Here is a 57,671-nt window from a genome sequence, read left to right on the forward strand (position 1 = left end):
GTTTTTGAGGTCACTTTCGTGATTTCGCCAATTTGCTCTCCCAGGTATTTGGGCGAATCTATGGCTAATATATCGGGGTGTCTGCCATGAATGAAATAATCTGTGCTTCCTCTATGAAAAGTTCGATTAGGATCGGGTGTAAAAAAGTGTTCAACCCGACCACTTGAAGCTGGAAGCAATTCTGATGATTGAGCTAGAATTTGATCTAATTTTTGCCGATAAAATGCGGTTATATTTTTAACATAACTCACGTCTTTATATCTACCTTCAATTTTAAATGATCTTACTCCAGCTTGAATTAGCTCAATTAGATTTTCGGATTGATTATTGTCTTTCATAGATAATAAATGTTTTTGATAGGCAACTATTCGACCTTTATCATCTTTTAAGGTATAAGGTAATCTACAAGATTGTGAACAATCACCTCGATTTGCACTTCGTCCAGTTTGAGCATGAGAAATATAACATTGACCAGAAAAAGCAACACATAATGCACCATGAATGAAAAACTCAATATTTGCATCAGTATGCTGATTAATATTAGCAATTTCAGTTAAATTAAGTTCTCGAGCCAATACAATTTGAGAGAAACCAACATCAGAAAGGAATTTTGCTTTTTCAGGGGTACGAATATCCATTTGCGTACTCGCGTGTAAATCAATAGGCGGAATATCCATATTTAATATGCCCATATCTTGGACAATTAAAGCATCAATACCAGCATCATACAATTGCCAAATTAGGTTCCTTGCTAATTCCAATTCGTTATCATGCAGTATAGTATTTAATGTAACAAAAATTTTGACATAATATTGATGAGCAAATTCAACTAATTTTGCAAGATCACTAACGGAATTACCTGCATTATGTCTAGCCCCAAAATTTGGTCCACCTATATAGACGGCATCTGCACCATGTAAGATGGCCTGTTTTGCAATTTCGATATTTTTGGCTGGACTGAGAAGTTCTAATTTATTGTTGATACTTTTGGGATTTAGCATTAATGACTCTTTTTAAAAATACAACTTAAGATGACTGGCTAACTGGTAATATTCAAACGTTATAATTAATTTAATAATCCTTGTCAAGAAGTTTCAGAAACCTATACGTTTGAGTAAAATCATTCCTATAATATTTGCTTATATACGTTTAATTTGCAAAGCACTTTTATAATAATTCACCTCCATATTTTAGAATTAAATATAATTTTATTTTGTTCACCTACTCTGCCTAGTATAACTAATGATTCACCTATTATTCTTTAATAATGAAAATATTTTATAAAATAAAATTTATACTATATTATATAAAGTTCTAATTTTAGCCTTTTCCTGGTTAAAGGATTTTTAGATAATTATTTAGGGAAAAAAATGAAAAAACAGGCAATATTTATAGCGGGCGATGAGAATATTTATTTTCCCGCTCTAGTAGCTTTAGAAAGTATTAAAGAATACAACAATGATATTTTCGATATGTTCATGTGTTTTGATGGAAGTAAATTGACACCTTACATGCAGCAAACATTAAGTAAGCATTCTATAAATTTTATTGATACTAAAGAGTTAAGAAAATTTGGTATTGAAGAAAAATTTTCGATGATGATTGAAAATCATTGGCCTATCGATATTTTTTATAATTATGCATTACCTATTTATCTTGGTGAATTAGGTTATACTTACTCCTATAAAGTTGATTATGATATTCTTTGTGTAGGTAAATATATATTAGATGAAATAGAACCTCGTGATGTGTTTTTTTCTGGTTGGACGAATAAAGTAAATTTAGAAAAAGAGAATATTGAAAAAGAAACCATTAAGAAATTAATAGACGATAATATAATTTCAGGGCAAACTATCGACTACATGAATGTAGGTTTTCTTGGTTTTAATAATAAAAATTATACTGAACAAAAAATATTTGAAAAACTATCTGATGCTTACTTACTACTCAAAAGAGAATCACCTAATGCAAAATTATTAGAACAAATTGCATTCGCATTAGTCATTGAAAGTACAAAAGGAAAATTCAAGAAAATCCCTGAGACATATAATCATCGAGTACTATCCACACGAGAAAGTAATGATAACTTTGAGTTTGATACTAAAAATATCCATTTTATTACAAAATTTAAACCTTGGAGAAAACTTGAAAAAAATATAATCAAATGGTTTATTTTTAATAATGGAAGTCATATGTATTTGTATCGAAATTTATGGCTTGATTACGCATCAAAAATAGATGGGTTTGAGATTTTTTGTATGGAAAAACCGCTAACAACTAAACAATTAGTTGGAATGGAAATGCATATTGTTCGATGCTTTAATGAAAAGCTTAACTCATTAAAACCTCAAGTTAAAGGATAAATTATTTAGTTCTTAATTGACAACCTTGATATCCTTAATAAGGTTGTCAACTTAATAACTTTTATTTTTTCTTAGAAAATTTAACAATTTTATCTAGATTTGCCATTTCATTACTTACAAACATTGTTAAGCCTTGAATGTAATCAGCCAAAACAGATGGTGGCATTAATTGATAATTGTTACCAAATATCTCATTCAATAAATTAACCACTTTTTTGTAATTTTTCTGAGCAAGAGCAACTTTAACCATTTGTATATGGCATTGTGTATTATTAGGTGTATGTTTTTCAAAATCGTCTAATAATTTATTCGATTTTTCATATTGCCCTATATTACGAAAAATATCAGCTAAAATCAGTTGTAATATATATTTCTTCAAAAAATATTTATTTGTATTAGAATTTATTAAGGGATTAAGCTGCATAATAGCCCCACCCCAATTTTGTTGTGTCATTTTCACGAGCACATTTAATATATCTAATTCATTTTGCTCAAATAAGCCTTTTTCTAAAAAGGCAGATTTAATTTTCATTGCATATGTCGAACTGTGGAGATAATAGCAACAAGTTAATTGATAAAAGAGATCTATTGCTTTTTTATTAGTAATTTTTTCCCAACATTGAAAAGCTCCTTCCCATTTTTCTTGAGTCATCAAAATAAACGCTTTAGTTTTATTATCTTTAATATCTTCAAATCTTACTTTAACATTATTAAAAAATAGAGAAATTTGATATTTTCGATAACCTGCTTCTGCTAACATTTGTTGTGCAATAATTTTCCAATTTCCCTCTTTTTTTAATAATACCTGAGAAAAGGCTATTATTTCTTCCCAATTTGCAGACATTTGCAATGCTTCAATGTAAATATTTAAGGCTGAAACAGGAATAATCATATAATTATTATTAAATGTTTTCTTTAAATGAGAAGATATACCAGAATAATCTTTCTTAATAATGTATAATTTAATTTTTTGCAATTCGAATTCAAAATTATACGTTTTGTGTTTTTCAAAATTAACTAATTGCGTTTGACATTTTTCAGGCTCATTATTTTTTCTATATACATCTGCCAGTATTAATTCAGGAAAGAATTTTTTCAGAAAATATTCATTTACATTACTTTTCAGTAAAATATTTAATTGGTCTATCGCCGTATTCCAATCTTTATTATATGCTGATATTAAAGAATTAATTAATAGTGACATTTCTTTATCATAATCAGAATGTAGCAAAAACTCATTTTGAACCTTAACAATATGATCTTTATTGGGTAAGTGCTGACAACAAATTAACTGATAAAAAAGCTTAACACTTGAGTTTTCATTCACTTTATTCCAACTATCATAAGCTTGATACCATTGTTCTCGTCCCATAAAAAGAAATGCCAACACTTTGTGATTTTTGATATTGCTGATATTAACTGGGAATAATGAAGGGTTTCTCAGATAGTAAGTTGCTTCTGCTAAAATAAGATAAGCTAGCTCTTCTTGTGTTTTATCAATGGATAATAATTGTATTGCACGTTGTATAGCTATTGGCCAGTTTTGTTCTTGGTATGCTCTTAGTAGAAAATCAGTTAATATTGAAACATTTACTTCTTCTGGCATATCATAAGGTTTATCCAAATCTTCAATTGCTTCAAAAGTCCTTTCACAACATTTTCCATCTCTGTATGGATAAACTGTTTTAATTCTTGAAAAATAGGGTTCTTTGATCGCAAAATCATTCTTAACAATATCATTTAAAGCGCGATTCAAATCTTCTTCCTTCGTAACAACAGGACCAAAACCGTGCTGTCTATAATCAAAATAACCTTTCGAAAAAGTATGTTTTCCTGAAAAAAACTCATTTTCATCAAATTGATAGTATATAATTTGTTTTTCTAAATATGCCATTTCAAAGGCTATAGATGAATAGTCAGTTATAAGAAGTGTTGATTTCAAAAATAATTCTTGAATGCTACAGTTTTCAGAACGCCATTGCTCTATATATGAAGGTATATTAAATTCATCCAAATACGGTTCTATGTTTTTATGAAGGGCAAAAATAACTTTTACTCCATCATTTGTTATTCTTTTTAACTCTTCACTATGTATGAAACTTTTCCAATGTATAGCATAGTCAGTTAACATAAAATTAGGATTTTTATCGCGTTCTGAACGATCTGTTTTTGCTTTAGGTAAAATAGAATCGCGCCAAGTAGGCATTATTAAGATTATTTTTTGCTCTGATGCAAATTTATCTTTTTGAAAAAATAATGCATCATGTCTTGGTAATCCTGTTAATTTTACTTCTTTATTTGTTAAAAAATATTTATCGTCAAATGCAATTGAATTAAATTCAGGCTCCGTACTAGTAAGCATCAAACTAACATTTTTCTTGGTATTAATCCAATTTGATAAATCGTCTTTAATGACACCATGTTGTAAGAACACAAATTGTTGATTTAACATTGACCCATCAGAGAAATAATCATTAACATATTTATCAATATGGCTACTGACTACTTTTGATGCCGTTTTTAATAATTTTTTATGTTCAAATGAGCCAAAGTTTAACAAATTAAAATTATCTTTTTTCAAACGATCCCAATCATGAGATTTGTTTGATAATACATAGTAAATGTCTCGATTTGGATGTTCAGATCGAATATATCGATACAAATGCTCTGCATTATCGTCAGCCGCAGAGTCTCTGTCCATTAAAATCCAATGTTCTCGCTTATTAGTTTGAGCAAATTTAGCTAAATGTTCCATCATTTTTTCATGAGAAACACCAGTATAAAAAAAAGTTCCTTTGATGAAAATTTTTGAATGAACACCATTAAATTTAATTTCAAACTTATTAAAGTTTTCAGGTAAAGGGACCCATAGTTTATATGTTGTTACAAAATATTTATCACCAAATGTGTGTTTTTTCTTTTTCTGATATTTAGGTATTGTATCATTATTATCAAATAATATAGCAATATCACTATCATTATAACTATGATATGAAATAAGTATCTCTTTTTTTGCTGGATCATATCTTTCGATATAGGCAATCTGATTTATCTCAGTTATCCCTTTGAAAGTTCCCAATATCCCTACTTTAAACAAAAACCAAATACCCGCTAAATCAAAACCCAATATGACTTCTTTATCTATATAAGATAAAACCGTTTCAGCATTTTCATAGAACTTAATTTTTTCATCCTCACTAAGGATATTTAATGGATTGGGATTATTAATTAAACGTTTACAAATCCAAGCAAAATCATATAAAGCTTGTCGTTGAATGAATTCTGGAATTTGTTCTAATCTTTCTTTATAAAACTCCAAAACAAATATTGGACCGCGCTCGATAGCATCTAAAAATTTACGTTTATCATTCCAAGAGGTATCTAAAGTTGAGGAATTGTCTTCTCTTTTCCTATAATAATATTTTGCAGATGGCAAAAAAGCTACTTTTAATGATTTAATATAGTATATGTATTCGGAAGCAAAACGCGCATCTTCAAATGAAGGTTTTAGTCTTGTATCAAAAAATAAATCGTTTTCAAGAATGACTTGTGTAAGAAATATTCCTGAATTAACAGCCATTACAATGTTTTTACCGAAATCAAAATTGGAGTTATATTTAATTCCATTTGCAAAACGATATTTTAGTGGATGGGTATCACTGTATTGATCTACATTTTCATTATAAAATATGAAGTTACAACAAACCATGCCCGTATCTTCCGGATTTTTATCCATTACTTTTGCAATTTCTTCATAATAATCTAAACTTACAAAATCATCAGGATCCATGAAACTAACCCATTTGGTTTTTACATAATCCATACCGAAATTACGTGCTGATGCTTGTCCTCCATTTTCTTTATGAATATAAGTAATATTATTTGGATATTTTTTTTGCCATTTTTTGATGATTTGTGCAGAATTATCTTTAGAGTCATCATCGACTAAAATTAGATGAATATGATCTTCAAATCCAATAGTTTGATTAACTAAACTTTCAAAATAGTCATTCAAATATCTCTCAACACCATAAACTGCCGATACTACAGTAAATTTTTGTTCCGTTTTGTATTTTATTGATGGGGAATGCTTTAAAATATAATTCTGTCTTTTTTCATACATATCTGTAAAAAAAAGCTTAGGATTCTTTCTCAATTTATTCCATTTTTTTATTATTGACATAATCTTTTAAGACCTTATAAATCATGAATTTAGTAGATTAAAGTGAACAATTTTAATCTGTTGTTATTGAATTAAATATAAAATCTACTCAAAAACTTTATCAAATTATCTTTGTAGTCTTTTTCATTAATATTTTTAGCTGAAAAATCATTTGCACAAAATGAGTGAGGTAATGACTTAAATTTATTACTAAGAAAAGTATAATTAGTTTTTGCTGTTGTTGAACGAACATTAAAATAGTAACAAATATCACGTGACAATTTAGATTTACCCTCAAAATACATTATCCAAGGAACTAGAAATGTTGCTAAATTCAGATCATTTTCATTCCTAAATTGATTAGGAAGAAATCCATTAATTTCATTTCTAAACAATGACCAAGCTAATTCAAAGTATGATTTTTTTAAAGGGACATAAGTATGAGCTAACGGATTGTTTATTTTCTTGTTATATTTCTTTAATAGCAAATTACGAGAGTTCAAACTAGCAGATAAAGTTGGAGTATTAACACCTTTTTTGATCATCTGATCCAAATTTTTTCTATTTAAAAACAACGATGATAAATTATTACCACTAAGAAAATGTGTTTTAGGTAGTTTTCTGGCAATAAAAACATCATCATTAAAGTAAATAAAATTTTCTGATAAATCAGGGATATTATGTAAGTGAGCTTCAATAACATGAGAGTTAAATGTAGGAAGATATCTATGATTTATTATTTGCTTATGGTCAATTATTTTAACTTTATCAGATAAAGGAAATTCTGGAATTTGATTATCTGTCACTAAAAATATTGAATTTACCCAAGGTATATAAGATTCAATGCTTTTTATTACATAATATAACTCCCCATGATTTTCAAACCTTGAACTATCAATGGAAAACTGATTAAGGTGATTTTTATTAAGATCTTTATGAAAATTTAGTTTTTTAATCCAACTTGGGTCATTATTATTAACCCATGTAATAACCACATCAATAATTTCTGAACTTTGATTTTCAAGAATATTATACAACCTGAAATCATCTGTAATTAAGATATTTTCATTGATAACGTTATGACCTTGTTCATCAAATGATAAAGGATATTTATTTAAAAAATAGTCTCTAAAAAATATACCTGGATGTTTTACAAATTTATTGATTTTACTCATAACAAATAACTTATTTTAACTTTATACTTACTTTCTCAAAATAAACATAATTTTGAATACGATATAACTTCAAGAGAGTTTTTGAATCTTCATAAACAGACTCTTTCATATTTTCAATTTTGAGATCACTGTAATATTCTACTTCGTTATAAGTTGACTTCACTCCGAGTTTATAGACACCATCAGGAATATCATCAATCAATAAACCTTCATTTTTGAATGTAAACATTCCAGCCTTATCATAGCTGATATAATCTCCATTAAATAGTTTCCGACTAATATTTGGATCCGAATATTTTGCTAACTGTTTTTGATAAGATGAATTCTCTGTACTGAATAATAAAAAATTTTTTATAGAAGGCATATAATCAGGACAAGGCACTCCAATAATTGCAGCGATACCAATTAAATAGATTCTATTATTTTTTAGAAAAATGTTATATAACTCAACATAATGTTGACATTTTGTTTCATCAATCGAATCTTTCACCGGTGAGTGTCTATAGATATTGTGGAATACTCCTTGACCGACATATATCGGTTTATTTTTAATAGTTTTATTCCAATAATTTTTTTGTGCTTTTATTTGATTTGCATGTGTCCTAATCCAAGGTTCGGTCAACATTATATTTTGTCTTTCCCAAGCAATGTCTTTTTTTGTTGTTTTGGCCGGAGTACCAACAATTACACAATTGTTTGGGTATTTTCCTTTTACAACACTTGCAAAACCAATAACGGAACCTTCACCAATTTGACTTCCAGATAAAACTACAGAATTAAAAGCGAACCATACGTGTTCACCTATAATAATATCTTTTGATGGATTTATTCGGTCACCCGTATTAACATCATAAATTGCATGAGCATCATCCGAACGAATTTGATTACCGGTAGCAAACATGCAGTCATCCCCTACTACAATTTTCGTTTTTTCTGCTGATGTTATATATATTTTATTCGTCGAAGTTACATTATCGCCAATGTTAATATGACAAGAATAACCAGCTCTTATTTGTCCTGATAAATTTCCATTTTCGCCAATCATAACAACCGCATTATGTGATGGAAAATCAAAATTAATATTACGAATTTTACTTGACTCTGCGATGATTAATTTATTATTTCCGCCAACAAAATTCACTGTAACATTATTTAAATTTTTAGGCGCAAAAACCAGATTCCCATTATGATCTGAATAATTACCATTTATATTTATATTTTCCATTTCTGCTTTCTCGTTAGTATTTTTGAAATAATTAATGAATGTTTAATTCAAAATCAGTATAATAAACTGATCCCTTTATTTGAGATTTACTGCATAAATAAGTTTCATAGCGTTCAAACAATTCAGTATCAGGTTTCTGTCCTTCTTTCCAGAAATGATGTAGTCCTTTTTGAAAAGTTAATCCTTTTATATCATAATGAGCATCACCTAATACTATAACTGGTAATCCATGGATAAGTGCAGAAAGCCCACAAGTACTGTTTACAGTAACTAGCCCTTTTGCTTTCCTGAGTAAAACTGGCATCGGTACGCCATGTATATATATTACTCTTTTACTAACACCATATCGTTTAGCCAATTTTTTAATCAAATGTTTATAGTTGTTAAAACCTTCATCCATTGGATGATGCTTAATTAATAGATAACTTTCATCATCCGCGAACAGGGAAAATGATCGAATAACTCTAAAAATATAGGATCTCATTGAATGGTAGTAGCTATGAACCTGTATTTGAAAATCTTGATCACATTGCAATGGAAAAATATAAAATGGCTTATATTCATCATTATTTATCTTTTTTATCAATCCTGGTTGGATTAATCTTGCCTTAAATTTTCGTATTGATGCTAATCCCCAATGAAAAACGTAAAAAGTTAATGAAGTTTTTCTGTGATGTACATAATTTGAATACTTTCGTCTTTTTAAAAACATCAAAATATAATAGATACTGGCATAATAAATCATTAAATAAAAATGAGATTCATCTTTATTTGTATGAAAATAGGTATTGTGAATATTTTCATAAAAATCATAATTTTTAGGTGTAAGAGAAAAGCCATTCACCCCATTTTTTTCAAATGTTATATAGTGTGGTCTTAAATAACCCTCTTCAAAAACCCAAAATGATAAACTTGAGTTGGACTTAACTATTGACTTAGCTATTTTGTGGTAAGCACGACAATCACCAAAAACAACAATCGCATCAATATTATATTTTTCAATATAATCTATTAAAAATTGACGAAATTTGCCAATCGGTTCATAAAAAGACATACTATTTTGCGGAAAGAAAAACTCATCGCCTCCATTTAAATTGATCTTATAAACTTTACATTTTTGATTTTGTAACCATTTTGCAACATTTTTAAAAAACGGCCCAACTGGTCCCTGTAACAAAAGAATATTTTCTTTCGTTTGCACTAACTCGTCTAAATAATGACCCATTCCATAAAACACATAATAAATTATTTCTAATAAAAAGGTTTATTATTTTCAAAAAATATTAATATAAACAGATAGTTCATTATCATATTTAATTTATCAATAATTTTTGTTATAAATCCATTTTATGAACCAAAAAGTTTTCATTTAGTTAATCAAGCTTATCATTACATTATTGATATGACTTTATCCAAAGGTTTAGGATCATAGATAATTGACACTGAAAAATACAATGAAACGCAATAATCTTTATTAATAATTTTCTATTATGATAAGGCAATATTAAGAATTTGTAAAATACATTAAAGATAAATTTTATTTAAATATTTTATATCTATAAATCAATACTTTAAAAAATACAAAATTGATTAAATATGTAAGCAAAAAGATAGTTAAGTAAATTTTTCGTAATCTCATTAATTAAAAACTTACGATATCTTAGATATAGTGTAAAAAATTACTTTTTATGAGACTTTATATTAATAAAAAGAGTTATAATTTGCTTGATTTTATATAATTGTTTTTTTAACCAACATTGGTTGATAGATGGTGAGTTTTTCGTTCTCTCATTATTGAAGTAATTAATTAATGTTTCAGGATCTGTAAAATGCAGAGTTTTAGGATGAATGTATATCGAATATTCATACATAACAATATAAATTAATTCATCTAAAGATAAAATTCGATGCCTAAAAGGACTCGGATATAAGTCTGTAGTCAATCCCCAACCAGAATAAAAGGGTTGTCCATAGCAAACAACTTTTTTATGACGTATTAATGCTTCAAAACCAGCTAATGATGTGATTGTATGAATTTCGTCAACCTGTTCAATACAATCAATAATATTAACAAATTCAATAATATCATTGACATATTTTATCAATTCCGACTTATCTATCTTCCCTATTCTGTTACCACTTAACACATCAGGATGAGGTTTATAAATAATATAAGCGTCAGGATTTTTTTTTCTGACAACTTGAACGAGTTCTAAATTGGTTTTGATGATAGGCGAGCCGTATAATATTGACGCATCATCTTCAACTTGACCGGGTATCAATATAATTTTTCTCATTTCATCAACAGGTCTGATATTTTTTTCACTACCAATATTATATTTGCTTAGTTTTGTTACATTCAGTAATTGTCGCAATGAATTAGCTTTTTCTTGCTCTTTTTGGGTCACTACTCTAGTGGCTAAAAGTGACTCCAATTCGCTAATTGTTTGCGAGTTAAAATAAATACCTAACTCATCTATTACTAGCGAATATGGCATTACCAAATTAGACCCTAATCCTATTGATCGAATAAAACCATCTTCAATACGCAGAATACGTAATTTTGCTTTCTGAATCGTGGGGATAATATTTTCTTTACCTTGCCCCCAGATTAATATTTTTTGGGATTTCACTTTATGCATTAATTTGTTGTCATTTACAATTTTTCTAAACTTATTTATAGAACAAAAATGACTTTTAATAGAAGGAAGATTCAGATATGGCTGTAATGCGTGTTTCTTCCAGAATGAAAAACCAACGAGTTTAACTGTACCACGAAGTTTATTATTTAATTTTTTTATTTTGACCAAATAATCAATAACGTCGAAAATGGTTCCTTTTTTACCTGTATTAGGATTTATATATTGGCAATATAAAATGTAACTTGCTGCAAACAATTCGATGATAGTCGCCTCGGTTCTTCTATCATTATTTTTTAAACTTTTTATATTTTTATGACGATCATCTGTTAATCCCCATCCAGCATACCATGGTAATCCAAACGTAATAACTTCTTTACCTAATAAAAGAGCTTCAAAACCCATGTGAGAGGTAACTACATAAACTTTATCAATCTGCTTCAGTAATGAAATAGGATTAATATCATCAGTAAGCAGAATTACTGTGTCTTTAATAAAATTACTTGTTAAAAAACCTTTTTTATAACCATTAATTACATCTGTATGTGCTTTAACATATACAGTTGCCGTTGGATTTTCCTTTAATGCCTCATCTAACATTTCACGAAAAGTTTGCGGATCTGCACCGCCGTAATTAACAGACATATCTCCAACTGTTTGATCAATCACCAATACCTTTTTATTTTCAACATGAAGTTCATTATCATTAAAACCAATAAAATCTGGCGCATGATTATATTTTGTTATTTCGTTGTCAATGATTAATTTTATCGCTTGCGTTGCATCATTCAAATGTAAAACTAAACGGCTTTTATCTTTTATCAAACTCTCTAATTCTGATGGAGAACGAGCATCATAATAAATGCCTATATTATCTGCTATGAGTGAAAGTGGAAAATAACCATCTAATCCCAAGCCAACAGATCGTAAAAATCCATCTTCAAGTGAAATAAATGGCAGTTTATTTTCTGTAGCATATTTTCGTGCTTTCTTTGTGGTAGTACGAAATCCCCATCCAGCAATTGCATTAGCTTCTTTTTTTCTATTTTTATAGATAAATAATAAATCAGGGAAAAAATGATGAATGTGTTTAATTCTGAAAATTTTTTTTGAAAAAATAGCAACTTTTTGCATAAAAGATTAAATGACTTTTATGTTAAACGTTGTTGCTTAGTGTGATATTGATGAGCTTGATCGATAGTGTCAAATTGATGTAAATGCCCTTCCTCTAAAACCATTGCTTTATCACAGTAACTTTTGATAGCGTTCATATTATGTGACACCAAAATTAAAGAACGATCTTTCTTATTTTCAAATAATTCTTTTTTACATTTTTGTGTAAATCTAGAATCCCCTACAACTATGACTTCATCGATAAGGTAACAATCAAACTCTATTGATAATGATAAAGCAAAAGCTAAACGCGCTTTCATGCCTGATGAGTATTTTTTAATAGGTTCATATAAATAATCACCTAGTTCGGCAAAATCTTCAACATATTCTTTAGTCTTTTTTATATCAGTCTGATAAATCCTACATATAAACCGTAGATTATCCATACCTGTCAAACTACCCTGAAAAGCCCCTGTAAAAGCCAAAGGCCATGAAATAGTCATACTTCGTTTAATGGTTCCTGAGGTTGGTTTTTCAATTTGACTTATAAGTCTTATTAATGTTGATTTACCTGCCCCATTACGACCTAATATTCCAAGTTTTTCTCCTCGATGTAGAGTAAAACTAATATTATCTAGAACGGTTTTATAACCTTTTCTTGTAGTGTATTTTTTACAAACATTGTCTACTATGATCATGACCCTTCCTCAAGTATATGGTTTTCATTAATTTTAACCATAGCCAATCCAATAAATAATAGAACTATATTGCTCAAAATTAAATAACTTATACTTTCATGAGTGGTGACAGATGATCCAAAATATCCAAAACGGAACATTTCAGTTCCATGAACAGGAGGCAAAAAAAGTAACAAACTTTGAATTTCATTAGGAAAAGTATCAACCCAAAAAAAAGCCCCCGAAAAAGGAATTAAAATAAAACTTAATGTTCCCCATATTTTATCAAAAGATTCAAATCGAGCAGATAAAACAAAAATTACTAATCCAAGTCCTAGAGAAAACCAACACATTAGTCCCCACGCACATAGCATATAAAATGGATCATTCGGTATAGATATTAGCCCCAAAAAAATAAATATTATCATCACAAAAATTTGAGCTGCGCTTGCACCTATCATTTCCAGAAAAATACGCGCATATACAACGTCCAAAATACGTATATTATGATGATAGAGTAATGCTTGATTAGCTTTAACTGCACCCTTAGCCCGAGATGAGCTATTACGCCACATCATAACTATTGGATAACCTGTCAATACAAATGCAATGATATTAAGATTAGAAACGGCGTCTACTTTGAAAAAGTACCATATCAAGCTTATCAATAAAGTCAATGACATGGGTTCAACGAATAACCATAAAAAACCAATATTATTACGACCATATCGTGTAATAATTTCTCTTAATATTAAAGCTTTTATTACATTAACTTGTATTATTAATGAGCGTAAAAAATGAGTTTTAGAAATTAATTCACTCATCAATCTTTATGCTCCCTTATCCCTGCTAACATTAAATTAAATATACCGTATATAATCAGGCATATAATAAAAGTTGTGATGATATTATAGATTCGTGAAGGTTTAAATGAGACATCTGAAACACTAGGTTGCTCTATACGTTCTAAATAAAGCTGTTTCTTCGTTATCTCCACTTGAGCATTACGCAAAGATAATGTAGCAGCTTCAAATTGCTGTTTTGCAACAGTGTTATTTATAAGAATTTGTTGATATTCAGCCAGATTAGCATCTTTATTTTTATTTTTTTGAAACTCAGTAAGTGCTTGAGCTTCTTTTTTCATTTGTAATTCGGCATTTTTTAGCTCGGCTAAAGATGCTGTAATAAGATCTTGTTTGGCCCGCAAATTTATCTGATTAACAAATCCTTCCGCTTGTTTTAATAAATTTTCATTTATATCAAAAGCATCTTGCATATCGAATGCATTAACACTAATTGTAGCAATACCTGTAGAAATATCAAAATTGACATTTATCATATCACTCATATAACGATAAAAGTATTCTTTTTTATCCATAAAATCAAGGTTGAATCCATTAAAACGAGCAATGATATCCCCTTTTTGGGTATACCATTGTTTAACGGGTAACAATTGTTCAATAGAAGACAATGCATCTCTAGACTTTATATATGAAAGAACAACATAGGAATCATCATTTGAACGGGAAAGACCAACTTTTGAAAAAAAACTTCCTAATCCTCCTAATGAGGATTGAGTATTTGATGATCGTATAATATAGGTTGCTTCTGATGTATATATATTTTCTGCTATCAATCCAAAATATATCATTGACATTAAAGTCGGTAATGTAACAAGTAAATGCAGCAACCATCTTTTTTTTAACTTTATTAATAAAAACATAGTAGTATCAAGCCTATCAATTAATAGTTTATTCTGTAACTTGGCTAACTTGATTAATCATCCCTACACCAGGTGAAAATACAGCATATAAGAATTTTTGTAGTTCAATAATAGGTGCAGATGCAACGTAAACAATATCATTATTTTGAATTTGAAAATTTTTCATTATGAAAAATGAATTAGGATTAGTTAAGTCTATTTGAAAAACGGTTGGAATCGTTTCTTTCTTATCATTGACTAATAAGTTATCTTGATATCTAAATACAAACACACCCTTTGCATTTGCCTTATTGTCATTTAAACCACCAATGCGACCGAGTGCTTGAGATAAATTAATTCCTACAGCTTCAAAAGCTACTTCTTTAGTTGCTCCTGTGGCACCCATTGAAATAAAAGAGCTTGGCTTATTAACTAATGTAATTACATCATTCTGTTGAAGTTGAATATTAAATTGAGGATTGGATAAAATTAAACTTAAGGGGATTTGGCTATTTTTTTTATTTCTAGTAACTTGTATTAATGTATCTTTAATATCGTACATATTGTTACCTAACATGGCAACAGCATCTAGTAATTGCTCTCCCTTAGCTGTAAGGGTCATTTTTCCACTAAACTTGTCCCCAATAACAGTAACTGTTGACGATCTTTTTTCTAACACAGTAATAATGATTTGGGGTCTATTAGCAATACCTGATAGTTTTTCGACTATCTCATTTTGTACTTGCGAAGGATTTTTATCATCAACTTTTAGAACTCCTACAAATGGTAATGAAATAAGTCCCTTTGAATCAACAGTTACTATTGGCAAATCCGTCAAACCAGTTCTTGGTGCACCTGTATCACTTGAACCTGTAAATAATATTGCCGGTGGAGTTTCAATAATTGAGATTTTTAGACTATCCCCTTTTCCGATTCGATCAACTTGTTGAACTTGATTTGTTGTTTCATTGATAAATTTTATAGGGATTTTGGATGAGTTAATATCTTTAGTAAAATTGATTGAATCATTTAGATCGACTAAGTTAACTTTACTATAAATGTCATCTCTTTTGGAATCCTGCTTATTTATATTTTTTATTGAAGAAAAGCTGGGTCCAGAATGCGGTAAAACTGAACAACCACTCAAAAATATGGCTAGTGCTATTGGAAGAAGAGACGGTAATTTCAAAATAAATTTCCTTATGCATCATTTCTTATATTTCTTATTTTTTATTATAAAACAGATAATTTTAGTATAAAAGTATTTTGTGGTGGAGACCCTATCAGCCACATCTCACACACATATTTTTTACTTTGGCTGCTTCCTTCCGGACCTGACCTGATGAGCAAAAAAATGTTGCAAGAGGACCCATAGAGCCTCCATAGGAAAGATTATATTATGCTTTAATTATGAAATTATTTCAATTATTATTTTGTTATACCATATCCAACCGACCTTTCCTTAATCTAAATTTTAAAGAAAGGCGATTGTAATAAGAGTATAGAATTTAATCCTACATAATAAACTATAGTGCTAAATTCTTTTCTACTCGCTCTCTAAATTTAATACCTGGTCTAAATGTAACAACTCGACGAGCTGAAATATCCACACTTTCACCAGTTTTAGGATTACGACCAGGGCGTGAATTTTTATCACGTATAGCAAAATTACCAAATCCAGATAATTTCACTGGTTCCCCTTTTTCTAAAGCCACTCGAATCTCTTCAAAAAAAAGTTCAACAAGGACTTTAGCTTCTTGACGATCAATATTAAATTTTTCGGTAAGACGATCTGCAATATCAGCTTTAGTTAATGTCATAGTTATTATTCTCTTAATAGGGCTTTAAAACGATTTTGTAAGGCAGTAACACACTTGCTTACAATGTTTGTTATATCTTCTTCTTCAAGTGTACGTGATTTGTCTTGTAAAATCAAACTGATAGCGAGACTTTTTTGATCTACATCGATGTTATCACCTTGATAGACATCAAATAGATTAACTTTCACAAGTTGCTCCCCTCCAGCTTGTTTACACACTGAAATAATTTCTGCTGCTGGAATTGTATTTGAAACAATAATCGCTATATCTCGTTTGTTTGACGGATATTTTGAAAGGTCTTTGGCAACAGGCACCTTTTTAAAGTTAATTTTAGCTAAATTTATTTCAAAAACAAGCGTTTTACTATTTAAAGATAATTTTTTTTCGATTTCTGGATGCAACACACCCAAATAACCAATAACCTCTTCATTTAGATTGATTGCTGCACTTTGTCCTGGATGTAAAGCTGGTAATTCTGCTCTGTTAAATTGGACTTGTTCATCACAACCTAAGAGTGAGAAAATTGCTTCAAGGTCCCCTTTTAGATCATAATAATCAACGCTCTTTTTAGGTAATTGCCAATGGTCTTCATATAAATTACCAGTAATAATCCCAGAAAGCATCAATTCTTGACGTACACCGAACTCACATTTTTCATCTGGTATAAAACGTAAGCCTGTTTCAAATAGTCGTATGCGAGATTGTTGTCGATTTTGATTATAGAGTACTGCATTTAATAATCCTGACCACAGTGATAAACGCATCGCAGACATTTCACTGGAAATTGGATTTGGTAGAGTAATTGCCGTTTCATTCGGATGAAGAATGTGCTGAATTTTAGGATCAACAAAACTATAGGTTACAGCCTCTTGATAACCACGATCAACCAATAACTCTTTTATCCGGCGTAATGATATATTACTTTCAGGTTTTGGTTGCATCACAGATTCAATTTTCATATTTGCATTCGGAATGTTGTTATATCCATAAACGCGAGCAACTTCTTCAACTAAATCTTCTTCAATTTGTAAATCAAAACGCCAGCTAGGTGATTTAACGATCCAAATATCGTCTTGATAGTCTACTTCACAACCAAGTCGAACTAAAATATCCGTTATTTTTTGTGTTTCAATTGTATAACCTATGATTCGATCAATTCTGTTACGGCGTAACTTTATGGTAGCTTGTGAAGGTAATCCACTTTGATTTGTAACTTCAATAACTGGTCCAACCTCCCCTTTACAAATATCAACTAATAATTGCGTCGCTCTTTCCATTGCTACAAATTGTAATTCTGGATCCACACCTCGTTCATAGCGGTGAGAAGCCTCGGTATGTAGACCATATTCTCGAGCTTTACCGGCAATTGCTAATGGTGCAAAATAAGCGGACTCAAGAAAAATATTTTTTGTGGATTGTATTACACTTGATTTCTCACCGCCCATAATTCCTGCAATTGCTAATACTTTATTATGATCAGCAATAACTAAAGTTTTATCATTCAATTTAACTTCATTGCCATTAAGTAATGTGATTTCTTCGTCTTGATGAGCATAACGAACAATAATGCCTTTTTCAATTTGGTCTAAATCAAACGCATGCATTGGGTGACCAAGTTCTAGTAATACATAATTAGTAATATCGACAACGGCATCAACTGAACGGATTCCACCACGACGCAACTTTTCTTTCATCCATAATGGCGTAGTGGCATGGATATTGATGTTTTTGATCACTCTTCCTAAGTAGCGAGGGGCTGCTTTTGGAACATCTATTTGAATTGAGACGGTATCAGAAATTGACGCAGGTACCTTTTCTACTTTAAGCTCCTTCATTGGTATATTGTTTACAGCTGAGATATCTCTAGCAACACCAACAATACCAAAACAATCGGCACGATTTGGTGTAACACTTATATCAATCATCACATCGTTAAGATTTAAATACTCTCGAATATCTTCTCCTAACGGTGCATTATTAGGTAATTCAATAATACCATTATGATCATCAGCAATACCTAATTCAGAATAAGAGCACAACATTCCTTCTGAAGGTTCACCACGGAGTTTTGCAGATTTGATTCTGAAATCTCCTGGTAAAACAGCCCCAACAGTTGCGCAAGCAACCATTAAACCTTGACGGCAATTTGGTGCACCACAAACAATATCAAGTAATTCATCTTTACCAATGTCCACTTTAGTTACACGAAGTTTATCTGCATTAGGATGTTGTTTACATTCAACAACTTTTCCTATTACAACGCCAATAAAATCCCCTGCAACCTTTTCCATGTCATCAACTTCTAAACCAGCCATCGTTAATTGGTCGGCTAGCATTTTGCTACTAATTTCTGGATTGATCCATTCACGTAGCCAACTTTCACTAAATTTCATGTTTTGATCTCCAGAATTAATTAAATTGCTTTAAAAAACGTAAATCGTTTTCAAAGAAAGAACGCAAATCAGTGACACCGTAACGTAACATTGTTAATCTTTCAATTCCCATGCCAAAGGCAAAACCACTATAAACTTCAGGATCAATACCAACATTACGCAATACATTTGGATGAACCATTCCACATCCAAGTACTTCCAACCATTTACCATTTTTAGCTTTAATATCAACTTCTGCAGAAGGTTCAGTAAATGGGAAATAGGCTGGTCTAAATCTTATTTCCATATTATCTTCAAAAAAGCAATGAAGAAAATCATGTAACAAACCTTTTAAATGGGTAAAACTAATTTCTTTATCAACTAATAATCCTTCCATTTGATGGAACATTGGAGTATGAGTCTGATCATAATCATTACGGTAGGTTCTACCTGGAGCAATGATTCGTATTGGCGGTTTTTGATTTTCCATAGTTCGAATTTGAACAGTTGAAGTTTGAGTACGTAATAAACGTTTTGCATCAAACCAGAATGTATCATGATCAGCACGAGCAGGATGGTGAGCAGGAATATTTAATGCATCAAAGTTATGATAATCATCTTCTATTTCTGGTCCAGTTTCAACAGCAAAGCCTAGTTCTCCAAAAAAATCAACTAACCGATTGATTGTTTTTGTCACTGGATGTAATCCACCCAACTCAAGTGATTTACCTGGTAAGGTAATATCAATTGTCTCATTTGCAAGTTTTGCGTCTAAGATTTGACGCTCTAAAAGATTGCGTTTTTGATTTAATATTTCGACAACTTCTTGTTTTGCATCATTTATTTTTTGACCTACTGCTGGGCGTTCTTCGGCAGGAACATCACGTAAAGAAGCCATCTGCAATGTAAAATAGCCTTTTTTACCAAAATATTCCACTCTGATCTGTTCGATCGTATTAATGTCGTTAGCATTTTCAATAGCGGATTTGGCATTGCTTACCAGTTCAACTAATTGAGACATACAGTTCTCCTGCTTATTGTTCATTACATAAAAAAAGCCTCTCCTGAGGCTTTTATAATTATTTTTCGTTTTTCCTTTGCCTCACGAAAGAATATTTTTAATGACGCTAAAAAAGAAACGAAAAACAACTAATTTCATAATTACTTAACTCTTAAATCATATTGTCGATAAAATGATAAAAGCCGAGATAACTCGGCTCTTATAAAGCTATTTTAATGCAGCTTTTGCTTTTTCAACCAATGCAGCAAATGCATTTTTGTCAAATACAGCAATATCAGCAAGGATTTTACGATCAATTTCAATTGAAGCTTTCTTTAATCCATTGATAAAACGGCTATAAGAAAGACCACATTGACGAGCAGCAGCATTAATACGAACAATCCATAATTGACGGAATTGACGTTTACGCTGACGACGGTCACGGTAAGCATATTGTCCAGCTTTAATTACTGCTTGGAAAGCTACACGATAAACACGTGAACGAGCTCCATAATAACCTTTTGCTTGTTTTAAAATTTTCTTGTGACGTGCACGAGCAATAACACCACGTTTAACACGAGCCATAAACTATATCCTCTAATTAATTAACCAATAAATTAAGCGTATGGAACACACGCAGTAACTAAACCTAAATCGCCTTTTGACACGGTAGTCAAACCGCGTAAATGACGTTTACGCTTAGTTGATTTTTTGGTTAGGATATGGCTTTTGTTCGCTTGCTTATGCTTAAAGCCACCAGAAGCTGTTTTTTTAAAGCGCTTTGCTGCGCCTTTTACAGTTTTAATTTTAGGCATTTTATTAATTTCCACTTCGCATTGTTAATAAAAATAAAATAATGGTGTAATTTTTAGAAAACTAAAAAATAACTTGCAAAACCATTACTTCTTCTTCGGCGCTAACACCATTACCATTTGACGACCTTCAATCTTAGTTGGATAAGATTCAATAATTGCCAAATCAGCTAAGTCTTCCTTAATACGATCAAGCATCTCAGTACCTAACTGTTGGTGAGCCATTTCACGTCCACGAAAACGGAGCGTGACTTTAGCTTTATCGCCATCTTCAAGAAAGCGAATCAGGCTGCGGAGTTTTACCTGATAGTCGCCTTCATCTGTACCAGGTCGGAACTTAATTTCCTTAACCTGAACAACCTTTTGCTTTTTCTTCTGTTCTTTTGTTGCTTTACTCTTTTCATAGAGGAACTTGCCATAATCCATAATTCGACAAACAGGTGGCTCTGCATTAGGGCTTATTTCGACTAAATCTAAAGTTGCTTCTTCCGCTTGTTTTAAAGCTTCTTCTAAGCTTACTATACCGAGCTGCTCACCATCGACGCCGGTTAACCTCACCTCACGAGCAGTAATTTCATCATTGATCTTATGTGCGCGTGTTGACTGAATACGTTTACTGACTTTAATATCTCATTCCTCCAAATTAATTTATCGTTAATCCATCTGTTCCAATGAACGACTATGAATTTCATTAAGCAACAATTCTATAACATGTTTCACTTCAAAGCTACCAAGATCTTTACCTTGACGAGTTCGAACTGAAATTGTTCCTGATTGCATTTCTTTGTCTCCACAAACAAACATATACGGAACACGTTTTAGAGTATGCTCCCGAATTTTAAACCCAATTTTCTCATTTCTCAAGTCCGCTTTTGCTCTAATTCCAACTTTTTGCAATTGCTCGGTTAATTGTTTAGCATATTCAGCTTGATTATCCGTAATATTTATTACTGCAACTTGCAAAGGAGCAAGCCATGTTGGGAAAAAACCTGCACAATTTTCGGTCAATATTCCCATGAAACGCTCCATGGAACCTAAAATTGCTCTATGGATCATTACTGGTGTATGACGTTCGTTATCTTCACCAACGTAGGTCGCATCTAGACGCTCAGGTAGCATAAAATCAAGTTGAACTGTACCACATTGCCACGCTCGCCCTAAACAATCATGTAAAGTAAATTCAATCTTTGGTCCATAAAATGCACCTTCGCCAGGTAAATATTCAAATTCAATACCATTTTCAGTTAAACATTCCGCTAAATCTTTTTCAGCTAAATCCCATGTTTCATCTTTACCAATACGTTTTTCTGGGCGAGTTGATAATTTCACAGTAATATCTATAAAACCAAAGGTACGGTAAGTATCATAAACCATTTTAATACAACTATTTACCTCACCTCGAATTTGCTCTTCCGTGCAGAATATGTGCGCATCATCTTGGGTAAAGCCACGAACTCGCATTAGACCATGTAGTGAACCAGAAGGTTCATTACGATGGCAACTACCAAACTCAGCCATACGTAAAGGCAAATCACGATAAGATTTTAGTCCTTGATTAAAAATTTGCACATGACCTGGGCAGTTCATTGGTTTAATACAATATTCACGATTTTCAGATGAAGTAACAAACATTAATTCTTTATAGTTGCCCCAATGACCTGTTTTTTCCCATAATACGCGATCCATCATAAATGGACCTTTTACTTCTTGATAATTATATTCTTTTAGTTTGGTACGAACAAAAACTTCTAGTTCACGAAATATAATCCAACCATCATTATGCCAAAATACCATACCTGGTGCTTCTTCTTGCATATGATAAAGATCTAGTTGTTTACCAATTTTACGGTGATCCCGTTTTGCTGCTTCTTCTAAAAATTGTAAATAACTATCTAGTTGTTTTTTATCCGCCCAAGCTGTGCCATAAATGCGCTGTAACATTTTATTATCACTATTACCACGCCAATAAGCACCAGCGATTTTTTGCAGTTTAAAATGATGACAAAAACGCATATTCGGAACATGCGGTCCTCGGCACATATCAATATATTCTTCATGATGATAAAGAGCTGGTGTTGAATCCTTAGAAATATTTTCGTCTAAAATGGCAATTTTATATGGTTCACGACGTTCCCAAAATACTTCTCTAGCGCGTTCCCAGCTTACAACTTCCTTTTTTACTTCATAATCTTTTTTTGCTAATTCGTGCATACGTTTTTCTAAAGCATCAAGATCTTCCTGAGTTAAAGAATGGTCTAAATCGATATCGTAATAGAAACCATTGTCAATAGTGGGACCAATCGCCATTTGCGTGTTAGGCCATAATTGTTTAATAGCATGACCTAATAAATGGGCACAAGAGTGACGAATAATCTCTAAACCGTCTTCATCTTTGGCTGTAATAATCGCCAATGTTGCATCCTCATCAATTACATCACAGGCATCTTTACGTTGACCATTTACACGCCCAGCAATACACGCCTTAGCAAGCCCTGCTCCAATACTTTGTGCAACTTCTAGAACAGTCACTGGTTTATCAAATTGACGTTGACTTCCGTCAGGAAGAGTAATAATTGGCATAATAAATCCTTATAACAGTGGTGCGCCACACGAAAGCGCACATGTGTAAATATTGCATATAAAATAATAGATCGCGTATACTACCATTTATCATAAGGATTTCAAATAAAAATAGTAACCTTATTAATATTAATAATGAATCTCTTTCAGTATACTGAAAGAGATAGTTAAAATAAAACTTTTGGACAAAATTTGAATACTAAAACGTTTTAAATGCTTTATGATTCATTACTGTTTAAGTTAAATTATTTATTGATACTATTATGAACATTTGGATCGATGCTGATGCATGCCCTAACCCAATTAAAGAAATTTTATTTCGAAACGCGATTCGTAAATCAATCAATACGAAGTTAATTGCTAATCAATGGTTAAATATTCCCTCTTCACCTTTTATTACTAGATTACTAGTGGAAAATGGCTTTGATAAAGCGGATAACAAAATTGTCGAACTTGTTGAACTCAATGATTTAGTTATTACATCAGATATACCATTAGCATCCGATGTATTAAAGAAAGGTGCTTTTGTTCTTACGCCTAGAGGTGAAATTTATACTTTAGATTCAATTAAAGAGCGACTAGTGATGAGAGATTTTATGGAAACACTGCGAGCAAGTGGAATCCAAACTAAAGGACCTGCTCCATTTTCATATAAGGATCGCGAAAAATTTGCTAATCAACTTAATTTTTTAATTAATAAATTAACTAGATAAAATTATATCAATAATTTAAAAAATTTATCGTTAATCATTTTATAAAGTTATATTTTTAGAAATAATTCTCTACTCTTAAAGGGCTTTGAACCTACGTAAGGTTTTAAAGCCATTCGAGTAAAACGTTTAGCGGCTTTTAATGTATCAGGACTATTAAAAACACGGTTTCCTAAAGCCAATACCTGTTCACCAGTGAAACTGGTACTATTTCTTAATAAACTACTGATAAATCCATTTTCGGATTGATATTGATAATACATTGATTCAACAATATCATCACCTGTTACGCTACAATGAAAAAAATCTACGTGATAACCTAAATTTTCTAATAATGAAAGTTCAAAAATACGCAGTACATTCTCAGCAGGAATTTGTTGTGCCAGTTGTTGCAAACTTTTTAAATAATCGTCAAAAAGTGTTGGCATATCAGTATCTGCAATTAATACGCGGTGTAATAATTCATTTAAATAAAAAGCGCTATATAATGAAACCGAAACTAGTGGTAAAGTGAGTGACATCGCTTCTACCTGACGCAATATTTTTATATTACCCTTGCCAGAACATTGTACAATTAAAGGGGTAAACGGCTGTAAAAGGCCTTTTAAAGTAGAATTCTTTCGTCGAGCTCCTTTAGCTAAAACGGTTATTTTGCCTCCACTTTCAACAAAAAGATCAACGAATAAACTGCTTTCAGTTTGAGTACGAGTATGCAAAACAAATGCTCTTTGCCAATTTTCCATGCAGAACCTTTATTTAGATTGTTGTTTTTTTGATTAATAATTTTATCTGAACAAAAAAAAAGTAATTTTATGAAATTTAACCTGAAATTATGATAAAAATCCGATATAATCAAATGATAACAATAGGATTATAGGATAAATAAAAGACAAGCTATGGAACTTTTTTCAATAATTTTACTTCTCGTATTAATTGTATCACTTTCTGGTGTCGTTGTTAAAATGTTACCAATTCAAATACCTTTACCGCTAATGCAAATATTATTAGGTTGCATTCTTGCCGCTTTTGGTGTTTACGTAAAATTCGATCCAGAACTCTTTCTTGTTTTATTTATACCTCCCTTACTGTTTGCTGATGGTCGAAAAACATCAGTAAAAGACTTTGTATATAATTTCAGAGAAATTGTTGGATTAGCACTTGTATTGGTGGTTATCTCAATTATCGCTTTAGGTTACATTCTTCATTGGATGTTACCAAATGTCCAATTAGCAGCAGCCTTAGCCCTCGCAGCTGTCTTATCACCTACCGATGCTGTTGCCTTGAGTGGTATTGTTGGTAAAGGTCGTATAGACAAAGAAAAAATGGAAATTATTGAAGGTGAAGCATTAATGAATGACGCTTCTGGTCTAGTTTCTTTGAAGTTTGCGATTGCAATTGCAACAGGACTGCTTGAATTTAATTTATGGCAAATTAGTTTATCTTTTTTTGTCGTTGCTATCGGCGGTTTAGCGGTTGGTGTTTTATTTACTTGGTTATATGCAAGGATTTTACGTAAAATAAATAAGCTTACTAATAATGACCCAGCAATCCAAATCGTATTATTATTCTTACTACCATTTGCGGCTTATATTATTGCTGAAGAATGTCATTGTTCCGGCATTTTAGCAGCTGTAAGTGCCGGTATGACCGTTAATCATTCTGGTATGATGCGTAATGCACCTTTGACAACACGTTTACAATCAGATAGTGCATGGTCAATGTTAACTTTTGTATTTAACGGATTTGTTTTTGTTCTGTTAGGTATTCAACTGCCTAGTATTTTAAATAACACTTTTGCTGAAAATCAAACAGATGCGTCAATTGAGTTATGGCAATTATGCTTTATTGTTTTATTTGTTTTTATCGTGTTAATGGGAACAAGATTTGCTTGGCTTTGGGCGATGAAACAGATGCCAACTATGCCATTTGGGACAAAACGACCTTTAGCATTTAGGTCATATACAAACCGCGATCTATTAATTTCAACTTTCGCTGGTGTTCGTGGAGCAATTACTTTAGCTGGTGTATTATCCATTCCAATGACTATTGCTGGACGATATCAATTGGTCTTTATTGCTACAGGAATTATCTTAATTTCATTGATTGTCGCGGTCGTGATATTACCTATTTTATTACGAGGAAGTGTAATTTTAGATAATTCTAAACAAGACAATGAAATTTTAACTGTGAAAGGACAAATGGCAGAAGAAGCTATTGTTAGTCTTGAAAAAATGCAAAACAATTTACTGCAAGAAACATCTGAAGCGGGTTTAGATCAAGAGATAATCCACGAAGTTGGCTCACGTGTTATTGGTTCATTAAGACGTAGAACAGGTCTTAAAGATTTAGAACAAAAAGCACTAGAAGCTGAGAACCTTGAAAGACGTATGCGCTTGGTTGCAATTGGTGCAGAACGTACAGCATTATTACAAATGAAAATTCGTAATGAAGTAAGTGAAGAAACTTTCGAACATCTAAACACTGATTTAGATATTTATGAGAAAATGATCTCTGGAGATGTGTAAATGATAGAAAGCCAGCATAATTTATTAGGAAAAATACATACAACATTTGTGGATAAAGCACCTCAAGTGTTAGGAATTACCTTACGCTGTATTCCTTTTAATTTAAAAAAACAAGTTATTGAACAATTGTTACAAATACAGTTTAAACATTCACTTGAGGATGGTGATCTTGATTTTTTAGAAAATCGCTGGCTTAAAATTCAAGTTACGGATCTACAATTAGTATGGTTTGTTAGTCTAATCGAGAATAAATTAGTTGTCAGTCGAGAGGAAATTGCTGATGTAAGCTTTATTGGCAATGCGAATGATCTAATAATGATTGCTACTAGACGTCAAGACCCTGATACTCTCTTTTTTCAACGTCGATTAATTGTTGAAGGTGATACTGAGCTTGGTCTCTACGTTAAAAACTTAATGGATTCAATTGAATTAGAATCTATGCCTAAACCGCTCAGAATAACTCTTGAAAAGTTAGCAAACGTAATTGAGAGTGCACCAAAAGAATAAAAATTATCGATTATTCATAATAAAAAAAGGAATGTTATCAATTCATTCCTTTTTTATTTTTCAACCAAATTGATATTCAATTTTAACTAAATTAAATTAAAGCTCTTCATTGTTTTCTATATCCTAATAATAATCTTTCAATTTTAATCTATTTGCATTTTTTATGTGATCTTTCGTATAACACAAAATTTTTTAAATAATAAAATGATCAATTCTAAATGTTGATTCTAACTAAATATTGAGAGATTAATCACAATTAACAAAATATTCATTTCCTATTTAAATCCAGTAGAGCTAAATTGTGAAAATAAATAGCAATTACACAAAATAAATTATGGTCAATTTTAAGAAAAAACTATTCGTTTTACTTATAATTCCTTCTTTAGGGTTCTGTCTTGATTTTAATAATAAAAATGAATCGAATTACATTATTAATCATTTCAAATTTAATGATGGCAATACAATGCCAAAATTATCAATACATTATATAACTCTTGGAAATCCAGAAAATAAGCCAGTTTTAATATTACATGGAACTACTGGTAATGGAGAATCAATGTTAAATGATAGTTTTGGCCATGCTTTATTTGATAAAGGAATGCCATTAGATGCAGAAAAGTACTTTATTATTCTTCCTGATGCTATAGGTACAGGACAATCATCAAAACCTTCGGATGGTATGAAAGGTGATTTTCCACATTATGATTATGCGGATATGGTTAATGCACAATACCAATTAATAAAAAATGGATTAAAAATAGATCATTTATACCTTATTATAGGTAATTCGATGGGAGGAATGAATACTTGGAAATGGGTTACAATGTATCCTGATTTTATGACTGCTGCAGTACCAATGGCAGCAACCCCTGCCCCTATGTCTAGTCGAAATTGGATTATGAGAAAAATGGTTATTAATGCTATTAAAAGCGATCCAAATTGGAAAAATGGATTTTATGATAAGCAGCCTGAAAATTTTCAAACAGTATATAATTACTACAATATAGCAACCAACGGAGGTGATATTGCTTGGCAAAATAAGGCATATAGTACCGCAAAAGCAGAAGAACTATTAGCCAGTAGATTAAAAGAACGCATTACAATGGATACTAATGATTTTTTATTTCAATTTGATGCAGCAAGAAACTATGATCCAACTAAAGATTTAATTAAAATTAAAGCACATGTATTAGCAATAAACTCAGAAGATGATGAAAGAAACCCACCGACTGTTGGTCTGATGGAAAAAGCCCTAAAAAAAATTCCTCATGCTCATTATGTATTAATACCTGCAAGTAACGAAACCAGTGGGCATAGTACCACCTTGTCGGCTAATTTGTGGAAAGATCATTTAACTCAATTTTTAAAAGAATTAGAAGAGAATAAATAGATCAAATTTTAAATGAAATGGATGATAAACAATTAATACTTTTAGAGATAATACTTTTATAGTGATGTTGTACTTTTAATTTAAAGTTACAACGTCACAAATATTTTATTGGTTTATACAAAATTTTTAATTTAAGTAAATGATCTATCACCAAATACCCATAAATAATAAAAAATCTTTATCCACCATAATTCTTATTTGCATAAATGGCCCCTACCATAGCGAAGCTCATTTATTAAATAGAACTTTTTTCTTACATTGGAATTAACTAATATTTCATGAGATTACTAGATTCACAAATTTTCTATAATTTCATCACATTTATATAAATACTTAGTCAGATTAATTCAGATTAATAATGTGATGCCGAGCGTGATAAATCACGCTCAAATTAAGTGATAATTAACTATTTTGTATTTTTCATCATATGAAAACAAATTACAAATATTAAGCTTTAATTTGTAAAATGTATTTTTGTAAACTTTCTAACTCGGATTTTGTGTCGTATGTGTAAATCCGAATTTCATCAAAACGTTCAGTGTCATTAATTTCCAATTCGTGAGAATTTTCATTTGTTACTACTGTTTTCTTTAGTTCACCAGCTAAATAATATTCAATATGATATTCAACAGTTTCTGGTTTATCAATATTGCCCTCATTATATGCAATGAGATTATCTTGTTGTATTTCTTTGTTTCTATGTAACCATGTTAATACTATTGTTTCTTGTTCTTTTAGTGTTATTGTCTCTGTAATAACACCATTAACCTGTAAATTAGCTGGAGGGTATGGTCGTGCGGCTCTTGCGTTAAATTTTAGTGCTCGAATAGGAGCTTTATTTGCACTGAGTGTTCCAGTATTAGTTTGTGTTAACTGTTGAACATAAGCAACTTCACCTTTTAAATATTCAATGCCGTCCGTTTCAAATAGGCTATCAAAAAACCAGATAAACGAATCTTTACTATGTGTTTGTGGTAATGTGTCTGCACATCCCCTTGCTATTGTTACGGTGCCATTTAACTCATCAAATGCATCAATTCGAATGATTTCATTACCAATAATAGCTGCGCTGCCAATTGAAACATCTGTCATATTTTTGTTAAAAATCACGCTTAATTGTGTATCTACTTTACTTAACTGACGTTTACTTATTAATACCGCACTTGGTGTAAAGTCACATGTTCCTTTTATTGTAAAATCAGCCCCTTCAGTTGCCGTTTGTAATAAATAGTTAATTGACTGTGAATTTGGCTGAGCAGAAACTAGGAGCATATAGCCTGACTCGTTATTAACATCATGATTTGATAACTGGCTCATTGCAAAATAGGGAGATTCGAATAACATATAATTTTCAACTGGCCTTGGTGTTGTATCTTGAACTAGCCCTGTTCCAGATTGATTACCACTGTTATAAACTGTATCTGCCAATCCAAAAACATCCTGAATTGCGGTGATTTCAATCATTCCATCTTCGTGCTCGTTAATAGAGCCAACCCGCATGACCATATCTTTGATATCCCTGTCTGGCAGTGATACCCGAAAACAATCAGCAGGAGTTAATATTTCACCGCGGCGATCAAACTGAATTGTTAAACGCCTTAAACCCGCAATTCCAGATTCCAGTTCTCGCTGTGCAACACGTGCAGCCAGCTCAAATGTGGGTAGTGCTTTATATTCAATAGAGCTACTGATTAAACCAACAGCTTGAATTGCACCTAAATTTTGTGCCCGAACTTCACTATCCTCGTTCGTTACTGGATTATGCCATTTTACGGCAATTTCATTTGGTACATTATCGGAAGCGCTACTATCGTCGTCCTGTACCACTAAAATACCATTATCATAATTAAACAATGGTAAATCTTCTTTTTTGTAATTATCACGAATCAGTTTTAGTTTAATTTTTCCTGTTGTTAAATCGGCATATTGTACTGCGCCTATATGATCTAACACCTGCTGTATAAATGTATCTAATCCATCTTGTCGATTGTAACGAAAGCATAAACCGAATTTTTCACTATATAGAATATCAGCAGCAGTTTTAAATGAATCTAAATCAAAATCCTCATATAGTTGCAATCCTCGTCCCCAATCATTGTTAGTTCCGCACTCTATCAAAATATGCGCAGGATTCATTGCATGAATAGTTCTTAAATTGCTATTTATTCCATTATCTTTTTCATGAATTGTTGATGTATCATCATATAACATGATGATACATTTCTCTGGGTACCATACTTCGTTATTTGACCAACCTTGTGTTGTACGTCTGACTCTATATTTCCACGGTTTTGGACTTGCTGAATAAGCACTAATTAAACCGTCAAAGAACGTCGTAACCATGCCCCGAAAACCAGGCACAACGCCGCCCAGTAAATTTTTTACACGACTAGTTGGCTCCTGATCTGCATTACCCATTGCAATTTCAAATATGCCTTTAATTCCACCTTCACCACCAACATTAGTACCACCAAACAAATTCGGCTTATCAATATAAATTGATTTGCTAACAGTGACTTCATTTGCTTTACCTGCAAAAACTGTTTTATCATCAGCAGTAATGGCAACTAACTCATTAATCGGTCCACGCCCAAGGCCTGACTGAATACTGAAGTAGTATTTATAGCCAATAGTTGTTTTCTTTTTTTTACTGCCCATACTTACCTCTTCTGTACTCTTTGTTTTGCCAGTTCAACAATACGAATAGCTAACGCATCACCTGTACTTAAAATTGTTTCGCTATCAATCCCACCATTTTGAACAAAATCATTAAAACTCAGTTTATAGTGTTTAAACCAAGCTTTTAGACCCCACGCACAACCACCTCCTCGGCGAATATCGGCCATAGTTATCCATATACTATTTTCTAATTGCTTCATAACGATAATTTCCATAAGCCAGCACAAACCAATCCGCAGTCCAACAGTCACCAAAAAACACACACTGTGGTGTTCCTTCTGTTGGCTGAGGATAATCAAAGTCATCAAACGTTGCTGCATTAACCTTATTATTATGTTTTTTGGCTAATGCTTGATTTAGAAAATAGGATGCAACCAGTACAACAACAAAACGCGCAATCGCCCACCACATAATGAACCTCCTAGAATAATTTAGTAATGCTATACGGTGATTTGCCGGGCATATGTGGACAACCACCATAATTCAAATGGTTATTAAATTTATTTTCACAGGTATTAATTGTATTATCACAACCAGGGTATACATTAATTATCAAACCAACACTTAAGCCGTAAGTTCCACCATATAGGCTTAAATTATTGTTGTTATGCATGCGAATACCTCGCCTTTCTGTTAGACCTTCAAACTCATATTCAATATAGCCACCACTAAAGTAACCATTATTAATATCTTGTGGTACATTAAATGTAATTGATTTACCATCTAATGCGGTGATCTCTAATCCTGAAATGACATAATGACGGGCTTTAACCTTACATCTACTATCATAAAGTGCATGAGGGCACTTTCTGCCCCAGGTCAACCTTAATCCCTGACGACCAAATGTATTAACAATATTAGTGGTGATAATTTTGGCTTCACCAATTTTTTCACGTTTGACTTCAGTGATATTACCTACCCATACCACCCGTAACTCTTGTTGATTATCATGATAATGCATGCGATAAATTCTAATTTTTACCGATGTACTCGGTGGCACACCTCGGTAAAAAGAAACCACTTTATTCGTAACCGGTAAGATAATTTCGACATTATTATTACTGCTTGCTGATAATCCATTATCACTAATTGCAATCGCTTCCCATAGCGCATTATTAACCATTATTGAGCGATCGGCATTTGTATAGTGGTAATACAAATTCTGCCTTTTAAACTCATACAGTGTTAATGGTTGACCATTTGCAACAGAATACTCAAACTCATTCCAACTCATACCGTACCTCCCTAAATGTAACGTTTATTTTTGCCGTGCCGTCAGCATCAGTTAAATGCTCCCATACAACTTTGTCATCATTTAAACGGCATAGACGCATTATGGATATTTTGATTACTTCTTGGCACATAAATGCAACTTTTTTATTGAGCAACAACCGAAGTCCACCTTTGTTATTGCTTTTTACGTTGACAATTTCACGATATAAAATGCGGTTACCTCTCAGTAAAATTCTTAAGAACTGTCTACCGAGATAAGTTTCAGTCATGTTATTTTGTTCAATATCTAAAATTTCACTGGTTGCATCATCAACTAGTTTGCAATCATTGCTAAACGAGGGTACAAAAATTGGTTTTTGGCGACCACGGAGGGCATAAAACAAGGCACGCAGTTCAAGTTGTTTATTACGACCATTAATTAAAAATTCATGGGATTGAGTAATAAAAACACGATTTGCGCTATCTGAGTAGTACACGATACCAGTTTGATTGTCGATTTCACGTCGCATTGATTCATATGAAACATGTACATCATCTGACCAATCTGGTTCTTGCTCCAGTACATAAAAATTATTGTACATAGGTAGTTCAACATTAACGTTAATGTCATTTTTTTCAACAATTAAAAATCGTAACTCTGCGGTTGCTAATTCATCTGTTCGCCTGATAATTTTAGGTGGTTCAGTCAATTTTGCCGATTTAATAGGAAATACTTTGGCACCTTTTAAAACAGCTGTATATATTGGTTCGGATAGAGTAATACTTGAATTTGTAATTGACTCAATATTGGACACAATCGTATTACTATCATTCATAACTGTTAGATTACCGCCAACACGATAGTCTCGCCCGATAGTTGATAAATAGATTGTCTTATCACCTGGTTTGATTTCTTTATCCAGTAATGCACTATCACTATAAATCGGCAATGAAAATGAGCTTAAATAGTTATGAAATAGTATATTTTCAATTTGTCGACGTTCATGTTGATGGATAAGTATTTGAAATTCAAATGTGCGACGTGGTGTTAATCGCATTGCTACTCGCTGTTCTGCCCCTGTTTGTGATTGATGTATATTGGTTTTCCATTCTAATGTTTCAGTAATACCTTGCGACCAATTCGGTGAGAGGGAAAGCGGTAGCGAACGATTACCGCTAACAACTAATGTAACGGTTTCAGCGTTTAAAAAATGAAACGAAATTGTGCAGTCAATGCTATCCGTGCCATGACTATCAATATCAATCGATAACACTTTTAAGCTTAATCGACTAAATAAAAGTGGTAACGCCACATTACTGACAGTGACCCCTTGTTTGTCACTATAGGTAATATCAGTCAAAATTTTACTGCTGAAATAACCGTTGAAAATTGATACTTCTATAGTGCGTTGATTACTAACATAACCAACATCAATAGTGGATGGATTAATATAGAGCTTGTTATAAATAATATTTAAAAATGATTGTGTAATGTAACCTTTTCGCACATTGAATAACTGCAACGGTATTCCGCGTGTAACTGGCCCTGTTTTGTCTTCAACGACAAAGGAGAGACGAGCCATACCTTGGTATTGTTGCAAATCAAAGCTGCGCTGACCACGTAGCTTTTTCAAACCATTAATAACGTATCCTGTATGTTTGGTACTCATCACTCAATTACTCTATAAAAGTAGCCAAGGTCATAACTGTTATCTTCATCTTGAACTTTATCTGTGACAGTTTGAAACATTGTTGCCGCACAGCAATAATATTTTTCACCATTAATTTCACGAATAGTACCAGGAACAACACCATCAATTCTGGCAACATAAAAATCAGGAACTACACCGATGCGTTGATATTGTTTGCTAGCCAAATGCAGATAAATGGATTGTGGCACCAACGTTATCAAATTATTAAATTGAGATAAACTTGCCTCAACAAGCAACATATCAGGGTGGGGTTTATAGTCACGCCGAATTGTTGCATCACCAATACCCATTGCGCCTATTCCTTCATAACCTGACTCATTTGCGCCAAAAAAATAATCTTTGTCCTCAACTCTAATAACGTTAGCGAATGTACGCCAAGGGAGCGATCCGATATACAAGTACATATCACTGGTGAAGGGATATGATGCGTAACTTGTATCATTAGTGTTTGTTGAATGTGTTCCGTACGCATAATGACCACCATTGTAAATTCCATCTTTTTTTATTGTTCCAATACCAAAATGACGAAAACGACGAGAATCGACACGTACAACAACATGAATATATTGTGCTGTTGCTAAAAATGTATATGATGCAAATGGTTCATTATGAAAATTAGTACCAGCACCCCAATAATAACGATAGAAATTTGCTTTACCGTTAAACGAGCTTGAGCCTGTTTGATTGTCCCAGGGTAAATTTGCTTTAAACTGATTATTGATGGCAATGTACAACGTGGGGAGTGAATTTGATGTGCCAACTTTTAGGCTCCAAAAACATTTTTCATTATGTAAATAGAGTTCTTTTTCTTTAGTATTAATTTTATCAACAACCCACCCATTAACTGATTGTGCAAATGTCGCCAATTTTGATAATAAATCCATAACCGACGAGGCGTTACCCGTTTGATATGCCATGTTTAGCTCCTATCCTATATTTTTTCAATTGCAAAAAAATCAATATTTGTTACACGAAAACCGTTTTGAAAAATAATAAATTCGCGACCATCATCGGTTTTAATCGTATCTTCTGCCGCTCGACTTAATCCTGGTACCCAGTAAACACCATCTAACGCTCCCCAAAATTGAGTTGCACCTTTTGTCACGTCAACAATGGAAACAGGATAAAGTGGTGAGTAGCTATCAGGTGATGCAGTTAATGCATTGATTTTTTTATTGCCATAATAATAAAATTGTTCAATACCTCTTGGATAAACTAACATTGTTTGGCTACCTTTTGAACCATAAAACTGTTGCCATGATTGCGCTGGGGTAAATACATAAAAATGATTGTTACGCGGGTCGATAATTGAGGAAAAATAATCTGTTGTGATTGAATATCGCAGTAATTCATTATTACAACTACCTGCAATGACAAGTGGATAAGGGTACTCATTTGGCAATGCGTTTGGTAGCATAAATCCGCAATAACAACTTGAATAAACAGTTGTCATTTTTGTTACCACAACAAAACGACGATTATTAGCAAAAAACCAGTAATGTAGTGGATTATTATCAGCAAATAGTCCAACTTGTGTGCAATTTAACATACCGCTAAATATGTCATTGGGTTGATTGATTAATTCAACATTAAAGTAGGTTCCACCGCAGAAATAAAGATTATAAGTATCATTTAAAATGCTATTATCTGTTTTACACGCAACATAAATATTATTGCCAACAGTCGCTCCCGGCGCACTCCATGCATATGATTTTCGTTTTGCTATAGTTGCTGTAGCTGCAGTTTCGCCGCTGTAAATTTCTGTCCAGTTATCACCTGTTTTAACTAATTCACTATCAGTTGTTAAAAATAGATTTAATTTATCCAGTAAATCGATTTCGTTATCTGCAATTCCACTTTGATACGCCATAGATTAAATCTCCAAATCTTGTTTAATTGTTTGTCTATTTGCTCGAATAAATGTTTTAAATGCTCTACCACCCGTCACACTATTAATGCCACGACTGACCATATCACCCGCATCAATGAATAGTTCTTGCTGAATAACGGGACTTAATACAGTTGGTGAGCTTTTGCGTTGTTGGTTATCATCAAGTAATGGCGCTTTTGGAATATTGACATTGCTAACAGGTCCACCTGTTGCATAATAATGTAATCGTCCCGTATTGATAGCGTGAAGATAGTCGAGACCGTATTTTTTCACAGATTCAGCTTTCACAACAAATTCACCGTTTGATAAGCGAGCAGGGATTGAATCTGATGTGCTTGTACCGGGTCCACTGATATAACCACCAGTCGCTGCCACAACAGATGCTGCACCGGCTAACCCAGACATAGCAGAACTACCCGCACTAGCCGATGTAATTGCTGTGTATAAGGTCGCTGCACCACTTGAAAATGCGCCTGCCATTGCACCTGTTAATCCTGCGGTGCCCGTTGTCATTGCGGTAGTTAATGAAGTGCCCAGTTCAACCGAACCAACACTTGTCGCAGAGGTTATTGCTGTGCTCATCAATTCTGCTGAAGCGATAGCACTGGCATTTTCTGCTGTATCGGTTATTGAGCTAAAAAGTGATTTACCCAAATTACTGAGTTGATTCATGGCAATATCAGCAAGACCTTTACTTGCTACCTGAGCCATTGCTGATACGATACTTTGTGCAAGGTTTAATAATGCGTCTTTTAATTCAAACGTACCTTTTGCTAAAGAATCAAGACTACCTTGGATACCGCTTTGCAACCCGTTTTTAAATGCATTGGTTAATGCATCGGTAGTTTTATTTAGTTCTGCAATTTGCAGCTGAAGTGTAGCAAGTGCTTTTTGTGCATTTTCCCCAACTTGACCCGGAAGCGTTGTCATAGCTTGCAAAGTAGGTAAATATTTGGCAAGTTCTTGCGCTGTTTGCTTGTGCAAATCAACTAATTGGCTTTGTCCTTCAATTTGTGTAATTAAACCAGCAGTTACTTGTGCTTGTATACTTTGTTCTTTTATTGACTGTTGTGATTGTGCTTGCTGAACTTTTGCTAAAATTTCGGCAAGATTTGCTTCAGCTTTTTTTAGTGGCAATAACTGGTCAATTAAATCAATACCTTCAATATTTTTATTGGCTTTAAGTTGCGCTATAACGGCTTGATACCATCTATCAATTTCTGCTGTTTTAATTCTGGTTGGGTCAAACAATAACGAATTGAGTTGATTTTGTAATTCGTCATTAAGTTTTTTATTTTCGTGTGCTGTAATTGCATTATTTGCCGCATTAGCTCGATTACGTTGCTCTAATGTTAATTTTTGAGAATCAATCAACGTTTGCCGAGTTGCATATGTTTTTTGTGTCTGCTTATCAGCTTGTGATTCCAGCGATTTTATAAATTGCTCTGTTTCACGTGCTGCAGATTTTGCCGCTCGGGCTGATTCTTGTATTGCTTTTTTCTTTGCTTCTTGCTCATCTATCAATTGAGCATTAGCGATAATCTCTTTTTTGAGCTCTGGGCTAGCGTTTTTATACTGACCTTTTTCAATTTCGTAAAGTGCTTTAGCAACTGCTGTGCTTTTTTCTTGTAACGCAACTTTATTTTTTAATTGTTCGTTATATTGTCTTAGCTGTTTATCCGTGATTTCTTTTACATCTTTATCATATTGACCGCCTGAAAATGATTTACCGTCTTTTGATTTAACTCCTTGTGCTTGTAAATCTTTACGACCCTTTTCATCAGCCCACAGTACTTCATATTTTTTACGTAATTCATCAACCGCTTTGGCTTGTTTTTCAGCATCACTGGCATTTTGTTTATGTAGCTCATTAAGCTCCTTTTGGGCATTGATTGCTTTTTCATTAATTACATCTGTGTCATGCTTTTCTTGTGCTTCTTTTTGAAGTTTATCTCGTTGAGTCTGTTTTTCTTGTAATGCTTTATCATCATTTTTAGTATATGGAATAGATACTGACCCAGGAACAATAAAAAAACCTCTTTTTTTAGCTTTCTCCATTCTTTCAATATCTTCTTCTAAGCTTGATAATCCTAAATCAAACTTAAGCTCTTTCTTTAACTCATTACCTAGAACACTAACCCCATTTTTGAAGCGTCGCCACGCATTTTCTAACCAATTTAGCTGTTCTTTCATCTTATTAGCGCTGACTTCCATCTCTGAAGCATATTTATCTGTAGCGATTGCAATAGCCTCTTCGGTTCTACCTTGTTCTTCTAATGCGCTTATACGCTGATAAGTAGCCAGATCTAAAAAGTGATATTGTTTATTACTTTCAACAGCCCAGCTAGTGACCGAATTTTCAATACCTTTAAATGATTGAACGGCGTCTTGGGCACTTTTTTCTGTCACAGTTGCCATATAGGCTGATGCAGTAGCAATATTTTCAATCGTTTTTGCTGATAATCGCCCCGCTGATGTCAGTTCTGCAATAACACCACGTGTTTCACTGTAGTTATGATTAATTTTACCGATACGCTGAGACATAGCCTCAAGCCCGCCTGCGGTAGCACCGGCATAATTACCCGTTGAAATTAAGGCACGATTAAACCGGTCTTGGTCTGAAATTATCGTACTTATCACTTGGGACATTTTGTAAAAAGTCGCGATGAAAACACCCACCGATAATGTGGCAGCGCTAAATAATGGCGGTAATCGCCCAGTCATATTACCAATTGTTAGCAATGAGTTTCCCGCTGATGCAAAATTACCGTTCGCTAATTGTTTAAACATACTGGCGATACTACGACGGGCGCCTTTGGTATTTAAATCTAATTTTTTAGTACTTTCATTTAGCGTTTCAACCGTTGATAATGCAGCACGTTGGTTATTGATTTTTCCAAGATAATCATCAAACGTATCACTATCAATCACGCCCGCTTTTTTTGATTTTCTTAATTTGCTTTCTAATGCATCTAATCGGCTTAAACCTTTAGTTGCTGGATCAATACTTGCTAATAATTGATCCAACCCAGATTTTAATTTCTCAACCTCTTTTTGATGAGCTTTAGTAACTTTTGTCGCTGCCTCTTGTGCCTTAGCAAGTTTTTCTTGCTCTTTGATGTAATCATCCCACAAAGATTCAATATGAACTCTTTTCCATGATTCAGATTGTTGATTAAATAATTTTTGAAAACTTTCAGCGTTTTTGCGGTTTGCTTCTTGAATGGTTTTTGCTGAATCTTTAACTTCATCACTCACTTCATGAATATTTTTTTTAGCACGATTCACGTCAGCAGTGAACTTCATTGCAATATTCATATCGTTATTAGCCATTATTATTGCTCTCCGCGTAACTGTTTTACAAACTTTGTAACTTGTTTACCACCATTAAAGCCAACACAAATATCTTCAACTCTATTGGCTCGTTCTCGATTTTGTAACTTAATTGATTCATCGTAATACAGCAGTAATTGGCGTTGCGTGTAATGCGGTAACTGCTGCGCATCATGTCCATTTTTAATTAATAATGTAAAAACTTCACTCCAGCTTACTGATTTGCCTGTTTTGCAGCGTTTTGCCGAATGATTTTGCGGGTTACCGCGTTCATAAAAAAACGAGAATTAACAACCCACCACCAATCTAATAGTTGCAAACCATCTTCATATGACAACGCTTCAATAAATGAAATCGGTTTTTGAATAGAGGTACTGATTAATGAATAAACCAACTCTAAATTACCCATAATAATTGTGTCGGCTTGCTCAATAGTGATTTTGTTTGTACCGTTCATTTCTGTAACAATTAATGTCACGAACTGGTCAATTTCGTTACCAATAGTTAGTGCATCTTTAAATGAATATTCACGTACTGTAATTGTTTCACCAGCTAGCACGATCTCACGATTCGGCATTAATGTTGCTAAATCATTTGATTCTTCTTTTGTTGCTGTCACTTTTTCTGCCATGTTATTTACCTACTAATAAAATTAGAGAGTTGAATAATTAGCGGTGACACATCACCGCATAATAAAATAAATTTATTTCGCCTTTTGAACGTATGAGCCAAAATAACCAAGTGAACTATCCTTGTTTTGACTCATATCAGCCAAGACCGTGGCAGTAAGTGGTAATTCACCGTATCCCTCATTGTGTAGTAACGAGAAGTTAGAAATTGGATTGAATTTAACGCGGAATAGCTCCACAATTACATGTTCATTTTCACGGTCAGTATTGATACCATCGAGCATAAACCAACGCTCAGGCGGTTGACGGGTAAAAATGCCCAAGCTTTCAGTCTTAGCGTATGAATAATCTATCGTTGCGGTTAATGCCGTTGTAGTTAATAATTTGATTAATCCTGCATGGGCTGATTCGATTTCATAATCTGTGCCTAATACTAATGTAGTTCCATCAGCAATTTTTAACTCAACATCAGCAACAAAAGGGTTAGCTAACTTTATGCGGTCACCAATGACTAAGTCGGTTGGTAATTTTTCATCAGTAACAATACCCGCATCAACAGTAATTTTTTCACCGTAAAGCGCCAACGCAATGTTTTCGATTGATCAATCTTTTAACGTAAGATTTAACGTACCACTTTTACCCAGTGTTAATTCACCAACTTGTAGACGTTGCCCTGTATATGATTCATTTTGTGTTACCGTTTCAACACTTAACTCCATCTCGCAAGAGTCAGCGGTACCCACATGCCGAAATGCACCAGGGCGGGCTGGTGAACTGGCGGTATTACGGGTGGCAAGGTTTATGGTACCTTGCAAACTCATTAATAAATCTGACATATATTTCTCCTAAACTTTTATCGGCTACCAATGAAGTGTTGGGTTTGAAATGAATCAATCCACACTAGTACGCCGTTTTGAAAACCTAACGTTTGCCCACCAACCCATGAGACTGGACGAACTCCATCAATAAATTGAACTGTTTTACCAATCAACAAATCACGCACTGCACCAATCACTGGATTTGCTAGTTGTTTAACATTTTGAATATTGGTTGCTTGACTTGAAATATCACGTGCAACAACCACAACACCAAAATTAACACTTACTGACTGCCGTGTTCCTGTTTGCTTATCATTCGGCGTTTCCTTACCAAGCAAAACGTAAGCAGCAGGGGTAGGCACTGAAGTTAAATCAGTCAGCTTGCTGTATTCAGCACTGGTACCAACAAAAACTAAGGTTTTATCAGATATTAAACCTTTTAGTTTTTCTGCAATAACTGATACATCAAATGGTGCGCTACTCATCGTCCAAAATCCCGTAATGTGTTCATATCAAATACTCTTACCGGTCCAGTCTGTTTTGGTACACCACCTGCGACAGGCAAAGCGTCATCAATACCAAGCGAATATTTCCCTTCAGCGACCATTTTTAGAAAGCCCAGAACTTGTTTGTAATCACGCACGATAGGATCGCTTTTTTCATCAGAAACACGATTGCGATGTAATTTGTAACGAACAATAATGCGTGCCCAATCTGTCAATAATCGAGGCACAACAGTTAATGGCAGCTTATGCCCACGCTGACGCAAAAAACCATTGATTTCAGCTTCCGAATCGTTGATTGACTCAGTAATGCGCGAAATCGTTGCATGAGCCGCAGCCACATCATCCGTCGACCAGGAAGACGTATCTTGTTTATGAATAATTGCACTAAGTAAATCACTCGAAACAGGGATCTCACCATCTTGAGCAACTGTTTGCGACAGTTCAATAAGACCCGGGCGCTCAGCGAGGTTAAGCAATGTAATATATGGAACATTCATCTTATCTCCCTCAAACCAACAATAATTTATTGTTGGTTTTAGTTCACATTATTAGCCATTTGCAGGAATAACATTTTCAAACAAATAGCCCGCATCTTTAGCCACAACTAGCTCTTTGACCGATTCACCGACTCGAACACGTTGACCACCACGTAAACCGATATCAGGATCAACAATCGAACCCGAAACACGATCTTTAAATTGAGCTGTATAACCGAACGTCACACCACCTTTAGTATTTGCTAATTTATTGCGTACCGTGAATGATGCTTTATTGCCCCAAGCACGAAGTAATGCTGGCGATTTACCTGGTTTTGCACTATTTAAAAATGCATCACCGACATAAATAGCTTCTAACTCTAATAAGTCAGCTAAAAATCCGAGAGGAACTAAACCACTTTCACCGGCATTTCCATGATATGCTGAAACAATCTTTGGATGACGACGTAATATTGTGGCAACTCGACGTCCTAGTGTGCCGATATTTGGACGCTGAACCATTGCATCGAATGCATCCGTTATTAATGCTACTGGGTCACTATCAGGATTATTCCATTGCTGTGCAGAAGTTAATGTTTGTTTATTGCTGTAATTTGCACCATTAAATAGCAAATTTGCAGCTCGAACCTCACGATCTAACAAAATTAAATCAGTCGTGGCCTCAACGGCATGACCAAGTGGGTTATAGCCTGTAATGGCTGTATCAATATCATCTTGAGGGACAGGGCTATCGAGTCCCCAATCTTCAACTGAGCTTTCTTTTTCTTTGGCACTAAACTCAACTTGATTCGGTTGTGACGTCCTACCAACTTTGGTATTAGGCAAAGTAAATCGCTCTGAAAAATCAAATTCAAGCCATTTAAATGATGTGCTAGAAACAGGCACACGGGGCAAAACCTCATCGGCAATTAACTTATTATTACGGTACGCGATAGCAATTGCAGTCAACTGCGGTTCAACGGGAAAAGGACGTTGCATATAAAACTCCTATTTATAAAATTGTTTATCAAAGGCCATGGACAATTAGTTAAATAAAAATTAAGCTTGCTTACTTGGTGCAATCCAAATTGAGCCTAACTCACCTTCATTACCATTTTCTTCAGCAAAACCAACAATAAAATCACCACTGTTTGCTTTTTTCGCTCGACCATCGGCATTTGCTGTGATTGGATCACCAATCGCAATTGTTTCGCTATAAAAAACTTGTGCCAACCCACTGCGCACAACATCAAAAACCTCACCGTCACCGCCACCAACAATTGTTGATACACCGATTAATAATGAGTTACCGTCAATCGCTGTTTTTGCTAGCCCATCTTCACTACCATGACAGACAATCACGCGTGGTTTGACTTCGCCTTCAGCGGTTTTTGCTACTGTTAATCCTGGAATATTCATATAAAAAACCTTTTGGTTAAAATTAAAATGATGCTGATATTAATAATCATCCTGTAATTAATGCTCTTACTTTTTAGCTTTGGTTACATGCGTAACTGCTTGGCTAATTGAAATTGTATTGCCTTTGTCTGCCTGTTCTTTTTGATAGGCTTTGGCCGCATCAGCAATAACTTTTGGATCTTGTTTATCAACGTTATCTTCACTATCACTAGCAGCCGATTTTTCAGCAAAGTTCATAAAAGCAGGACGCTCTGAAAGTATTTTTTTGATTAAATCAACTTGGAAACTGTTAACAGTTGCATCACCTTCAGCAAATGAAATCGGTTCATTGCCTAGTGACATAAATACTTCTACGACTGTAGTTTTATGAGCAGGTAATAATTTCCCATCTTTAACTAATTCATCAGCAAAGGCAGTAAATTCCGCACGCTTGTTAGTTTGTTCTTTTTCTAGCAATGCTTGTTCACGTTTGGCTAGTTCAGCATTCTTAGCATCAATTGCTGCTTGTTGTTCGGCAAAGCTAGCGTCTAAAGGTTGTGGCATTTTTTCTTTCTCCTTTTGTTTTCTGTCGGATATTGCACGCAATGATTCAAGGCGCCATTGCGGTAAAAATAAGTCAGCACTGGCAATGTCAGCTTTTTCAATCAGCAGGTCACGCAAATTAGTTAAAATTGAAATCAAATTCTCATCAAATTCTTCATCAGCCATCGAGAACTCGGCAGCACCTTGCTTGCCGTCAGATTCGGCAAAACTGGCGTCAGGCAAGCCTTTAATGGCCGGCGCTGCAGCACCTAAAAAGCCGATATGCCGAGCATAGTAATGACCGGGTTTAGGATTGCCTGGAGAATCTGGTAAATAAATTGAAAGTGAACGTTTTTTATAACTTCCCGCATTATAGGCTTCAGCAAATTCTGGATTAATCTGATCTAACTTGGCATAAACCAAACCATCTTTTACTTCAAATGATTTTGCCCACGCATACGCAGGAGCAGTTAATTTGGGGTGACCAATTACAGCAGGTGCTTCAGATAGCGTTGGATCATAGCTTTCAGCTAAATCAATACAGTTTTCTAAAGTAAAAGTGATTTTTCGACCATCTACCGCAGTATGCGTACCAGGTTTAAAAACGGGGATAAGTGCCATAAAAAATGCTCCAACAAATTGATATAGAGCATCATGACTTATTTTGAGAAAAGGGTAATCTGAACGCGGGCAGATAATTTTTTAATGATTTGGAAAGGGGAACGGCAAAATAATAGAAGAAATATACACTAAAAACTTATTATAAAGCATTTACAACACGATTAAAGTGATTCGTAAACAAACTAATTAGCCTTTTTTAGTAAAGTGGCTTAAAACGCGTTATATTGCGTTTTAAGCAAAACCCAAGTGCTCACGCACAACATCGACCAATAGCAATTTATCTTGGGCACTAATACCTAGCCATGGTCTTGCTGGAATTACCAATTGTTTTACTGGACGACCACCAACATTTAATGCATTAGCGCTGACGGGTTTAATAATTCCGCCAAATTGATGGATAGCACCGTACACTAGATTGGTACCAAACAATAATGTATTACCTTCAATCTGCCAATGCAACGTACTTCTTAGATTACCATCTAGCGTTAAAATTTTATCTTTTTGTTTGGGTTTAGATTGTTGATACCACGGTGATAATGCTTGCCATGGTATACCGTCTGGAGATTCTTGTGCATTAAAGCGTGCTTCATGAATATCAAGTAATACTTCGCCCATATGACTAAATAAACGTTGAGTATCATCTATGGCTGCTTCAATATAAAGCATAGCATCAAGTGCATCTTGTATATTAAACTCAATATTTACGCCAGTCATTTTTTCACCTATACTAGTTTGTATGTACGGGCAGCTTCCGCCAAAGCCTCGAATCCCACGTACAGCGACCCAATCGTGGCGGTGATTGGGTTTTATTTTATGTTCGTTTAAACACTCGAACACCAACCCTCAGTTGCTCTAGATAGTCGGGGTTATCAGGCGCAAATGTCGTCACACCGAGCCAACCATCATCACCCACTTCAAATACCGCAAGCATTGGCTTAACTTCACCATCAATCATAAAACGCGAGATATAACGCCGACGAACTACCGATTTTTGTAGATGATCAAAGTATTCCATTCTTGTCCAAATTTCATCGGGCAGTTTTAACGAATCCGCAAGTAACAATAAAAATTGCTCACGACCACGTTTTGTAACTTTCAATTCACCAGTTTTGCTAACAGTGAAAAGCTGTTTACCGATTACTAATGCATCACCGGCTACATCTTTAAAAATAGCTGGTTTAGTTAACGTTGCGCCAAATTTATTTAAGAAAATATTGGCATAATCTGCTTCAGTTAGGCCTTTTTCTAACAGTCTATTTTTACTTACTTCACGGATAGCTGGCCATTCATCAGTTGCTTTGCTTGATGGTAAACCTCGTTTTAAAGTTGGATCTGTATCTAATGGATTTGGTACAAAATTATCAAGTCTTGATTGTCCGGGGATATGTTCAAAACTTGGGTCAATCCCTTCTGGCACTCTTACAATACGCGGATTACCACTATTTTCACCAATCACTCTATCAACCCAATTTATTGTTGGTGCTTTGTCAGGTTGGTGTTTTCCCATTCTTTTTAAATCACCTTTAGTTCGCCCACGAACACGACATTGACAACCATAGCCATTGGGTGGAAAGTGAGTATTCCACCAAGGATCATTAAAATCTAATACCAGATGATCCCAACTTTGATGAAGTTCACGAGGGTGTTCAACATAATCACTATGCAAATATTCCATATATGGAAATTTAGCATCACGTAATTGTTGATAACGTCCAGCTTGATAAGATGAATTTAAATTCGTTTCATAGATGATACGAGTACGCCAGTTAAAACTGCCGTTATAACTCCAACCATAACGTTCTACTATCTCAGCAAAGTCTTTACGGAACTCATCCAGTGTAGTACCTTGGCTAATTGCTTTATCAATAGCTGCACGAAAATCATTTAGTAATGCATTACGATTAGCACCCGCCACAACAAAGGCATAATCATGCTCATTATTGTAGATATCTACATAGCTGTTTGTGGGCACATTTGCTTTACGTCTGAAGAATTCAATTTGCTCTTTAAATGGCAACGAGCCATATGCGACATTAACCATTTTTGCTATCCTCAAGTAGTTCTGTGCGACCTGCTAAATTAGCTGCTGTTAATGCTTCAGCCATGACCTTTGCATATTCATCTAATTGCATATCGGGAATTAGCTTAAATAACTTATCACGTAATTCTTCTAATGATTGTACGCTATCAACCAGTTCTTTAATTTGATTAATCCATTGGTCGGTAATAGGTTGCATCTCGGTATTTAAACGATTTGATTGCAACACAGGTGCAAAGTTATTCGGTTGCTGTTCGGCAAAATCAACGTTTTTTAAAGATTGCACATCAATCGGTTCTGCTGGTGCTGGTTGCGGTTTTTCTTCCCATTCCCCGCCGTACGTATCTTGCACATGAGCTAACGTTGGGCGGTAGCCAGTGGATTCAATAATATTTTTATCACGTTCTGACATTGATTTTAAATCTTCTGGTTCATCAAAAATACGTGAAACCTGAGGAACAGCAGCACCGGGAAAATTCATCTGTGTAAACCATGTACCAGGTCCACGATTCCAGCTTTCACACATTACATCAGAATCTGATTTAGCAATTGATGTTAGTACCGCAGCTTGTAATGACTCATCACCACCGATTGAACTAGATGCACCACCTGAAGAAGTGATTTGCCCAACGGTCACGCGCCTGATTGCTTCATTCATTGAGTCGTAAAAAGCTTTGTAATCGCCAGCTCCAGACCGGGCGATTTGCAATAATTCCAGCGTCATACCTTCCGGCATAATAATTCCGCTATCAGTTTGAATAGCACGAGTTAGAGACAACAGATCACGTTTTTGTTCGGTTGTTGCGCCTGTTCCATATTTACCTACCGCAGTTGGCATACCAAACTTTTCAAGAAATATAAGCCAGAACTTAATATCATTGCGTTTAAAAAAGCTTGGCCAGTAAAGCCAGTGAGCAAGTCCAAGTCCATACGGTTCATCATCATGATCGGCACCAGTTGCATAATGCCAAAAATACGGTGCTTCGCATGCTATCCCCTCATGCATATTATTTTGTGTCAGTAAACGCAGTTCACCGGTTGGAGTAAAGCGAAAACGACGGCGATCACGAACTTTGATATCGTCAATCCAATATAGATTATCTTTGATGCCATAAATTAACTCCGCCACAGCATAACCATAAAAAACACCGTAGTGCATTAACTTAGTCACTCGGTCAAATCCAATCGATTTTAGTAACTCACTCATCGCGTCGGCAGCTTCGGTATCAATTGGTTTATCACCTCCTGAGTCAACTTTCCATTCGCGTGAAATCACCGCATCTTGACGCTGGGTGAAGGCTGATTTAACTTCATCGTCGTTTAAAACTTCTTTATAAATATCTAAACGGCCACCACCCCGATTATGAAGCACACTATCATCGGGTAGCGCTAGTGCACCCACATAGGGACGAGTAATATCATTACCATCACCTGTTCCGGCTACTTCACGGCCAGTTTCAACGCTTGGCTTTTTGCCTTTAGACCATAACATCAAATAAATCCTCCAAAATCGTTACCGCCACGAACTGTTCCAAAACCAGTATCGGCAAATTGTCCAAATGATGAATCATTCACATAACCATATAACTGATGATAAATATCACGCTCGCCTGTTGATTGTCCCTCAATTTGTGCCGTTTTATTTAACGTTGCATACCAAGCTAAGCAGCCAGCAATTGCAGAGTCACCGTGGCGAACTAAATCAGGATCTTTTAAGTCTTTCCTCTCCAGTTTCGGTACCATTGGAATTCCGTCAACAGAGCGTACGGCACGTAAATCTTGCTCAATATTTGAATCACGTGGAATATCAATTGTGCCATCTTCAAATGCGCTGATAAATTTTTGCATCCACAGTCCATACCATTGGCGGTTTAAATTAATTTCTGCAATAAATGGTCGACCAAATTTATCTGCTGTATATTCAGCTAAAACCATGCCAGGGCCCGTAGCATCCATTGCACCACCCATTAAGCGCGGTAATTTGCTAATAATAAAAAATAAAATCTGCTGTTGTTGAGCGGATGGTACATTATTTAACTCAACCGAAAATGGCACTTTACGCATTAAATTTTGTTCAATAGCCATTGGCCAAATAACTGAAAAATGGCGATGTCTAGCAAAGTCCATTCCAAAAACATGCTCATGTTGGTGATTTAAGACTGCTATCAATGGCTCTATATCTTGCTGAATCCAGTTATCACACCACGAAATGCGATCTAATTCATCTTTTTCAGCAAAATCATCACCGCAGATCAAGCGCAATACTGGACGTTCCTCACGCATAGCACGTTCAATCCAAACACCCGGAATACAGACACCTTGACCATCACGAGGAATAGCATCAAGCTCTTCACGCATAGCGGCTTTATTTGGTCCGTATGAATTACGAATTGTTGTATACCATTTCTTTTTTGACTCAATGGTTGGCTCTTCTCCTTTCATATAACAAACACGTTCATATAGACCGTTAGCAACAGCATCATCAAATGTCACTCGGTAAACTTGTGCTGTGTCACCATATATACCGTTTTCGATATCGATAACAAATTGATTAAATGGATTGAATTTACCATTATGTGATGAAATAACGATGATGCGACCTCCCCAGATTAATAAAGCTGTTGCGGCATCAAGTACACATTGTACGTCTTGGTGAAACGCAGCCTCATCAATAATGACTAAACCTTGTAAACCACGGATATTAGCGGGACGAGAAGATAACGCCGTAATTTGATAGCCTGATGAAAAACGAATTCGGTACGCCGTGATATAACGTGAATTTTTATTTTCATCAACATCTTCAAATAGAAACTCTTCAATACTTGATACTGATGATGATTGTTGCTCGGCAATAACTTTAGAAAACTTGGCACAATAGCCGATAAATTCAAGGCCTTTTTCTTTTGTGTCACCAATATAGAAAACATTCATACCACCAGCAGATTTACGAGCACCAGCGACAAGTACCGCTTCAAAACTGAATGCAAAAGTAATACCTGTACGACGACCTTTCGGAATAGCTAAAATAGCAGCTTGAATTTTTAACGCTTCAATTTGGTGTTTCATCAACACGCCATCAAATAACGGATTAAAATTATCAGGAATATCACGGGCACGGGCGGGTAATTCCTCCCATTCAATCACTCTAACGGTGGATGCAAGTTGCTTCATTATTTGATCCCTAATACTTTTTCTTTCCAGAATTGGATTGAATTTTCATCAAGACCTTGTGCTTTGGCTACACTATTAAGATTTGACTCTTGCTCGCGCAATAACTTGTCACGTGCTGCTTTTTCGATTTCCTGCCGCTCTTTAAAACTTAATTGACGGGCTTGCATGGCTTCTTTAGCGGCTTTCGCTAAAAAACTAATATCCTTGATAGTGATATCTTCTGATTCATGCGCCTTAAATGCAGCACGCGTTGCCAGCGTTGTAACAGCCTGAGCAAGTAGTGCCCCTGATTTATCATCAACACTATCACCAAGTTCATCAACCAAAATACGTGATGCTGTTTCAATTTCACGTAAGCTATTAGTCATTTCATTAAAACCTTTTTGATAGCGGTGAAGACTAGAACGGCTTGGCGTATCAGTACTTGGGAATTTTTGTTGCAGCTCTGCAATCATTTCATCAAGAGTAAGTTGATCTGCTCGTAGTAGTTTCTCAATATAACTACGTACCTCAGGCTCTAGTTTGTGGATCGTTGATTTACGTCCCATAATTACGCTCCTGCGCTTGGACGTTTTACACCAGGCACAACAACTTTACCAGTGGCCACATCAGCACCAAAATCGGTTAAACGAGCAACAACAACACTACCGATTGTTTCGGTTTTAATTAAGTCTTGTTGTCCAAGCCAACTTAAATGGGTTTTAACTTGATCACGACTAATAGCGTGGCCATAGTGATCTAACGCACTATAGATAATACTAGAATTACTGCTATAACTTGGCATTTCATATAAGATACGCAAAATAACCAAACGTTGATCTTCTTTTAAAAATTCAGCGTAGCTCATAATTCCTCACTTGTTCTTTAATAAAAATTGGTTAATGTTATCTAATTGACGAGATAATCCTGAAAGCCGATCAGATAACTGATTTAAAGTAGCTTCATTACTACTTAATTTTTCAATCAATTTTGTTACCTGATGCTGAGTTGGTAATGACTTAACCGTCTCTTCAACTTGTGTTACTCGAATACGTAAGTCTAGTAGCTCTTTTTGGCTAGCCGATTGGCGACCAATTAACCATGAGTAAACGCCAACCACCGCCATTACAGCCCATTGCAGAAACTGCCAGTTAAAGGTAAGTTCATTAAAATTCATCGTTGTTTATTCCTTTTTTCTTCCAATACTGCACATTCAATACATAAATCAGTAACGACTAACTTTCGACGTGCTTCAGCTATAAGCTCTTCACAGATTCGACAATACAGGCTTGATACTCCCGTTTTTGCTTGATGTTTTGCTAATATTCGTTCTCGTGCTTCCATTTCAACAGTTGATGCTAAATCAGCGTTATCCATTGTTTACCTCGTTGATATATTTTATTAGTTCAATAAGTCGACCTGAGCACTGCCCGTATTGATCATAAAGATGTTTTAAGGCTTCAGCTAAACCATCCGCCGTATTATTTCGCCGTTTTACGGGTAATTCGCATGGTACCGTCAGTTGTGCTGGTAAAACCATGGGTTGTTGCTTGAGCGGCATTTGCATGGGCTGAGTCGATGAACTGCAAGACACTATTATCAAACACGCAATGACTGCGATCATTAGCCGTTTTGTTAAGTGCATCCTGTAATGCTTGAGTTGATTGTTCATCATATAATTTCCTTTCTGCTATCTGCTGTGACAATGAATAACTTGCATCATTAGCGGTTTTAGTTAGTTGCTTTGTGCTCTCAATCAATTGACTTAAAGTATCCATTGCTTGTTGTGCTTCTAAAGCAATATATTCTTGTTTAGCCATTGATTTGCCATGACTGATACCTAATTGGTAAAGTGAACCAAAACCAACAATCAAAATTATTCCCAACAAAAAATAACTTTTATTGCTCACAAAAAAACTTTTGATTAATTTGTATATATTTTTAATCATTACAAACTCCTAAACCCCAATTCTCAGAAATATAAACAGGCTGCCAACGGTAGATAATGCGAATCGGATAATCACGGTTTTCTTTAAAATTAATGCTCTTACGTCCGCCATTAATATTTTCAACTACACCCCAGTAGTGTGTGGCATCTTGGTATTCTCGTTTTGCTCGCTGACGATCACGATTAACCCAACCCAAACCACCGTTATAAGCTGATAAAACAAATCCCCAGTGGTCACAATCACTAGCCACTTTATTTACACGTTGATATAACCAATAATCATATTGAACTAAGGCACGCAGTGCCCAAGATGGGTTGTACGGCTCATTACTACCCAATGATTTAGGGTAAGCCCCTGCAATCCAATCAGCCGTAGTTGGCATAAACTGAGCCAAACCTTGAGCACCCACATGTGATTTTGCGTTTACTTTCCATCTTGATTCCTGATGAATTTGCGCTGCAAACAATGCAATTGGCGCATCAAGACCAAAAATTGCACGTGCATTACGTGTCAGTTCCCGTTGATGTTGCTTAGCATCATTTGGTACACCTGCTATAGCAGGCGTTAAATGACAACTAAATAGCATAAATACAATAAGTAAGGTTAAGCAACGCATGGCTATAATCCAAGTGTTACGCCAAGAATCACAGCGGAAACAATCAACGCCCGACGAATCAGAACAACCGCAAACAGAGTTCGATACTCATCAAGAACAGGGTATTCCGCACACATTTTGGAATCCATTGCCTCTGGTTGTTCATTGTTTTCTAAAGACTCAATATATTGCTTGGTATAAAAATCAGGACCAAACTCTTTCCAATCGTTATATAAATAACCTCCAGGAGATGCATAAGGGAAAAGCGCACGGTCAAGGTGATAACCAACAACAGCAGAAAGTAAAACAAGAGATAGTTTATAAACTACAACAGGCAACTGTTGAGGTGATAGTAGCGTAATAATTGCAAATAAAGTAATAGCGACTAAATACCATTTAAGCAGACGAATTTGGGATAATTTTTTGATAGGGTGTTCCATAAAAAACCTCATAATTAATTAGTAATGTATGAGGTTATTATGATCTTACTTACTTGAAATGTAATTTGAACGGGGGCAGATTAATTTTAGTCTTCCAAGCTCTTTTTAAAGTCATTTTGACAAGCATTCAATTGTAATTGATAAATATCAAGTTCTTTAGATAAAATATCATCTCGCAATTCTTCTAATTCAACTCTTTTTTCATCAGAGATATCCATGCCAAGCTGTTTATTTATCTTTTCCAAATACTCAGTTTGCGCATGTTCGTATCTACATTTTTCTAAACTTTTGAATGAATAACGAGAGGAAAAAACAACAATATAATAAGCAATAAAAACGGAAACTGCAGGGCTGTAAGTTTTATACCCAATAGTCCATTCATGTAAAGCGCACAGGTTATCTAACAACGGTGTAAAAACAGACACCAAAAAAGCCTGAAAAGCTAAATAGGCCTTTTTACTTAGCACGATGCTTTCCTCGTACTAATTTTTGTTTTTTTCTTATATCCAAAATTTCATCAATAAAATTTTCATCATCTAGAAATAATTTTTTACTATGTTTTACACCATTGTTATCAGTTACAGTTAATTGAATATATTTTAAAGGTTTAAATTTAGTATATAACCAAACTATCCCACCTTTAACTAATAAAATGGTTACGATGAATATTGTTATACAAGTTACAATATCAAAAATGGACATAATTTTACCTAAATTATTCTGCGCTCTTTAGCTGCACGATGCCTAATAACTCTATCAATAGAATAAGTTGTTTTTGTTATTATATCTTCTTCTGTTACTGTTTCTGTTCGTAATAATACAACAAATAAATCATCTTTGGAAAATCTAGTTTGATTTGTATTAACACGTTCTAAAAAATTTTCATCATTCATCGCTACTGTAATTTGTTCACCTGAAGGTAAAATAATGCTCCATCCTCTAACTGAAGAAAAATTAACTTTTGCGAAATGTACATTCACTTCTTTTTCTTCTGTTTCTATATCTTTTTGAACGAGAACATTCTTTTTTTTAAAGCTTTTTGCTGAGTTTTTTTCCACTTCTGTAAGTATTTCTTGATCATCTGATTTTAATTTAAATAAAGATGATTTCTCAGTTTGTAATGGTTTATAGACTAACTGGTCAATTTCTTTTCTTATAGCTTGGCTTGTTAGTAATTTTTTTACATCTTCTGTACATTCAAGTTCTTTATTACCAACTGTTAATTTAGATATACCAGATCTTTTATCTGTGTTAATTTCAGCTATCTTTTTACCTTTAATTATATCAAGCGCAGCCCAAATGGATCCAATTGCTGTTCCAGTACCTGTTGTTAAACCTAAGGCTTCTAATGTATTTCGTGATATATCTATAGCTTCACAGATAACTTCAAAAGAGCCTTCTTTATGGGCTTTTACTGTAAGTTTAGGGGATGCACCTTCACCATTTAATAATTTATCTGAATGCTCTATTAGTGTGGCTAGTGAAGAAAGTGCATTACCTAATGTTCTGGCATCAATTTGATTATCCGAGTATGCGTCACCACCATAAACAATTGAAAATTCTGTTTGATTTGTCATTATTTAATTCCTTACATAAAAATATTTTTTATTCGCTACAATTCTTCTCTTCAACTTCTTTTAATTGCTCCAACCGCCTATTCGCATCTTTGAGTGCTTCAGCCAATCCCAAATTTAATCATTTTTATTACAATTAGCTTTCCATTTTTTCTCAAACCATTCTTTATTAATCAATGGTTCAATAGTAAAGTTCGATGTTTCTGTATCGATTAGTGAACCATTTTTTGTAATATCAACTTTAACAAAAAAACGAAGAGGGAAACCATAATAATTACCATACATGTCTTTAAAATCAGCATAGCCACAGACATAACTACGAAATGCATCATCGGAACTATTATTTTCTTCTACAAAGTATACTCGGCTAAATTTTGGATCTTTCAAGTGTTTTTCAGCTCTCTCTTTTCCTAAGTCAACAGCCAACTTACTTGGGTTATAACAACTCACTAATAAAATCGAAATACAAAATAACCATAATTTTTTCATCTTTAATCCTTAAAAAATAATCGCCCCCAAAATAAAACCCACGGCAAATATTGCTAACGTGGGTTTTATTTGAGTTCTGAATAAAGTTATTGTTTGGTTATATAAATTTTGATTATTTAATTTCTCTAAATTAGAAAGTTCTTCAACATAATTTAATACATTTTGTAACTGCATTTTATTAAGCCGTTTTAAATCTGAAGTACAAAATTGCCGCTTACTGTAATGATTCATCTTATTTTTTAATTCATCTTTGTCATTAATTTCACAAAGAATCAAATGGATAAGCATTTTGCAAGATGCTTTTTCTTTAGCTGCTTCAAATTCATCAGTTAAAAATTTATCAGCAATAGGAAATTGTGAAACAGTTATTTCATTAATACTACAAACACCAAGAGTAGCGTGTAGTTTAAGCCATAGTTCCCGTACCGTTAACTCCCCATAGTTTTCAATATCAGAAATTAAACTATGAAGTGATTTTCGTTGAGCGGGAACCAACGGGCGAGTATCTAACTCTTCATCATTACTTGACGTAATATTATAAATATCTCTACCAGCTATTTGTTCTGCCGTATTATCCTGAAGTCTAACCGTCACTTTGTTTTCCGCCTCCTAGTTGTATAAATATTTCCACCAGCAATTTGACCTTCACCTCGAATTGTATTATTCGAAATATTAACCCCTGCCTGCTGAGCCGTTCCTGCCGTTAGTGCACCTAAGGCTGCCGCTTTAATTGCCAATGGTGCTGTTCTAAATTTGTCAATTAAATCTTGCTCATCAATAGATAAATTATTTGTTGTTCTAATACCAGTTACAACATATTGAACATCTAACCCAAAATTGGCTAATGTAGATAAATATAACGCATCGGGAAATCTCTCACCTTTTTCATAATTAAGTTGAGTTAATTTCTTTACATTAGCAATTTCTCCCATAGCAACTTGGCTAAGGCCCATACGTTCACGTTCTTCTTTTAGTCTTAATCCGATATTTTTTTGCATACTTTTTATCTTGACAGGTATAAATATTTATACCATAATTTATAAATCACTTATTAATAACTTATATCCAAGGAGCTAAAAATGTCTAAAGTTCTCACTCCCGAACAAGTTAAACAACAATTTCAACAAAAAGGTAAAACTATCAAATCCTGGGCGATTGAAAATGGTTACCACCCCGTTGTTGTTTATAACGTTTTAAACGGTTTAAGTCGTGCTCATCGCGGTAAAACACACGATATAGCAGTAAAACTTGGCTTAAAACAAGCTTACTAATGCTGATTGTAACAGTTTTTCATATACAGAAAAAGGGCGAAAAACATGAACAAATCACAAATTTCAACATCTGGTACTCGGATACTTAAGGTACTAAAAGCGCTTAAAGGTTATACATTAACGGGTTTATCTAATGGCGATATCGCAAAGATGATCAATGAATCACCTGTTAATGTAACGCGTTCACTTCAAACACTAATCGAGGAAGGACTAGTAATTAAGTTAGATAATGGTTTGTTTGCTCATAGTGTGCAAATGTTGCAAATAGCCCAAGCACATGCAATTCACATCACTAAAATGCAAGACCAAATAACAGAAATCAATCAGCGTATTACGGCTGGTGCAAGATAAGGATAACCAAAATGGCAAGACAAGCAAACAAAGCAAAAGAAGAAATTGAACTACCTGCAATTGATGAGCAAGGGATTAATGACGCAATGAATACCATGACTAGTATTCAAAGTGAATATAACGAAGAACGTGACCTAGTTAACCAACTTTTAGGTCAGGCTCAAATGGCTGATGCTTTTGCTAAATTTTCCCTAACAGTTAGGACTTCTAAATTAAATTTTGTTAAAGAAAACAAACTATATCGTAATTTGAAAGGTAAAAAAAGTCCTAACGGTTATGACTTTTTAACAGGAACTTGGGAAGAATTTTGTAATTTATTAGGTATATCTGTACAGAAGGCTGATTTAGATATTCAAAATTTAAAAGAATTCGGAGAAGAGGCTCTTGAAAGTATGTCTCAAATGGGCATTGGCTACCGTGAATTACGCCAATACCGCAAACTGCCCGAAGACCAAAAAACGGCATTAATTGAAGTTGCTAAAGCAGGCGATAAAGAAGCCTTAGTTGAGTTAGCAGAAGAGTTTATTGCTAAAAATGCTAAAGAAAAAGAGCAGCTCAAAAAAGAAAATAGTAATTTGCAAGCTGACTACAAAGCATTAAGCAAACGTAATGCTGATGTAGCGAAAGAAAAGGAAGAATTAGCAATCAAATTGGCTCAATTTGAAATGAAAACCGTACCACTTGATGAGCGTTTAGAGCCATTTAAAAAACAGATAGCAGAAACACAATCACGCATTGATGAACTACTAGAACAACAACGCCAATATGTGCAATTAATGGATAACTTCCAAAAAGAGAACATAAAAAGTGATCCTAATTATGACCCTGAACAACCATACTCATTACCACTATCACTGGTGATCACATTGATGACACTACACGAATCGTTAAAACTAACTGTTGCACAGTCCAAAACCACTTACCGTGAATTATGGATGAACTTTGCCGATGATATTGAACCTGCATTGAGCGATGGTGACAACATTATTAATGAAGCATTAAACAATTAAACACAGGTGATTATGATGATCGCGCCGAATATTCGTGAATATCTAAATAATGTTGCCATCAAACTTGATAATGCTGGTCACGGTCAACGTGGTCAGATATTGGATGAAGCACAAACATTTTTAGGTTATTCAAGACAAACAATCTACAGACAGTTAAAAAAAGTTTGCGGTTGGTCAAGTGAGCGTAAGGCTAGAACGGATAAAGGAAAAATAT

60 protein-coding genes and 1 other RNA gene (1 of these 61 running past the window's edge) are annotated in these 57,671 nt (G+C 33.9%); 9 read left to right on the plus strand and 52 right to left on the minus strand.

The genetic code is table 11. The features are described 5' to 3' along the window. Nucleotides 1-1,001: peptidase U32 family protein (locus tag J3U13_RS09365; RefSeq protein ID WP_267341692.1), on the minus strand; the 1,001-nt coding region annotated here is incomplete at its 3' end. Between the two features lie 369 nt (nt 1,002-1,370). Here J3U13_RS09365 and J3U13_RS09370 point away from each other — a divergent pair. Continuing rightward, nucleotides 1,371-2,363 (plus strand): glycosyltransferase, encoded by a 993-nt coding sequence (locus tag J3U13_RS09370; RefSeq protein ID WP_267341693.1) that lies wholly within the window; start codon nt 1,371-1,373, stop codon nt 2,361-2,363. Between the two features lie 61 nt (nt 2,364-2,424). Here J3U13_RS09370 and J3U13_RS09375 read toward each other — a convergent pair whose 3' ends face one another. From J3U13_RS09375 to thrS, 17 genes are all read right to left on the minus strand, one after another. After that, nucleotides 2,425-6,546: a bifunctional glycosyltransferase/CDP-glycerol:glycerophosphate glycerophosphotransferase gene (locus tag J3U13_RS09375; protein WP_267341695.1), complete on the minus strand. Its 4,122-nt coding sequence runs from the start codon at nt 6,544-6,546 to the stop codon at nt 2,425-2,427. 71 nt (nt 6,547-6,617) lie between these two features. Next, nucleotides 6,618-7,700, minus strand: a complete 1,083-nt coding sequence (locus J3U13_RS09380; RefSeq protein ID WP_267341696.1) for a stealth family protein — start codon at nt 7,698-7,700, stop codon at nt 6,618-6,620. A 10-nt stretch (nt 7,701-7,710) separates the two neighbouring features. Next, nucleotides 7,711-8,925, minus strand: a complete 1,215-nt coding sequence (locus J3U13_RS09385; protein ID WP_267341697.1) for an acyltransferase — start codon at nt 8,923-8,925, stop codon at nt 7,711-7,713. Nucleotides 8,926-8,956: 31 nt separating this feature from the next. Next, complete coding sequence (locus J3U13_RS09390) at nt 8,957-10,150, minus strand: capsule biosynthesis protein (protein ID WP_267341698.1); 1,194 nt, start codon at nt 10,148-10,150, stop codon at nt 8,957-8,959. Nucleotides 10,151-10,604: 454 nt separating this feature from the next. Beyond that, nucleotides 10,605-12,698, minus strand: coding sequence for a capsular polysaccharide biosynthesis protein (locus J3U13_RS09395; RefSeq protein WP_267341700.1), 2,094 nt, complete (start codon nt 12,696-12,698; stop codon nt 10,605-10,607). A 17-nt stretch (nt 12,699-12,715) separates the two neighbouring features. Then, entirely contained in the window at nt 12,716-13,375 is a 660-nt protein-coding gene (locus J3U13_RS09400) for an ABC transporter ATP-binding protein (RefSeq protein WP_267341701.1), read from the minus strand. Then, nucleotides 13,372-14,178 (minus strand): ABC transporter permease, encoded by an 807-nt coding sequence (locus tag J3U13_RS09405; protein ID WP_267341702.1) that lies wholly within the window; start codon nt 14,176-14,178, stop codon nt 13,372-13,374. The genes J3U13_RS09400 and J3U13_RS09405 overlap by 4 nt, the downstream gene beginning before the upstream one ends. Continuing rightward, nucleotides 14,178-15,077, minus strand: a complete 900-nt coding sequence (locus J3U13_RS09410; protein WP_267341703.1) for a hypothetical protein — start codon at nt 15,075-15,077, stop codon at nt 14,178-14,180. Before J3U13_RS09410 ends, J3U13_RS09405 begins: the two co-directional genes overlap by 1 nt. 28 nt (nt 15,078-15,105) lie before the next feature. Next, nucleotides 15,106-16,245, minus strand: coding sequence for a polysaccharide biosynthesis/export family protein (locus J3U13_RS09415; protein WP_267341704.1), 1,140 nt, complete (start codon nt 16,243-16,245; stop codon nt 15,106-15,108). An 89-nt stretch (nt 16,246-16,334) separates the two neighbouring features. Continuing rightward, an RNA gene (ffs, locus tag J3U13_RS09420) (signal recognition particle sRNA small type) lies at nt 16,335-16,430 on the minus strand. A gap of 152 nt (nt 16,431-16,582) precedes the next feature. Continuing rightward, on the minus strand, nt 16,583-16,876 hold the full coding sequence (locus tag J3U13_RS09425; RefSeq protein WP_267341705.1) for an integration host factor subunit alpha: 294 nt from the start codon (nt 16,874-16,876) through the stop codon (nt 16,583-16,585). A gap of 5 nt (nt 16,877-16,881) precedes the next feature. Then, nucleotides 16,882-19,269: a phenylalanine--tRNA ligase subunit beta gene (gene pheT / locus J3U13_RS09430; protein WP_267341706.1), complete on the minus strand. Its 2,388-nt coding sequence runs from the start codon at nt 19,267-19,269 to the stop codon at nt 16,882-16,884. Between the two features lie 16 nt (nt 19,270-19,285). Next, the gene (gene pheS / locus J3U13_RS09435; protein WP_267341707.1) at nt 19,286-20,269 is read right to left on the minus strand and encodes a phenylalanine--tRNA ligase subunit alpha; all 984 of its coding nucleotides are present in this window, start codon (nt 20,267-20,269) and stop codon (nt 19,286-19,288) included. Nucleotides 20,270-20,476: 207 nt separating this feature from the next. Then, a complete protein-coding gene (gene rplT, locus J3U13_RS09440; RefSeq protein WP_267341708.1) occupies nt 20,477-20,833 on the minus strand; it encodes a 50S ribosomal protein L20 in 357 nt (118 codons plus the stop codon). Nucleotides 20,834-20,865: 32 nt separating this feature from the next. Further along, complete coding sequence (gene rpmI / locus J3U13_RS09445; protein WP_034945602.1) at nt 20,866-21,063, minus strand: 50S ribosomal protein L35; 198 nt, start codon at nt 21,061-21,063, stop codon at nt 20,866-20,868. 84 nt (nt 21,064-21,147) lie between these two features. Beyond that, nucleotides 21,148-21,687 (minus strand): translation initiation factor IF-3, encoded by a 540-nt coding sequence (gene infC, locus J3U13_RS09450; protein WP_416380218.1) that lies wholly within the window; start codon nt 21,685-21,687, stop codon nt 21,148-21,150. A gap of 27 nt (nt 21,688-21,714) precedes the next feature. Then, nucleotides 21,715-23,640 carry a threonine--tRNA ligase gene (thrS, locus tag J3U13_RS09455; protein WP_267341710.1) on the minus strand — a complete coding sequence of 642 codons (1,926 nt, stop codon included), beginning with the start codon at nt 23,638-23,640 and terminating at the stop codon, nt 21,715-21,717. Nucleotides 23,641-23,903: 263 nt separating this feature from the next. On the opposite strand from thrS, the gene J3U13_RS09460 reads away from it, so the two are divergent. Further along, entirely contained in the window at nt 23,904-24,353 is a 450-nt protein-coding gene (locus J3U13_RS09460) for a YaiI/YqxD family protein (RefSeq protein WP_267341711.1), read from the plus strand. Nucleotides 24,354-24,400: 47 nt separating this feature from the next. On the opposite strand, the gene recO is transcribed toward J3U13_RS09460, so the two are convergent. Continuing rightward, the gene (recO, locus tag J3U13_RS09465) at nt 24,401-25,093 is read right to left on the minus strand and encodes a DNA repair protein RecO (RefSeq protein WP_267341712.1); all 693 of its coding nucleotides are present in this window, start codon (nt 25,091-25,093) and stop codon (nt 24,401-24,403) included. A gap of 153 nt (nt 25,094-25,246) precedes the next feature. Here recO and J3U13_RS09470 point away from each other — a divergent pair, with 153 nt between their 5' ends. The 3 genes from J3U13_RS09470 (at nt 25,247) to J3U13_RS09480 (ending at nt 28,772) form a co-directional block, all read left to right on the plus strand. Continuing rightward, nucleotides 25,247-26,875 carry a Na+/H+ antiporter gene (locus J3U13_RS09470; protein ID WP_267341714.1) on the plus strand — a complete coding sequence of 543 codons (1,629 nt, stop codon included), beginning with the start codon at nt 25,247-25,249 and terminating at the stop codon, nt 26,873-26,875. Then, nucleotides 26,876-27,382, plus strand: coding sequence for a ubiquinone anaerobic biosynthesis accessory factor UbiT (gene ubiT, locus J3U13_RS09475; protein ID WP_267341715.1), 507 nt, complete (start codon nt 26,876-26,878; stop codon nt 27,380-27,382). Nucleotides 27,383-27,716: 334 nt separating this feature from the next. Then, entirely contained in the window at nt 27,717-28,772 is a 1,056-nt protein-coding gene (locus tag J3U13_RS09480; RefSeq protein WP_267341716.1) for an alpha/beta fold hydrolase, read from the plus strand. 447 nt (nt 28,773-29,219) lie between these two features. Here J3U13_RS09480 and J3U13_RS09485 read toward each other — a convergent pair whose 3' ends face one another. The 33 genes from J3U13_RS09485 to J3U13_RS09645 form a co-directional block, all read right to left on the minus strand. Further along, a complete protein-coding gene (locus J3U13_RS09485; RefSeq protein ID WP_267341717.1) occupies nt 29,220-31,430 on the minus strand; it encodes a phage tail protein in 2,211 nt (736 codons plus the stop codon). A 2-nt stretch (nt 31,431-31,432) separates the two neighbouring features. Next, the gene (locus J3U13_RS09490) at nt 31,433-31,651 is read right to left on the minus strand and encodes a hypothetical protein (protein ID WP_267341719.1); all 219 of its coding nucleotides are present in this window, start codon (nt 31,649-31,651) and stop codon (nt 31,433-31,435) included. Continuing rightward, entirely contained in the window at nt 31,632-31,862 is a 231-nt protein-coding gene (locus tag J3U13_RS09495; RefSeq protein WP_075508847.1) for a hypothetical protein, read from the minus strand. Before J3U13_RS09495 ends, J3U13_RS09490 begins: the two co-directional genes overlap by 20 nt. A gap of 10 nt (nt 31,863-31,872) precedes the next feature. Then, nucleotides 31,873-32,685 (minus strand): phage BR0599 family protein, encoded by an 813-nt coding sequence (locus J3U13_RS09500; RefSeq protein WP_267341722.1) that lies wholly within the window; start codon nt 32,683-32,685, stop codon nt 31,873-31,875. Next, on the minus strand, nt 32,672-34,333 hold the full coding sequence (locus tag J3U13_RS09505) for a hypothetical protein (RefSeq protein ID WP_267341723.1): 1,662 nt from the start codon (nt 34,331-34,333) through the stop codon (nt 32,672-32,674). The genes J3U13_RS09500 and J3U13_RS09505 overlap by 14 nt, the downstream gene beginning before the upstream one ends. Continuing rightward, nucleotides 34,333-35,292, minus strand: a complete 960-nt coding sequence (locus J3U13_RS09510) for a hypothetical protein (RefSeq protein WP_267341725.1) — start codon at nt 35,290-35,292, stop codon at nt 34,333-34,335. Before J3U13_RS09510 ends, J3U13_RS09505 begins: the two co-directional genes overlap by 1 nt. Nucleotides 35,293-35,306: 14 nt before the next feature. After that, nucleotides 35,307-36,245, minus strand: a complete 939-nt coding sequence (locus J3U13_RS09515) for a hypothetical protein (protein ID WP_267341726.1) — start codon at nt 36,243-36,245, stop codon at nt 35,307-35,309. Between the two features lie 3 nt (nt 36,246-36,248). Continuing rightward, nucleotides 36,249-39,599, minus strand: coding sequence for a phage tail length tape measure family protein (locus J3U13_RS09520; RefSeq protein ID WP_267341727.1), 3,351 nt, complete (start codon nt 39,597-39,599; stop codon nt 36,249-36,251). Nucleotides 39,600-39,813: 214 nt separating this feature from the next. Further along, nucleotides 39,814-40,230, minus strand: a complete 417-nt coding sequence (locus J3U13_RS09525) for a DUF6631 family protein (RefSeq protein ID WP_267341729.1) — start codon at nt 40,228-40,230, stop codon at nt 39,814-39,816. A 72-nt stretch (nt 40,231-40,302) separates the two neighbouring features. Then, entirely contained in the window at nt 40,303-40,812 is a 510-nt protein-coding gene (locus J3U13_RS09530; protein ID WP_267341731.1) for a hypothetical protein, read from the minus strand. A gap of 18 nt (nt 40,813-40,830) precedes the next feature. Next, nucleotides 40,831-41,064: a hypothetical protein gene (locus tag J3U13_RS09535; RefSeq protein WP_267341733.1), complete on the minus strand. Its 234-nt coding sequence runs from the start codon at nt 41,062-41,064 to the stop codon at nt 40,831-40,833. Nucleotides 41,065-41,081: 17 nt separating this feature from the next. Further along, the gene (locus J3U13_RS09540) at nt 41,082-41,531 is read right to left on the minus strand and encodes a hypothetical protein (RefSeq protein WP_267341734.1); all 450 of its coding nucleotides are present in this window, start codon (nt 41,529-41,531) and stop codon (nt 41,082-41,084) included. Next, the gene (locus tag J3U13_RS09545) at nt 41,528-42,049 is read right to left on the minus strand and encodes a gp436 family protein (protein WP_267341736.1); all 522 of its coding nucleotides are present in this window, start codon (nt 42,047-42,049) and stop codon (nt 41,528-41,530) included. Before J3U13_RS09545 ends, J3U13_RS09540 begins: the two co-directional genes overlap by 4 nt. A 51-nt stretch (nt 42,050-42,100) precedes the next feature. Next, nucleotides 42,101-43,027: a hypothetical protein gene (locus tag J3U13_RS09550; RefSeq protein ID WP_267341737.1), complete on the minus strand. Its 927-nt coding sequence runs from the start codon at nt 43,025-43,027 to the stop codon at nt 42,101-42,103. Between the two features lie 60 nt (nt 43,028-43,087). Further along, nucleotides 43,088-43,447 (minus strand): hypothetical protein, encoded by a 360-nt coding sequence (locus tag J3U13_RS09555; protein WP_267341739.1) that lies wholly within the window; start codon nt 43,445-43,447, stop codon nt 43,088-43,090. 66 nt (nt 43,448-43,513) lie between these two features. After that, on the minus strand, nt 43,514-44,590 hold the full coding sequence (locus J3U13_RS09560; RefSeq protein ID WP_267341741.1) for a hypothetical protein: 1,077 nt from the start codon (nt 44,588-44,590) through the stop codon (nt 43,514-43,516). Nucleotides 44,591-44,821: 231 nt separating this feature from the next. Next, complete coding sequence (locus J3U13_RS09565) at nt 44,822-45,427, minus strand: phage virion morphogenesis protein (protein ID WP_267341742.1); 606 nt, start codon at nt 45,425-45,427, stop codon at nt 44,822-44,824. Further along, nucleotides 45,402-46,631: a PBECR2 nuclease fold domain-containing protein gene (locus J3U13_RS09570; protein WP_267341743.1), complete on the minus strand. Its 1,230-nt coding sequence runs from the start codon at nt 46,629-46,631 to the stop codon at nt 45,402-45,404. The genes J3U13_RS09565 and J3U13_RS09570 overlap by 26 nt, the downstream gene beginning before the upstream one ends. Then, entirely contained in the window at nt 46,624-48,120 is a 1,497-nt protein-coding gene (locus J3U13_RS09575) for a DUF935 domain-containing protein (protein ID WP_267341744.1), read from the minus strand. The genes J3U13_RS09570 and J3U13_RS09575 overlap by 8 nt, the downstream gene beginning before the upstream one ends. Continuing rightward, nucleotides 48,120-49,799: a hypothetical protein gene (locus J3U13_RS09580; RefSeq protein ID WP_267341746.1), complete on the minus strand. Its 1,680-nt coding sequence runs from the start codon at nt 49,797-49,799 to the stop codon at nt 48,120-48,122. Before J3U13_RS09580 ends, J3U13_RS09575 begins: the two co-directional genes overlap by 1 nt. Then, nucleotides 49,799-50,347, minus strand: coding sequence for a phage protein Gp27 family protein (locus tag J3U13_RS09585; RefSeq protein WP_267341747.1), 549 nt, complete (start codon nt 50,345-50,347; stop codon nt 49,799-49,801). Before J3U13_RS09585 ends, J3U13_RS09580 begins: the two co-directional genes overlap by 1 nt. Before the next feature lie 2 nt (nt 50,348-50,349). Further along, nucleotides 50,350-50,646 (minus strand): ArsR family transcriptional regulator, encoded by a 297-nt coding sequence (locus J3U13_RS09590; RefSeq protein WP_267341748.1) that lies wholly within the window; start codon nt 50,644-50,646, stop codon nt 50,350-50,352. Between the two features lie 6 nt (nt 50,647-50,652). After that, on the minus strand, nt 50,653-50,955 hold the full coding sequence (locus tag J3U13_RS09595) for a DUF2730 family protein (protein ID WP_065574282.1): 303 nt from the start codon (nt 50,953-50,955) through the stop codon (nt 50,653-50,655). Further along, nucleotides 50,952-51,155: a hypothetical protein gene (locus J3U13_RS09600; RefSeq protein ID WP_267341751.1), complete on the minus strand. Its 204-nt coding sequence runs from the start codon at nt 51,153-51,155 to the stop codon at nt 50,952-50,954. Before J3U13_RS09600 ends, J3U13_RS09595 begins: the two co-directional genes overlap by 4 nt. Before the next feature lie 104 nt (nt 51,156-51,259). Next, complete coding sequence (locus J3U13_RS09605) at nt 51,260-51,727, minus strand: hypothetical protein (RefSeq protein WP_267341752.1); 468 nt, start codon at nt 51,725-51,727, stop codon at nt 51,260-51,262. Further along, complete coding sequence (locus tag J3U13_RS09610) at nt 51,720-52,343, minus strand: transglycosylase SLT domain-containing protein (protein ID WP_267341753.1); 624 nt, start codon at nt 52,341-52,343, stop codon at nt 51,720-51,722. The genes J3U13_RS09605 and J3U13_RS09610 overlap by 8 nt, the downstream gene beginning before the upstream one ends. 2 nt (nt 52,344-52,345) lie before the next feature. Further along, nucleotides 52,346-52,762 carry a putative holin gene (locus tag J3U13_RS09615; RefSeq protein ID WP_267341754.1) on the minus strand — a complete coding sequence of 139 codons (417 nt, stop codon included), beginning with the start codon at nt 52,760-52,762 and terminating at the stop codon, nt 52,346-52,348. A gap of 86 nt (nt 52,763-52,848) precedes the next feature. Beyond that, the gene (locus tag J3U13_RS09620; protein ID WP_085165888.1) at nt 52,849-53,229 is read right to left on the minus strand and encodes a hypothetical protein; all 381 of its coding nucleotides are present in this window, start codon (nt 53,227-53,229) and stop codon (nt 52,849-52,851) included. Next, a complete protein-coding gene (locus tag J3U13_RS09625) occupies nt 53,219-53,464 on the minus strand; it encodes a hypothetical protein (RefSeq protein ID WP_267341755.1) in 246 nt (81 codons plus the stop codon). The genes J3U13_RS09620 and J3U13_RS09625 overlap by 11 nt, the downstream gene beginning before the upstream one ends. Nucleotides 53,465-53,472: 8 nt before the next feature. Further along, on the minus strand, nt 53,473-54,339 hold the full coding sequence (locus J3U13_RS09630; RefSeq protein ID WP_267341756.1) for a hypothetical protein: 867 nt from the start codon (nt 54,337-54,339) through the stop codon (nt 53,473-53,475). A 114-nt stretch (nt 54,340-54,453) separates the two neighbouring features. Beyond that, nucleotides 54,454-54,825: a hypothetical protein gene (locus J3U13_RS09635; protein ID WP_267341757.1), complete on the minus strand. Its 372-nt coding sequence runs from the start codon at nt 54,823-54,825 to the stop codon at nt 54,454-54,456. A gap of 9 nt (nt 54,826-54,834) precedes the next feature. Further along, complete coding sequence (locus J3U13_RS09640) at nt 54,835-55,419, minus strand: hypothetical protein (RefSeq protein ID WP_267341758.1); 585 nt, start codon at nt 55,417-55,419, stop codon at nt 54,835-54,837. Continuing rightward, on the minus strand, nt 55,416-55,823 hold the full coding sequence (locus tag J3U13_RS09645; protein ID WP_267341759.1) for a helix-turn-helix domain-containing protein: 408 nt from the start codon (nt 55,821-55,823) through the stop codon (nt 55,416-55,418). The genes J3U13_RS09640 and J3U13_RS09645 overlap by 4 nt, the downstream gene beginning before the upstream one ends. 81 nt (nt 55,824-55,904) lie before the next feature. Here J3U13_RS09645 and J3U13_RS09650 point away from each other — a divergent pair, with 81 nt between their 5' ends. The 4 genes in view from J3U13_RS09650 to J3U13_RS09665 are tightly spaced (at most 45 nt apart) and all read left to right on the plus strand, a layout consistent with a single transcriptional unit that may run on beyond the window. Further along, a complete protein-coding gene (locus tag J3U13_RS09650) occupies nt 55,905-56,096 on the plus strand; it encodes a DNA-binding protein (RefSeq protein WP_065567015.1) in 192 nt (63 codons plus the stop codon). 45 nt (nt 56,097-56,141) lie between these two features. Continuing rightward, nucleotides 56,142-56,447 carry a helix-turn-helix domain-containing protein gene (locus J3U13_RS09655; protein ID WP_160424309.1) on the plus strand — a complete coding sequence of 102 codons (306 nt, stop codon included), beginning with the start codon at nt 56,142-56,144 and terminating at the stop codon, nt 56,445-56,447. An 11-nt stretch (nt 56,448-56,458) separates the two neighbouring features. Beyond that, nucleotides 56,459-57,457: a hypothetical protein gene (locus J3U13_RS09660; RefSeq protein WP_267341762.1), complete on the plus strand. Its 999-nt coding sequence runs from the start codon at nt 56,459-56,461 to the stop codon at nt 57,455-57,457. A 15-nt stretch (nt 57,458-57,472) separates the two neighbouring features. Further along, nucleotides 57,473-57,671: the 5' portion of a hypothetical protein gene (locus J3U13_RS09665; protein ID WP_267341763.1), read on the plus strand. The gene runs 1,523 nt beyond the window's last position; the window shows 199 of its 1,722 coding nt (coding positions 1-199); the start codon lies at nt 57,473-57,475; its stop codon lies off the right edge, out of view.

Origin of the sequence: Gilliamella sp. B2887, from assembly GCF_026537015.1 — a bacterium.
In the GTDB taxonomy this organism is placed as follows: Bacteria; Pseudomonadota; Gammaproteobacteria; order Enterobacterales; family Orbaceae; genus Gilliamella.

Bases quoted from the DNA above. Each gene is read 5' to 3' on its own strand.
- J3U13_RS09370 (WP_267341693.1), top strand. From the start codon at position 1,371: ATGAAAAAACAGGCAATATTTATAGCGGGCGATGAGAATATTTATTTT.
- J3U13_RS09375 (WP_267341695.1), bottom strand. From the start codon at position 6,546: ATGTCAATAATAAAAAAATGGAATAAATTGAGAAAGAATCCTAAGCTT.
- J3U13_RS09380 (WP_267341696.1), bottom strand. From the start codon at position 7,700: ATGAGTAAAATCAATAAATTTGTAAAACATCCAGGTATATTTTTTAGA.
- J3U13_RS09385 (WP_267341697.1), bottom strand. From the start codon at position 8,925: ATGGAAAATATAAATATAAATGGTAATTATTCAGATCATAATGGGAAT.
- J3U13_RS09390 (WP_267341698.1), bottom strand. From the start codon at position 10,150: ATGGGTCATTATTTAGACGAGTTAGTGCAAACGAAAGAAAATATTCTT.
- J3U13_RS09395 (WP_267341700.1), bottom strand. From the start codon at position 12,698: ATGCAAAAAGTTGCTATTTTTTCAAAAAAAATTTTCAGAATTAAACAC.
- J3U13_RS09400 (WP_267341701.1), bottom strand. From the start codon at position 13,375: ATGATCATAGTAGACAATGTTTGTAAAAAATACACTACAAGAAAAGGT.
- J3U13_RS09405 (WP_267341702.1), bottom strand. From the start codon at position 14,178: ATGAGTGAATTAATTTCTAAAACTCATTTTTTACGCTCATTAATAATA.
- J3U13_RS09410 (WP_267341703.1), bottom strand. From the start codon at position 15,077: ATGTTTTTATTAATAAAGTTAAAAAAAAGATGGTTGCTGCATTTACTT.
- J3U13_RS09425 (WP_267341705.1), bottom strand. From the start codon at position 16,876: ATGACATTAACTAAAGCTGATATTGCAGATCGTCTTACCGAAAAATTT.
- pheT (WP_267341706.1), bottom strand. From the start codon at position 19,269: ATGAAATTTAGTGAAAGTTGGCTACGTGAATGGATCAATCCAGAAATT.
- pheS (WP_267341707.1), bottom strand. From the start codon at position 20,269: ATGTCTCAATTAGTTGAACTGGTAAGCAATGCCAAATCCGCTATTGAA.
- rplT (WP_267341708.1), bottom strand. From the start codon at position 20,833: ATGGCTCGTGTTAAACGTGGTGTTATTGCTCGTGCACGTCACAAGAAA.
- rpmI (WP_034945602.1), bottom strand. From the start codon at position 21,063: ATGCCTAAAATTAAAACTGTAAAAGGCGCAGCAAAGCGCTTTAAAAAA.
- thrS (WP_267341710.1), bottom strand. From the start codon at position 23,640: ATGCCAATTATTACTCTTCCTGACGGAAGTCAACGTCAATTTGATAAA.
- J3U13_RS09460 (WP_267341711.1), top strand. From the start codon at position 23,904: ATGAACATTTGGATCGATGCTGATGCATGCCCTAACCCAATTAAAGAA.
- recO (WP_267341712.1), bottom strand. From the start codon at position 25,093: ATGGAAAATTGGCAAAGAGCATTTGTTTTGCATACTCGTACTCAAACT.
- J3U13_RS09470 (WP_267341714.1), top strand. From the start codon at position 25,247: ATGGAACTTTTTTCAATAATTTTACTTCTCGTATTAATTGTATCACTT.
- ubiT (WP_267341715.1), top strand. From the start codon at position 26,876: ATGATAGAAAGCCAGCATAATTTATTAGGAAAAATACATACAACATTT.
- J3U13_RS09480 (WP_267341716.1), top strand. From the start codon at position 27,717: ATGGTCAATTTTAAGAAAAAACTATTCGTTTTACTTATAATTCCTTCT.
- J3U13_RS09485 (WP_267341717.1), bottom strand. From the start codon at position 31,430: ATGGGCAGTAAAAAAAAGAAAACAACTATTGGCTATAAATACTACTTC.
- J3U13_RS09490 (WP_267341719.1), bottom strand. From the start codon at position 31,651: ATGAAGCAATTAGAAAATAGTATATGGATAACTATGGCCGATATTCGC.
- J3U13_RS09495 (WP_075508847.1), bottom strand. From the start codon at position 31,862: ATGTGGTGGGCGATTGCGCGTTTTGTTGTTGTACTGGTTGCATCCTAT.
- J3U13_RS09500 (WP_267341722.1), bottom strand. From the start codon at position 32,685: ATGAGTTGGAATGAGTTTGAGTATTCTGTTGCAAATGGTCAACCATTA.
- J3U13_RS09505 (WP_267341723.1), bottom strand. From the start codon at position 34,333: ATGAGTACCAAACATACAGGATACGTTATTAATGGTTTGAAAAAGCTA.
- J3U13_RS09510 (WP_267341725.1), bottom strand. From the start codon at position 35,292: ATGGCATATCAAACGGGTAACGCCTCGTCGGTTATGGATTTATTATCA.
- J3U13_RS09515 (WP_267341726.1), bottom strand. From the start codon at position 36,245: ATGGCGTATCAAAGTGGAATTGCAGATAACGAAATCGATTTACTGGAT.
- J3U13_RS09520 (WP_267341727.1), bottom strand. From the start codon at position 39,599: ATGGCTAATAACGATATGAATATTGCAATGAAGTTCACTGCTGACGTG.
- J3U13_RS09525 (WP_267341729.1), bottom strand. From the start codon at position 40,230: ATGGCAGAAAAAGTGACAGCAACAAAAGAAGAATCAAATGATTTAGCA.
- J3U13_RS09535 (WP_267341733.1), bottom strand. From the start codon at position 41,064: ATGTCAGATTTATTAATGAGTTTGCAAGGTACCATAAACCTTGCCACC.
- J3U13_RS09540 (WP_267341734.1), bottom strand. From the start codon at position 41,531: ATGAGTAGCGCACCATTTGATGTATCAGTTATTGCAGAAAAACTAAAA.
- J3U13_RS09545 (WP_267341736.1), bottom strand. From the start codon at position 42,049: ATGAATGTTCCATATATTACATTGCTTAACCTCGCTGAGCGCCCGGGT.
- J3U13_RS09550 (WP_267341737.1), bottom strand. From the start codon at position 43,027: ATGCAACGTCCTTTTCCCGTTGAACCGCAGTTGACTGCAATTGCTATC.
- J3U13_RS09555 (WP_267341739.1), bottom strand. From the start codon at position 43,447: ATGAATATTCCAGGATTAACAGTAGCAAAAACCGCTGAAGGCGAAGTC.
- J3U13_RS09560 (WP_267341741.1), bottom strand. From the start codon at position 44,590: ATGGCACTTATCCCCGTTTTTAAACCTGGTACGCATACTGCGGTAGAT.
- J3U13_RS09570 (WP_267341743.1), bottom strand. From the start codon at position 46,631: ATGGTTAATGTCGCATATGGCTCGTTGCCATTTAAAGAGCAAATTGAA.
- J3U13_RS09575 (WP_267341744.1), bottom strand. From the start codon at position 48,120: ATGTTATGGTCTAAAGGCAAAAAGCCAAGCGTTGAAACTGGCCGTGAA.
- J3U13_RS09580 (WP_267341746.1), bottom strand. From the start codon at position 49,799: ATGAAGCAACTTGCATCCACCGTTAGAGTGATTGAATGGGAGGAATTA.
- J3U13_RS09585 (WP_267341747.1), bottom strand. From the start codon at position 50,347: ATGGGACGTAAATCAACGATCCACAAACTAGAGCCTGAGGTACGTAGT.
- J3U13_RS09590 (WP_267341748.1), bottom strand. From the start codon at position 50,646: ATGAGCTACGCTGAATTTTTAAAAGAAGATCAACGTTTGGTTATTTTG.
- J3U13_RS09595 (WP_065574282.1), bottom strand. From the start codon at position 50,955: ATGAATTTTAATGAACTTACCTTTAACTGGCAGTTTCTGCAATGGGCT.
- J3U13_RS09600 (WP_267341751.1), bottom strand. From the start codon at position 51,155: ATGGATAACGCTGATTTAGCATCAACTGTTGAAATGGAAGCACGAGAA.
- J3U13_RS09605 (WP_267341752.1), bottom strand. From the start codon at position 51,727: ATGATTAAAAATATATACAAATTAATCAAAAGTTTTTTTGTGAGCAAT.
- J3U13_RS09610 (WP_267341753.1), bottom strand. From the start codon at position 52,343: ATGCGTTGCTTAACCTTACTTATTGTATTTATGCTATTTAGTTGTCAT.
- J3U13_RS09615 (WP_267341754.1), bottom strand. From the start codon at position 52,762: ATGGAACACCCTATCAAAAAATTATCCCAAATTCGTCTGCTTAAATGG.
- J3U13_RS09625 (WP_267341755.1), bottom strand. From the start codon at position 53,464: ATGTCCATTTTTGATATTGTAACTTGTATAACAATATTCATCGTAACC.
- J3U13_RS09630 (WP_267341756.1), bottom strand. From the start codon at position 54,339: ATGACAAATCAAACAGAATTTTCAATTGTTTATGGTGGTGACGCATAC.
- J3U13_RS09635 (WP_267341757.1), bottom strand. From the start codon at position 54,825: ATGAAAAAATTATGGTTATTTTGTATTTCGATTTTATTAGTGAGTTGT.
- J3U13_RS09645 (WP_267341759.1), bottom strand. From the start codon at position 55,823: ATGCAAAAAAATATCGGATTAAGACTAAAAGAAGAACGTGAACGTATG.
- J3U13_RS09650 (WP_065567015.1), top strand. From the start codon at position 55,905: ATGTCTAAAGTTCTCACTCCCGAACAAGTTAAACAACAATTTCAACAA.
- J3U13_RS09655 (WP_160424309.1), top strand. From the start codon at position 56,142: ATGAACAAATCACAAATTTCAACATCTGGTACTCGGATACTTAAGGTA.
- J3U13_RS09660 (WP_267341762.1), top strand. From the start codon at position 56,459: ATGGCAAGACAAGCAAACAAAGCAAAAGAAGAAATTGAACTACCTGCA.